This is a genomic window from Actibacterium mucosum KCTC 23349 (assembly GCF_000647975.1).
Classification (GTDB): domain Bacteria; phylum Pseudomonadota; class Alphaproteobacteria; order Rhodobacterales; family Rhodobacteraceae; genus Actibacterium; species Actibacterium mucosum.
Window position 1 is genome coordinate 56,723 of record NZ_JFKE01000007.1, and the last position, 56,398, is coordinate 113,120.

Genomic DNA, 56,398 nt, shown 5'->3' on the forward strand with positions numbered 1-56,398 from the left:
CTCGTTATCGGCCAGCCGGAATTGCAGCGCCTGGAACTGGTCGATGGGCCGGCCAAAGGCCTTGCGTTCGCCCATATAGGTCAGCGTCGCGTCCAGCGCCGCCTGCGCGCCGCCAAGGGCGCTGGCGGCAATGTTCAGCCGCCCGCCATCCAGACCCGCCATTGCATAGGTGAACCCCTGGCCCTCTTCCCCCAGCAGGTTGTCGGCAGGGATGCGGCAATCATCCATCTGAACCTGGCTGGTGGGCTGCGCGCGCCAACCCATCTTGGCCTCCAGCGCGCCAAAACTCAGCCCCGGCGTGCCGTCCTCGACAATTACGGTGGAAATTCCCTTGGGCCCGTCCTGGCCTGTCCGGCACATCACCACATAGGCGTCCGAATAGGACCCGCCCGAGATGAACGCCTTGGTCCCGTTCAGCGTATAGCCATCATTGGTGCGTTCGGCGCGGGTGCGCAGGGCGGCGGCGTCTGATCCCGACCCGGGTTCGGTCAGGCAATAGGAATACACTTTCTGCATGCTGCACAGATCGGGCAGCCATTTCGCCTTGTTCTCGGGCGTGCCAAACGTGTCGATCATGCCGCCGCACATATTGTGGATCGACAGAAACGACCCGACAGCGGGGCAGGACATCGCCAAGGCCTCAAAAATCAGCGTCGCGTCCGTTCGCGATAGGCCGGTGCCGCCATGCTCTTCCGAGACATACAGCCCGCCCAGCCCAAGTTCGGCCAATTTAGGCCAAAGGTCGCGCGGGATGGTGCCCTGGCGTTCCCATTCGGCGGCGTGCGGGGCAATCTCGTCGGCGCCAAAGGCGCGCGCCATGTCGAAGATTGCCGATTGCTCTTCGGACAGTGCAAAATCCATGGGCGGCCCTCCCAGCCGATCAGAATTGAACGCGTGTTAAATTCCGACGGATAGGGGCAATATGCAAGCCCGGATTTTGCAAGCCCGCTTTGCGCGATCAGATCAGGCGTACCTGCGTTCCGATGGGAACAAGCGCAAACAGCTCTTCGATCTTCTCGTTGTAAAGGCCGATACAGCCCGACGACGACCGCCGCCCGATTTTACGCGTGTCATGGGTGCCGTGGATCAGATAGGCGGGCCATCCAAGGTACATTGCATGGGTGCCCAGTGGGTTGCCCGGCCCGGGTTCCATGAAGGTGGGCAAGGTGGGGTCCTCGGCGCGCATGCTGGGGGTGGGGGTCCAGCTGGGTCCAACCTTTTTGCGCACCACCTCGGTATAGCCCCGTTTGGTCAGATCTTCGGTCCGTGGCACCGATGTTGGGTAAAGGCGGTAGTCGGCGCCGTCGCCGCTCCAGAAATGCAGCGCACGCGAGATCGTGTCGGCCACAATCGTCGCCTTGCCCAAAGTGTCAAAATGATCGCGCCAGTCAACCGGCTTAAAGCCCGAGATGTTGTGGCGTGCAGTGGCAGGTGCGGTTTGTGCGCGCGTGGTGGCGGGCAGGACCAGACCTGCGGCAGCGACGGCCACAAAGGCGCGGCGGGTCAGGGGGGAACGGGTCATGGGGGCTCTTCCTCACAGGGTTTTGCCAATTCTCTGCGCGTTTCGGCCTGTTCTGACCAGACCTGTCGCCTTCACGATCCCGTGCGTCACATTCGCGTGAACGAAAACGGCCGGGCACAAGGCCCAGCCGCTGCGAAAGACTGTGGAGGATCAGTCCATCTGTTTGAAGTTGAACTCTCCACCTTCCTTGATGCCCGAGGGCCAGCGCGAGGTGACGGTTTTGGTACGCGTATAGAACCGGAAGGCGTCAGGCCCGTGCTGGTTCAGATCGCCAAAGCCCGATTTCTTCCAACCGCCAAAGGTGTGATAGGCCAGCGGCACGGGGATCGGCACGTTCACGCCAACCATGCCGATATTGATCCGGCTGGCAAAGTCACGCGCGGTGTCGCCGTCGCGGGTGTAGATCGCGGTGCCGTTGCCATATTCGTGGTCCATGGCCAGCCCGATCGCTTCTTCGTATGAACCCGCGCGCACCTGGCTGAGGACGGGGCCAAAGATCTCGGTCTTGTAGATGTCCATGTCGGGCGTCACGCGGTCAAACAGGTGCGGGCCAACAAAGAACCCATCCTCGTAGCCTTGCAGGCTGAAATCGCGGCCATCGACCACAAGGTCGGCGCCCTGATCCACGCCCGACTGCACCAGCCGCAGGATGTTCTCTTTGGCGGCGCCGGTGACAACTGGGCCGTAATCCACGTCATTGCCGGCGGTATAGGGGCCAACCTTCAGCTTTTCGATGCGCGGGATCAGTTTTTCAACCAGCGCATCGGCGGTTTCCTCGCCCACGGGCACGGCGACCGAGATCGCCATGCAGCGTTCGCCCGCCGCACCATACCCGGCACCAACCAGCGCATCGGCGGCTTGGTCCAGATCGGCATCGGGCATGATGATCATGTGGTTCTTGGCGCCGCCAAAGCACTGGCAGCGTTTGCCGTTCGCTGTTGAGCGGCTGTAGATATATTGCGCGATGGGGGTGGAGCCGACAAAGCCCACCGCCTGAATGGTGTCATTGTCCAGGATGGCGTCGACGGCTTCCTTGTCGCCATTGACCACCTGCAGGATGCCATCGGGCAGACCGGCCTCTTTCATCAACTCGGCCAGCATCAGCGGCACCGAGGGGTCGCGTTCGCTGGGCTTCAGGATGAAGGCGTTGCCGCAGGCAATCGCGGGGGCAAATTTCCACATCGGGATCATGGCGGGGAAGTTGAACGGCGTGATGCCGGCCACAACACCCAGCGGCTGACGCATCGAATACATGTCGATGCCGGGGCCGGCGCTGTCGGTGAATTCCCCTTTCAGCAGGTGCGGCGCGCCGATGCAGAACTCGGCCACTTCCAGCCCGCGCTGAACATCGCCCTTGGCGTCGGGGATGGTTTTGCCGTGCTCGCGGCTCAGTGCCTCGGCCAGCTTGTCCATGTCGCGGTTCAGCAGATCGACAAACCGCATCAACACGCGGGCGCGGCGCTGCGGGTTGGTGGCGGCCCATTTGGGTTGTGCCGCGGCGGCCTTGGCGATGATCGCGTCGACCTCGTCCTTGCTGGCCAGCGGTACACGCGCCTGCACCTCACCGGTGGCGGGGTTAAAGACGTCGGCGAAGCGGCCCGAAACGCCAGCAACCAATTCGCCGTCCACGTAATGCGTCAGTTCTTGCATCGTATCCTCCACGAAACTCGAGTTCGCAGTCAGAATACTCTTGCATTTTTGCCCTGAACAGAAGCAGTTTAGAAAAAACGCTTTGCAAAAATACAGGGGGAGAGCAGGGGTGCCGAACTGGGATGATTTGCGCGTGTTTCTGGCCGTGGCGCGGGCGCAAAGCCTGTCAGGTGCGGGTCGGGGGCTGAAAATGGATCCGGCGACCGTGGGGCGGCGCATACAGCGGCTGGAAGAGGACGTGAACGCGGTTCTTTTCACAAAGTCCCCGCAAGGCTACAACCTGACAGCTGATGGCGAGCAATTCCTTGTGCGCACCGAACAGGCCGAGCAGGCCATCACCCTCGCAACCGAAGAAAGCCGCGATGAACGGGGCAAACTGTCGGGCACGGTGCGGATCGGTGCCACGGATGGCTGTGCCAATTTCTTGCTGCCTAAGGTGGTAACCGAAATCTGTGACCGAAATCCGGGGTTGGACGTCCAAATCGTTGTGCAGCCCCGCGTGGTGAACCTGAACAAGCGCGAGGCCGATATGGCCATCGCCGTCAGCCCGCCAGAAACCGGGCGCCTGACGGTGCAAAAGATTACCGACTACAAGCTTCACCTCGCGGCATCTCGCAGATACCTGAAACTAAACCCCGAGATTGAGACGCTTGAGGACCTAAAGGGCCACAAGATTGTCGGATACATCCCTGACATGATATTTGACAAAGAACTGAACTATGCGGCGGCCACAGGCGTGGACGAGCCCGAGTTTGCCTCGAACTCGGTTGCGGTGCAGTTGAACTTTCTGCGGCAGAATGCAGGGGTTGGCGTGCTGCATGATTTTATCTGGCCTTACGCACCGAACCTGCGTCGCATCCTGCCGGATACGTTTGAACTGACGCGCAGTTTCTTTCTTGTCCGCCATGCCGATGACCGCCGGGTCGAACGGCTGACCCGGTTCGCGGGTGAGCTGGTGGAAGGGCTGCGTGCAGAAGTCGCGCGATTGGAGGCGCACCAGACTTGACACAAACCCGTGATCGGCGCGACGCTGGAGTGACCGACTAAAAAGGAATAACAACCACGGAGGATGCCCCATGAAAGTTCAGCAGATCCTGAAGGATAAACCTTCGGAAGGGATTGTGAGCGTTGCCCCAACCGACAGCGTGAAGGCGGCGGCAGAGCTTTTATCGGCGCATCGAATAGGCTGCGTGGTGGTATCGGGTGATGGACAGGCCCTGGATGGGATCCTGTCCGAGCGCGATATTGTGCGCGAACTGGGCCGGGTTGGCGAAAGCTGCCTGGATCAGGAAGTGTCCACGCTAATGACGGCCAAGGTCGTGGGCTGCGCGCCCGGAGACACGACAGACGAGATTCTGCAAAAAATGACCGACGGGCGTTTCCGCCACATGCCGGTGCTGGAAGATGGGCAAATGCTGGGCCTGATCTCGATCGGGGATGTGGTCAAGGCCCGCCTTTCCGAACTGTCGATGGAAAAAGACGCGCTGCAGGGCATGATCATGGGTCACTAGGCCCAAATGGCCCTTGCAAAACCCGGCGCAATAATGTTGCTGTGCCTCTGAATACGGAGGCACAATCATGCGCATCGGCTTATATCCCGGCACCTTCGATCCCGTCACACGGGGCCACACAGATATCATTCAGCGTGCGTCCAGTCTGGTGGACCAACTGGTGATCGGCGTGGCGATCAACCGCGACAAGGGTCCGTTGTTTTCGTTGGAAGAACGTGTGGCCATGGTCGAGGCAGAATGCGAAGCAATGTCGACCCGCACCAGTTGTTCCTTCGTGGTCCATCCGTTCGAGAACCTGCTGATCGACTGTGCCCGCGATGTCGGTGCTTCGGTCATTGTGCGCGGTCTTCGCGCCGTGGCCGATTTCGAATATGAATTTCAGATGGTTGGCATGAATCGCGTGCTGAACAGTGACGTGGAAACTGTTTTCCTGATGGCGGACACCAAGCATCAGGCCATTGCATCGAAGCTGGTCAAGGAAATCGCGCGTTTGGGCGGGGACGTGTCGGAATTTGTGTCACCGGATGTGCAATCGGCCTTGTTGCGCAAGCTGGGCCGTTGAACGGTCTGCAGCAACTGTCAGCCAGCAGTACAAATGTACCGGATACGCTAAGGCTGATCCGCGACAGCTTTGCCTTCATGGATGGCCGCGTCGACCCGCCATCCTCTGCCCATCTTCTAACGCTGGAAACCCTGCGCCAACAATGCATCAAGGCCGAGGTTTGGGTGACAGGTGACCCGGTGATTGGCTGTATGTTCCTGACACCGCGGGCACAGGTCCTTTACCTCGGGAAACTGGCGGTCGCGCAAATTGCGCGCGGACAGGGCATTGCGCATGCATTGGTGGACCACGCAGTGTACCGCGCGGCGCAAATGAAATTGCCCGCCGTCGAACTGCAGACGCGGATCGAGCTGGTTGAAAACCATCGGACCTTTGCCCGAATGGGGTTCGTGAAAACAGGGGAAACCAGCCACGCAGGTTATGACCGCGTCACCTCGATCACCATGCAAAGGGCCGTGGCTTAGCGCCAGAATTTCAGCCAATCCACCAGTTCGACAAACTTGCGGGCCAGAAAGAGGCTGTAGACGCCCTCGTTCAGCACAAGATCAGCGCCGATCAATCCGGCAATGACAAGAAAGAAGATCGCGGCGGTGCGGTTGCTCATCTGCTCTATCCTGTTTTCCCAACAGGTCTAAGGCAGAACGCCCCGCACCACCAGCAACAATCAGTGCAGCAAACGGCCCATCGTGGCGGCAACATCGGCCATGCGGCACGAGAAACCCCATTCATTGTCATACCAAGCCAGCACGCGCACGGTGCGCCCACCAATCACCTTGGTCTGATCCGGCGCAAAGATGGAGCTGTGCGGGGTGTGGTTGAAATCGATCGAGACCTTGGGCTCGGGATCATATGCCATGACCATACCCATGTGACCGGCGGCGGCTTCGCGGACCACCTCGTTCACGTCGTCGACGGTGACATCCTTGCCGGCCTCAAATGTCAGATCCACGGCCGAGACATTCGGTGTCGGCACGCGCAGCGCTGTGCCGTCCAGCTTGCCCGACAGCTCCGGCAGCACTTCACCCAGGGCCTTGGCCGCCCCGGTCGAGGTTGGGATCATCGCCATGGCCGCGGCGCGTGCGCGGTACAGGTCCTTGTGGCGGCGGTCCAGTGTCGGCTGATCTCCGGTGTACGAATGCACCGTGGTCATGATGCCGCGTTCGATGCCGATGGCTTCGTTCAGCACTTTGGCAAGCGGTGCCAGGCAGTTGGTGGTGCACGACCCGTTCGACACCATCGTTTCACCGGCAATCAGATCGCGGTGGTTCACGCCGTAAACAACCGTGCGGTCTACGTTTTTCGCCGGAGCCGAGATAAGGACCGATTTCGCGCCCTGTTCCAGATGTACCTTCGACTTTTCGCCGTCATTGAACTTGCCGGTGCATTCCAGCACGACGTCGCAACCTGACCAGTCCAGCTCGGTTGGGTCGTAGGTCGAGAAAACCTCCATCGGGCCACGGCCCAGATCCAAGGAGTTGCCATCAACTTTGACGTCGCCGGCAAACCGACCGTGCACACTGTCGTAGCGCAGCAAATGCGCATTGGTTTCAATGGGGCCGGTGGCGTTGATTTTGACAACCTGCACGTCATTGCGCGCCGCCTCGGCGATATGCGCCAACGTGCAGCGCCCGATCCGACCAAAGCCGTTGATGCCCAAGGTAACCGTCATGCCCGCCGCTCCTGTTTCTGCGCCTGCGAATTAGCGCTTTGATACGGGGGTGACGGCTGCGGGGGAAGGGAAAAGGTGCTACGAATCAGTATGTTAACGCCAACTGATAACGCTAAACGCAGCTGTTCGCGGCTGCTTGCGCTAACGCGAAACACCGTTAGCGCCGGACATGTCCCGCGGCGAATTGGGGTCGATCCCGGGGGGATTCGCCGATATGCAGTGGCGATGAACGATGACGTGATGGAAGTGTTCCTGGCCTGTGCGCCCGGATTGGAGGCGACCCTTGCCGATGAGGCGCGCGCAGCAGGCTTTGTATCACCCAAGGCTGTGGCTGGCGGGGTCGAAACGCGCGGCAACTGGCCCGAGGTTTGGCGCGCAAACCTGACCTTGCGCGGCGCGGCGCGGGTGATCGTGCGCATTGGTGGTTTTCCGGTATTCCATCTGGCTCAACTGGACAAGCGGTCGCACAAGTTTCCGTGGGCGGACCACCTGCGCCGTGAGGTTCCGGTAAAGGTCGAGGTGACATGCCGCAAATCCAAAATCTATCACGCCGGCGCTGCCGCCCAGCGAATTGAAACCGCGCTAAAAGACACCCTCGGTGCAGAGATAAGCGCCGAGGCGCCTGTCCGATTGCTCGCCCGGATCGAAGCAAACTATTGCACGTTCAGTCTGGACAGTTCCGGCGAGCCACTCCATCGGCGTGGCCACAAGGTGGCTGTGAACAAAGCCCCGATGCGCGAAACAATGGCGGCAATGTTCCTGCGCGAATGTGGGTTCCGTGGCGACGAGCCGGTGCTGGACCCGATGTGCGGATCGGGCACTTTTGTGCTGGAGGCTGCCGAGATTGCCGCAGGGCTCGATCCCGGACGCAGCCGTGACTTTGGGTTTCAGAAGCTTGCAGGTTTTGACGATGTCGCGTGGCAATCCATGCGCGTGGCAAATCCCCATGACACGCCATTCCGGTTTTTCGGATCAGATCGTGACCAGGGCGCGGTGCAGATGGCGCAGAAGAATGCGGAACGCGCTGCCGTTTCCACCTTGTGTGATTTTCAAACCCGACCCATCAGCGAGATTGCGCCGCCAACTGACCAGCGTGGCCTTGTCATCGTGAATCCACCTTACGGCGGGCGCATTGGCAACAAGAACCAGCTTTTTTCTCTATATGGGGCATTGGGCAAGGTGCTGCGCGAGCGGTTTTCCGGCTGGCGCGTGGGAATTGTGACGGCCGAGGCAGGATTGGCGCGTGCGACGGGGTTGAACCTTTCGTCGGGACCGTTCGTGGCACATGGAAGCCTGAAAGTGAAACTGCATCAATCAGGCCCATTGTGAAAAGCCCCACACAATGTGCGGGGCTTTTTGCAAGGCTTTGATGGGCTGGCTTACAGCAACGCCTCGGCTTTTTCAGCCACGGCTTCGGCGGTGATGCCAAATTTCTCGTATAGCTCGCTGGCCGGTGCCGAAGCGCCGAAACTGTCCATGCCGACGAAGGCGGCCTTGGTCTCGCGACCCCGCTCGCCCAACAGCCATTGGTCCCAGCCCTGACGTACACCGGCCTCGACCCCGACGCGCACGGCGCCCGATGGCAGAATGCGCTTGCGATAGGCTTCGTCCTGCGCGGCGAACAGCTCCATGCAGGGCATGGAAACCACGCGTGTGCCAATCTCTTTGGCTTGCAGGATGTCGCGGGCCTTCAGAGCGATCTCAACCTCGGAGCCTGTGGCAATCAGAATCACGCGGCGTTTGCCCTCGGCCTCGGCCAGGGTATAAGCGCCAAACGCGGTCAGGTTCTTGGTCTTGTGCTCGGTCCGCACGGTCGGCAGGCCCTGACGCGACAGGGCCATGACGGCAGGGGTGCTGGTTGACGACATGGCCAGTTCCCACGCCTCAGCCGTCTCAACCGCATCCGCAGGGCGGAAGACATGGGTGTTTGGCGTCGAACGGCTGATGGCCAGATGCTCGACCGGCTGGTGGGTCGGGCCGTCTTCGCCCAGACCAATCGAGTCATGTGTCATCACATAGGTCACCGGCACACCCATCAGCGCCGACAGACGCATCGACGGGCGGGCATAATCGGTAAAGCACATGAAGGTGCCGCCATAAGGGCGAACGCCACCGTGCAAGGCCATACCGTTCATGGCCGCGGCCATGCCGTGTTCACGAATGCCATAATAGACGTAACGCCCTTTGCGGTTTTCCGGCTCGAACGTGCCCAGATCGGCGGTTTTGGTGTTGTTCGATCCGGTCAAGTCGGCCGAGCCGCCCACGGTTTCGCCAAGCACGGGGTTGATCACGGCCAGCGCCATTTCGCTGGCCTTGCGGGTGGCCACCTTGGGCTGATCCTCGGAGATCTGCTTTTTCAGCGCCCGCACTTTCGAGGCCAGGTTCTTCGGCGTTTCCTTGGCATAGGCGCGCAGGAAATCCTTTTGCTTGCCGGCGGGCAGGGTGGCGAAGCGTGCCTCCCAATCGGCCCGTTCGGCTGAGCCGCGGGCGCCGATGGCCTCCCACGCCGCTTTCACATCTGCCGGGATTTCGAACGCTGCGTGATCCCAGCCATAGGCGGCCTTGGTGTCGGCCACCACTTGCGGGTCCGTCAGCGCGCCGTGGCCCTTGGAGGTGTCCTGCGCGGCAGAGCCCAAAGCGATATGCGTGCGGCAGGCCACCATGGCCGGTTTGCGGGACCGCTTGGCCTCGGTGATGGCGCGGTCGATATCCTCGGGGTCGTGGCCGTCGCATTCGCAGACATACCAGCCCGACGCCTTGAAACGGGCCACCTGATCGGTGCGGTCGGCAATGTCGACCGTGCCGTCGATGGTGATACCGTTATTGTCCCACAACACGATCAGGCGCGACAATTCCTGCCGTCCGGCCAGCGCGATGGCCTCTTGGCTGACACCCTCCATCAGGCAACCGTCGCCGGCGATGACGTAGGTGTGGTGATCCACAACCTTGCGGCCGAACCGGGCGCGCTGGATCTCTTCGGCCATGGCGAATCCCACGGCGTTGGCGATGCCTTGGCCAAGGGGGCCTGTGGTGGTCTCGATCCCTTTGGCGTGGCCGTATTCGGGGTGCCCGGCGGTGATCGCGCCCCATTGGCGGAAGTTCTTGATCTGCTCGATCGTCATGTCTTCATAGCCGGTCAGATGCAGCAGCGAATACAACAACATCGACCCATGGCCTGCCGACAGGATGAACCGGTCGCGGTCGGCCCAATCGGGTGCTGAGGCGTCAAACTTCAGGTGTTTCTCGAACAGAACGGTGGCCACGTCGGCCATACCCATCGGCATGCCGGAATGGCCAGAATTGGCGGCGGCAACGGCGTCCAGCGTCAGTGTGCGGATGGCGCAGGCCTTGGCCCAATGTTCAGGGTTTGCCTTGGCAAGTTCGGTGAGTGTCACGGGGCATGGTCCTTCTAGTTCGGGTCACCGGGGTGATAGGCAGCGCTTGACCCAAGATCAAGCAGGGGTGCACCGCTAATCCGGGGAAAAGGTGGGCAATTCGCCACGGGCTTGGGTAATATCGCTTTTAGAACAGGGAATTTCCCGATTCGCGGCCTTACAAGGCAAAGAATGAAAAGATCGGAACGGGCAGACGTATGAGCGATATTTCTGAGTTTGAGCAGCGGATCACGGCAGCGTTAAAGCGCATCGGGCAGGGCATGGACGCGCTGAGCGCTGCGCCGGAAACGCCCGAAACGGCCGAGGTTGACACCGATGCCCTGGCGGCTGCGCAAGAGGCGTTGGAAGCTGAAAAGATGGCCAACGCCCAGCTGGAAGAACGCGTCAAAGCGATCCGCGAGAAACAAGACAGCCAGGTGGCGAACCTCGAACGCGAAGTTGCCCACCTGCGCGTGCGTAACGACGAGGTCGAGGCCGAAATTGCCGGCCTGAAAGCGGTCACCGCCAAACTGCGTCGCCTGAACCAGGCCCTGCGCGCCGCCAATGCCGAAGGTGTCGGTGATGCCGAGCTAATCAACCAGTCGCTGCAGACCGAACTGGACGCGCTGGCCACGCTGCGTGACGGTGACCGTGCCGAGATCGACGCGGTGCTGGCCACAATCGAACCGTTGGCCCAAGGAGAGCAGAATGCCTGAGGTACAAATCACCATTGGCGGTCGCAGCTTTGAAGTGGCCTGTCAGGAGGGCGAAGAAAGCTTTCTGCAAGCGGCGGCATCGTTGCTGGACGCCGAAGCGTCTGTACTGGTCGACCAGATTGGCCGATTGCCCGAGAGCCGCTTGTTGCTGATGTCAGGGCTGATGCTGGCCGACAAGACGGCCGGGTTGGAAGAACGCCTGCGCGCGGTTCAAAACGAACTGGAAAACACAAAATCCGATCTGGCCGCTTTGCGCGATCAGCCCGCGCCGGAACCGGAACGGGTCGAGGTTCCGGTCATTCCGCAAAGCGTCTTCGACAGTATGGCCGAGCTTGCCGCGCGCAGCGAAGCCCTGGCCGAAGCCATGGAAGAGCAGGTCGCAAGCTAAGCAATGCTTTAGAAAACCAAAGCCCCGCTCTGTCGAGAACAGGGCGGGGCTTTGCATCTTGGTGTGTCGAAAAAAATCAGGCGTTGGCTTCGCGGATCTTGTCTGCGGCTTCCTTGTCATAGGCCACCTCGTTCTGGTCAAACAGTTGATCCAGCTCGCCCGACAGCGTCATCTCGGTCACGATATCGCAGCCGCCCACGAACTCGCCATTCACGTAAAGCTGCGGGATGGTCGGCCAGTCGCTGAAATCCTTGATGCCCTGACGGATGGCGTCATCGGCCAGAACGTTCACATCGGCAAACTCGACCCCCATAAAGTTCAGAACGCCGGCCACGCGCTGCGAGAACCCGCATTGCGGCATGTCCTTGGTGCCTTTCATGAAAAGCACAACGTTGTTGGCGGCGATGGTCTCGCTGATTTGGGTCGGGGCGTCAGTCATATCATTCTCCGTTTCCACGCACGGCGGCGAAGCTTTCGTTCAACCCGCCAGAACCGCGGGCCATATTTCATCAGTTTTCGCGTTTCGCAAACCACGACCGCGAAAAAGTGGCAAACATCCACGGCCAGGTTGATCAGCTTTTACAGCACCCAACCAACCGGCTCGTCCATCTATTCGGGCGCCTTGGTTGTCAGAGCCAGCGCATGAAGGGCGCCATTGCTACCGGCTAGTTCTTCTTTCAGCGCGGCGTAGACGGCGCGCTGTTGCTGGACGCGGTTCATCCCGCGAAAGGCCTCGTCCACCACCTCGGCGGCCCAGTGGTTACCGTCGCCAGCCAGATCGGTGATCGTGATCTTGGCGTCGGGAAAGGCCGCGCGGATGCGGTCTTCGATGTCCTGGGCTTGCATTGGCATGAGGGGTTCCTTGTCCTGTCTGCCTGAATTTATGTGGCCTGCGCGTCGGCTGCAAGCGTCTGTGCGACATCCGGGGGCAGGTTTTTTGCCAACCCTCTGAGCCAGATGCGCGCCTTTTCGGGGCGCAGGTGGGGCAAGGCCGCGCGCGCTTTCACGGCATCAGCGGGCAGGGTCAGGGCCGTCAGCAGGTCTTGCCGCCGCTGTTCCTCGGCTGCGGGCAGGGGCAGATTTTCGGCGGTTTTCAGCAACAGAAGCGCCTCATGCACCCGTAGCATCAGCCCAAAGGCGCGTGTCATGTCGTTCATGACCTGCGCGCCGGCCCGCCAATCTTCGTCGAAGAGCCCCGTCACACGTTGACCCGCGCCGTGGCAATCAAACCGCACACAACCCTCGTAACCCTTCTGTGAAAGGTCATGGTGGATGGTGCACAGATTGTCATCACCCAGATGACGGCAAGGCCGCCCGGCGGGTTTGTCTTCGGCAAAATACGCGCCTTTGTCGAAATGCAAAGCCACGCAGCACAGACCGACGCAGCGGGTGCAATCCGCGGTCAGGCTGGGCAGGTCGTCAGCCAATGGCGGTCTCGAACGCGGTACGGTAAAGCGCAGACAGTTCCGCCAGCGGGGCGGCTGCGTCGCCCAGTTGCACCGCGTCGCCGCCAAAACGGCCAACGGTGACAATGGGAACGTCGGCCTGACCCGCTGCGACCATCAGGGCTTCGGCCTGATCAAAGCTGCACGCCACCAGATAACGCGCCTGATCCTCGCCAAAGAGCGCCTCCATCGTGCCATCGTCCAGATGAACGCCAATCCCGGCGGCCCCGGCCATTTCAAATGCTGCCAGCGCCAGACCGCCATCCGCCAGATCGCTGCACGCGCCGATCAGCGCGCGATTGTCTCGGATAAACGTGCCGTTGCGCAGTTCGTGATCCAGGTTCACCGCCGGCGCATCGCCGTCTTCGCGGTTGAAAACCTCGGCCAACAAGGCGGATTGGCCCAGATGGGTACCAACCTCGCCCACCAGAATGGCAACGTCGCCGTCTTTGGGCAGGCCGCTGATAGAATCTTCGAGGTTCGACAGCAGGCCAACCGCACCAATTGTTGGGGTTGGCAGGATCGCCTCGCCATCAGTTTCGTTGTACAGCGACACGTTGCCCGACACGATGGGCACGTCCAATGCCGCAACTGCGGCGCCGATACCTTGGATCGCGCCGACGAATTGGCCCATGATCTGCGGCTTCTCCGGGTTGCCGAAATTCAGGTTGTCGGTCGTGGCAAGCGGCAGGGCACCGACGGCAGACAGGTTGCGATACGCCTCGGCCACGGCTTGCTTGCCGCCCTCAACAGGGTTGGCTTTCACGTATCGGGGCGTAACGTCCGAGGTAAAGGCCAATGCCTTGTCGGTGCCATGAACGCGCACAATGCCCGCACCCAGACCAGGGGTGCGCACCGTGTCGCCCATCACCTGGCTGTCATATTGTTCGTAAACCCATTGTTTTGCGGCATAGCTGGGCGAGGACAACAGCGCCTTCAACCCGTCAATCGGATCAACCGCCGGGACGTCGGCAAGAGGTTCCGCAGCAGGTGTTGCGACCCAAGGGCGGTCATATTCCGGCGCGGTAGAGCTGAGTTTTGACAGAGGCAGATCCGCCATGATCGCGCCGTTATGTTCGATCAGGAACCGGTCTTCGGCGATGGTCTCGCCGACAATGGCAAAGTCGAGGTCCCATTTCTGAAACACGGCGCGGGCTTCGGCCTCTTTCTCGGGGCGCAGGACCATCAGCATGCGTTCCTGGCTTTCCGACAGCATCATTTCATAGGCGGTCATGTTGGTTTCGCGCTGCGGCACGTTTTCCAGCACCAGCTTGACGCCCAGCCCGCCCTTGTCGCCCATTTCCACCGCAGAACAGGTCAGCCCGGCTGCCCCCATATCCTGAATGGAAATCACCGCGCCGGTCGCCATCAGCTCCAGCGTCGCCTCCATCAGGCGCTTTTCGGTGAAGGGGTCGCCAACCTGCACGGTGGGGCGTTTTTCTTCAATGGTATCATCGAATTCGGCGCTGGCCATGGTGGCGCCGCCGACACCGTCACGGCCGGTTTTGGCGCCCAAGTAGACCACGGGCATGCCCACGCCAGAGGCGGCGGAGTAAAAGATCTTGTCGGTATCGGCCAGTCCGGCTGCAAAGGCGTTCACAAGACAGTTGCCGTTGTAGGCGGGATGGAACCGAACCTCGCCGCCCACGGTGGGCACGCCGAAACAGTTGCCATAGCCGCCAACGCCTTCGACCACACCGTTGACCAATTGCCGGGTTTTGGGATGATCGGGGGCGCCAAAGCTGAGCGCGTTCATCGCCGCGATGGGACGCGCCCCCATGGTAAAGACGTCGCGCAGGATGCCGCCCACACCGGTCGCCGCGCCCTGATAGGGCTCGATATAGCTGGGGTGGTTGTGGCTTTCCATTTTGAAAACAACGGCTTGGCCGTCGCCAATGTCGACGATGCCAGCGTTTTCACCGGGGCCGCAGATTACTTGCGGGCCGTCGGTGGGAAGAGTGCGCAGCCATTTCTTCGACGATTTGTAGGAACAATGTTCGTTCCACATCGCCGAGAAGATGCCCAGTTCGGTAAAGGTCGGTTCGCGGTTCAGCAGGCGCAGGATCTCTTGATATTCTTCAGCGTTCAGCCCGTGTGCTTCGATCAGCGCTTCGTCGATCTGCGGTTCCTGCATGCCGTTCCCCCGAAATTGCGTTGCGCGCCTTCTATGGGATGCGGGCAGCAAGGAAAAGGCCTTTGTTAGAACCGTAGGAACAAAGGTCAATATGCGGGTTTTTGGGTAGTCGAATTGGACAAGGTTGACACGGTTTGCCCCGGCGATAACCGCCACAGCCGAATGTTTAAGGTCTTTTTACAAGTTTCCGCTACGTCACCCGTATCAATTTTAAACTTTTTGGTTAGTTTTTGCGGAAGCCAAAAAAAAGGCCGAGACAAAGCTCGGCCGAAGTCCAACAGGGAGGTAAAGAGGCGAACACGTCGCCGTCTTCACCTTGTCACTTATTTGTGCAGACGCGCTGTTTCAAGAAAAATCGGCGACATTTGAGTCATAGCCGGTATGATTGTTGCGCATAGCTCACACGTCGCGCTGTGCTTTCATGCGGCGGCGATGTTCAAAAATCTCTTCGGTTACAAAGTCGCGAAAGGCCGCGACACGCTTGGATTGGCGCAACTCTTCGGGGTAGGCGAGGAAGGCCGGCACCTCGTTGCTTTCGACCTCGGGCAGGACGCGGACGAGGTTGGGGAAGTCTTCGGTCAGGTAGTCGGGCAGCACGCCGATCCCCAGATCATGAAGAACACCTTGCAGCACCCCAAAGTAGTTGTTCACCGTCAGGGTCGAGGCCACGTCATGCGTCAGCAACTCCTGAACCAGCGCGGCGCCGGCGTTGACCTGGGCCGATGTGGTGTTCTGACAGATCAGGCGGTGATCATGCAGATCAGGCATGGTTTCCGGTGTTCCCGCGGCCTCCAGATAAGCCTGCGTTGCATAGAGGCGCATGCGCACCGTCATCAGTCGGCGGCGGACAAGATCGGCCTGGCTGGGCTCTTTCAGGCGGATGGCCACGTCAGCCTCGCGCATGGGCAAGTCCAGCACGCGTTCCTCAAGCATCAGGTCGATCTTGAGGTTGGGGTATTTCTCGTAAAGCTTGGGCAGGCGCGGGGCCAGCCACAGCGTGCCAAAGCCGAAGGTGGTGGTGACGCGAAGTTGGCCGAACACCTCTTCCTCGCTGTCGCGAATACGCGCGGCGGCGGTGTCGAGGCGTTTGACCATGGCCGAGGTGGCGTCAAACAGCAACTCGCCCTGTTCGGTCAGAATCAGGCCGCGGGCGTGACGGTGGAACAGGGTTGTATCAAGGCTTTCTTCCAAGGCGCGAATCTGCCGAGACACCGCCGATTGTGACAGATGCAGCACGTCACCGGCATGTGTCAGGCTGCCCGCGTCGGCGACAGCGTGAAATATTCTTAGCTTATCCCAGTCCATTTCGTTTTCCAAAATTGCATATCAGCCTTGTTATGGCAACATAGCTGCTATCTTTGAATTTACTGTTCACAAAAGCTCTTGTGGGCTTTGTAGGTCATAAGTTGTGACCTATTATGGGGGCCAGATATCGACAGGGGAGGTCCAGATGACTCGGCAGGATGTGACACTTCATGATCGCTTTGACCTGGCAAAAGAGAACGTGCTGTTGAACGGCACGCAGGCGCTTGTGCGCCTTATGCTGATGCAGGCCGCGCGCGACAAGGCCGCAGGGCACAATACGGCCGGTTACGTGACAGGATATCGCGGCTCGCCGCTGGGTGCGGTCGATTTGCAGATGAGCCGCGCAAAAAATGAGCTGTCGGCGTCTGACATCACCTTTCAGCCGGGCCTGAACGAGGATCTGGCCGCCACCGCAGTTTGGGGCACGCAGCAGGCCGGGCTGCGCGGGGATGGCAAGTTCGATGGCGTGTTTTCGTTGTGGTACGGCAAAGGGCCGGGTGTGGACCGGTCGGGCGACGTGATGCGCCATGCCAATATGGCCGGCACCGCGCCGTTGGGCGGGGTTCTGATGGCGATGGGGGATGACCATGTGGGCGAAAGCTCCACCACCTGTCACCAATCCGACTGGGCGCTGGTGGATGCCTATATGCCGATCGTCTCGCCCGCCGGGGTGCAGGAAATTTTGGATTTTGGCCTCTATGGCTGGGCGCTGAGCCGGTTTGCCGGGGTCTGGTGCGGGCTGAAGACGATGAAGGACACGGTCGAGGCGACGGCGGTGGTTGATGGCCGCATCGACCGGATGCAGTTCGTGACGCCCGCCTTCGACATGCCCGATGGCGGGTTGAACATACGGCTGATCGACCATTGGGTGCCGCAGGAACAGCGGATGATCGATTACAAGCGGTTCGCGGCCGAGGCGTTCAGCCATGCCAACAAGATGGACAAGCGCATTTGGGGCAAGCCGGGGGCCAAGATCGGGTTCGTTGCGGCGGGCAAGAACTGGCTGGATCTGACCCATGCGCTGAGCCTGCTGAATATCGACGCGTCCGAGGCCGAGCGGCTGGGCATCACCACCTATAAGGTTGGGCAGGTCTGGCCGCTGGATATGAAAGGGTTTCACGATTGGGCCGAGGGGCTGGACCTGATTGTGGTGGTCGAGGAAAAGCGCAAGCTGATCGAGGTGCAGGTGAAAGAAAGCATCTTTGATGACCGGCGTGGGCGGCGGGTCTATGGCTGGTACCGCGAGGACGAGGAACTGTTCCCGACCCGCGGCGCGCTGGACCCGATCATGGTGGCCCAGAAGCTGGGCGCGATCCTGATCGACGAGGGCCGCGCCACAGACGGCATCAAGGCCGGAATGGCCGCCGTGGCCGAGGCGCAGCGGGCCGATAATGCCGAAGATATCGCCAGCCGTGTGCCCTATTTCTGCTCGGGCTGCCCGCATAACAGCTCGACCAAGCTGCCCGAAGGCAGCCGCGCCTATGCCGGGATCGGCTGTCATATCATGGCCACGTGGATGGATCGCGAAACCATCGGGTTCACCCATATGGGCGGCGAGGGCGCAAACTGGGTGGGCGAGGCGCCGTTTTCAACCACCGACCACGTGTTTCAGAACCTCGGCGATGGCACCTATAACCACTCGGGCCTGTTGGCGATCCGCGCGGCTTTGGCCGCAGGCACGAACATCACCTACAAGATCCTTTACAACGATGCCGTGGCCATGACCGGCGGGCAAACCAACGAGGGCGACCTGTCGCCCCAGCGCATCGCGGCCGAACTGCTGGCGATGGGGGTGGGCGAGGTGCATCTGGTGCACGACCCCAAGGAAGAGCTGGACCTGTCCAGTTTCCCCGCCGGTGTCATCAAACATGTGCGCGACGACCTGCCCCGCGTTCAGGAAGACATCCGCAAGGTCAAAGGTGTGTCGGCCATCATTTACGTGCAGACCTGTGCCGCCGAAAAACGCCGCCGGCGCAAGCGCGGCAATTTCCCCGACCCTGACCGGCGGGTCTTTATCAACACCGATATCTGCGAGGGCTGCGGCGATTGCGGGGTACAGTCGAACTGTGTGTCGATTGTCCCGGTGGAAACCGAACTGGGCCGCAAACGCGCGATTGATCAATCCAGCTGCAACAAGGATTTCAGCTGTCTCAAAGGGTTCTGCCCCTCCTTTGTCACGGTCGAGGGCGGGCAGATCCGCAAACCGGCGCCCGCGGCGCTGGATATCCCGGACCTGCCGCAGCCAACCCTGCCCACGATCACCGGCACCCACAACGTGGTGATCACCGGGGTGGGCGGCACCGGCGTGGTGACCATCGGTGCGGTGCTGGCGATGGCGGCGCATCTGGATGGCAAAGGCGCCGGCCTGATGGAGATGGCCGGGCTGGCGCAAAAAGGCGGCGCGGTGCATATCCATTGCCGCATCGCCAATGATCCGGCCGATATCTCGGCCATCCGCGTGGCAACCGGCGAGGCACATGCGGTGATCGGCGGCGATCTGGTGGTGACGGCGGGCGCCAAGACGCTGGGCCTGATGACCACGGGCGCCACCGGCGCGGTGGTCAACAGCCACGAGATCATCACCGGCGCCTTCACCCGCAATACCGAGTTCCGCATCCCCAGCGACCGGCTGCAGCTGCAATTGCAGGCCCGGCTGGGCGAGGGGCTGTCGATGTTCGATGCCTCGGAACTGGCGCGGGCGCTGATGGGCGACTCGATTTATTCCAACACGATGTTGATGGGCGCGGCCTGGCAGATGGGCCTGATCCCCCTGACCGAAGACGCGATCCTGCGCGCCATCGAATTGAACGGCGCGGCAGTGGACCGCAACCAACGCGCCTTTCAACTGGGGCGATGGGCCGCCGTATATCCCGGCGAGGCGAAGAAGGCCGCAAGGACTGATGAGCCGTCGAGCAAAGTGGGACCTGCCCTAACCGAAAGCGACCTTGAGCAGAAGATTGCCTATCGCGCCGACCGGCTGGTGGCCTACCAAAACGCCGCGCTATCCATGAAATTCCGCGCCCTTGTGGACCCGATTACCGACAAAGACCTGAAACTGGCCGTGGCCGAGGGGTATTACAAACTGCTGGCCTACAAGGACGAATACGAGGTGGCGCGCCTGCATCTGGATACGCGCGCCAAGGCCGAAGAGATGTTCGAGGGCGACCTGACGCTGAAGGCGCAACTGGCCCCGCCGATGCTGGGCGGCACCGACGCCAACGGCCGCCCGAAAAAACGCGAATTTGGACCGTGGGTCTGGACTTTGTTCAAATTTCTGTCGCGAATGAAGGGGTTACGGGGCACGGCGTTTGACCCGTTCGGGCGCACGCAAGAACGGCGAATGGAACGTGCCCTGATTGCGCAGTTCGAAGGTGACATGGCGCGCCTGTTGCCGACGATCACCCCGAACACACGCGACACGATGATCGAACTGGCCCGCCTGCCGCTTTCGATCCGGGGCTATGGCCCGGTGAAGGCCGCGAACGAGGCAAAGGCAGCCAAAACCCGCGAAGCGTTGCTGTCCACGATCGCGGCAGGCGGTCCACCGGTGCAACACGCGGCTGAATGACCCCTCGCACGGGGCGGCTGCATCTGGCATACTGGCTTTCCACCGGCCACGCTTTGCTGTAAGGCGCGGCCAATTGAGATGTAAGTACAGGCAGTCCGGGAATGGGGCACCGCGAAGCCACGCGCGATATCAGCTATGCCAGCTCGGCCAGCTCAAAAAGCGGCCGGGCCCTCATTCGTGTGGTCGAGAACGCCACCGGACGTCTGCGGCTGATCAAACGCGCCGAAGGGTACGAAAACGAGGTGGCGCTAGGGCGTGACTTTTGGGACATCATGGTGGAACGCTATGGGCTGAGCCTGGAGGTGATTGCCGGGTCGATGTCCAACATCCCTGCCAATGGCCCGCTGATCCTGATCGCAAACCATCCGTACGGCATTCTGGACGGCCTGATCATGGGCCATATCCTGAAAAAGATACGCGGCGATTTCCGCATCATGGCCCATCACGTGTTCCGCAAGGCTGAAGAGCTGAACAGGATCATCCTGCCGATCAGCTTTGACGAAACGCGCGAGGCGATGCAGCTGAATATCGATACCCGGAAAACCGCGCTGAGCTATCTGGCACAGGGCGGGGCGATCGGGATTTTCCCCGGCGGCACCGTGTCCACGTCGCAAAAGCTGTTCTCAACCCCGATGGACCCCGGCTGGCGCAGTTTCACGGCGCGGATGGTGGCGAAATCAAAGGCCACGGTGGTTCCGATCTATTTCGAAGGGCATAACTCGCGCCTGTTCCAACTGGCCAGCCATCTGCATTCGACATTACGGGTGGCGCTTCTGATCAAAGAGTTCAAATCGCGGGTGGACGAGCCGGTGCGCATCGCAATTGGCGAACCGATCCCGCAGGGCGAGCTGAACAAACATGCCGGTGACGCGAAAGCAATGATGGATTTCCTGCGCAAAGCGACGTATGACCTGTCGCCAACCCCCCTGAATTCCCACGATTACGGGTTCGAGTTCGAAGAGAAGCACCGCGTCTGATGGCAGTTGGCATTTTTGATTCCGGTTTGGGCGGCCTGACCGTCTGGGACGCGGCAAGCAAGCGCTTGCCGGATGTGCCGTTTGTCTATTACGGCGACAATTCGCACACGCCGTATGGGGTGCGCGACCCCGAAGATATCTTTCAACTGACCACTCAAGGGGTGGAGCGCCTGTGGGAAGCCGGATGCGACTTGGTGATCTTGGCGTGCAACACCGCCTCGGCCGCGGCGCTGAAACGCATGCAGGATGGCTGGATCCCCGAGGAAAAGCGGGTGCTGGGGGTGTTCGTGCCGCTGATCGAGGCGCTGACCGAGCGGCAATGGGGCGATAACAGCCCCCCGCGCGAGGTTGCGGTGAAACATGTGGCCCTGTTTGCCACACCCGCCACCGTGTCCAGCCGGGCTTTTCAGCGCGAGCTGGCGTTCCGCGCCGTGGGCGTGGATGTCGAGGCGCAGCCCTGCGGCGGTCTGGTGGACGCCATTGAAGATGGTGACGAGATCCTGGCCGAAGCTTTGGTGCGCAGCCATGTCGAGGCCCTGATGCGGCGCATGCCCGAGCCCGAGGCCGCGATCCTGGGCTGTACTCATTACCCGCTGATGGAGGAAAAGTTCCAGACCGCGCTGGGTGAGGGCGTCAAGGTCTATAGCCAGGCATCGCTGGTGGCTGAAAGCCTGGCCGATTACCTGGACCGTCACCCCGATATGGTGGGCGATGGCAAGGTGCGGCTGAACCTGACCACCGGTGATCCGGCCCGCGTGTCGGACAAGGCCACGCAGTTCTTGCGACGACGAATCGAGTTCCACGCGGCCTGATGCCGACCCCATCGATTCCACGGATTTCCCTGTCAGAACAGGACATTAGACATGAGCTTTAATATCGCCATCCTTGGCGCCTCGGGCTATACCGGGGCCGAGCTGATCCGGCTGATCGCCGGACATCCCGACATGAATATCGCCGCGCTGGCCGCCGAACGTAAGGCCGGTATGGAGATGGCGCAGGTGTTTCCGCATCTGCGGCATCTGGACCTGCCGACGCTGGTCAAGATCGATCAGATCGATTTCTCGACTATCGACCTGACCTTTTGCGCGCTGCCGCATGTGACCAGCCAGCAGGTGATCCCGAACCTGCCTGCGGATATGAAAATCGTCGATCTGAGCGCCGATTTCCGGCTGCGCGACCCGGCGGCTTATGAGAAATGGTACGGCAAGCCCCATGACGCGGTGGAGCTGCAGAAAGAGGCCGTTTACGGGCTGACCGAGTTCTATCGCGATGACATCAAGGCGGCACGGTTTGTCGCCGGCACAGGCTGCAACGCGGCCACGGGGCAATATGCGCTGGTGCCGCTGATCAAGGCGGGGGTCATTGATCTGGACGAGATCGTGATTGACCTGAAGGCCGCCGTGTCAGGCGCGGGGCGGTCGTTGAAGGAAAACCTGCTGCATGCGGAGCTGTCCGAGGGGTATCACGCCTATGCGGTGGGCGGCACGCATCGGCATCTGGGTGAGTTCGATCAGGAATTCTCGGCCCTTGCCGGGCGGCCCGTACAGGTGCAGTTCACCCCGCATCTGATCCCTGCCAACCGGGGCATTCTGGCCACGGTTTATGTGCGCGGCGAGGCCGAAGAAATTCACAAGACCCTTGCGCAAGCCTATGAAAACGAAGCTTTCCTTGAGGTTCTACCCTTTGGTGAAGTGCCCAGCACACGGCACATCCGCGGCTCGAACTTTTGCCATATCGGCGTGGTTGGCGACCGGATCGCCGGCCGGGCCATGGTGGTGGCGGTGCTGGACAATCTGACCAAGGGTTCATCTGGTCAGGCGTTGCAGAATGCCAACCTGATGCTGGGCCTGCCCGAGGATGCGGGCCTGATGCTGGCGCCAGTCTTTCCGTAAAACCTGCGTCATTTCCGCCGTGTCCCCTCGTCGGGGCCGGCGGATCGGGTTATATGGGGAAAATCAGGGGGTGATTGATGCGCGGACTAAAGAAACAACGTCGGATGCAAATCGTGGGGCTGGCCTTGGCCTCGGTCGTGGCGGTGATGGCATTGCTGGCTTTTCTGCCGGATGACGCGTTTCAGCTGTTCCGGTCGCCCAGCGAACTGACCGAGAAACCGCCGCGCCCGGGTGAAGTGTTCAAGCTGGGCGGGTTGGTGGCCGAAGGCTCGGTTGTGCCGGGGCAAGGCAACCACTTCTCGTTTGTCATCACCGATGGCGGGGCCGAGGTCGCGGTGAACTATGTCGGCAACGACGTGCGGCCGAACCTGTTTTCTGAGGGGCAAGGTACAATCGCCACCGGAAAATACGTGAACGGTGTATTTGAAGCCACTGAAATTCTTGCGAAACATGACGAAGAGTACATGCCCCGCGAGGTGGTGGACGCGCTGAAGGAGCGTGGCGTGTTCAAGGAAGCGGACGGTAGCTGAAGCCACCATTAACGGGTTCTGAACCACCCTTTCCCTAGCAGGCAAAGCCGCAGGCGCGGCGCAGCAAGGGAAAAGGTTCGATGAAATCTGTCCAGGAAATTGCCAGGGAAATTGTCGCCCGCGAGGGCGGCTATGTGAACGATCCCGATGACCCCGGCGGGCCAACGAAACATGGCGTGACCTTGGGAACGGTTCGGCGACTGGGTGTGGATGTCACCGGCGATGGCCGGTCCGATCTGGCGGATGTCAAAGCTCTGACCCGCCGGCAGGCCGCCGAGATTTACGTAAAACACTATTTCCACGATCCCAAGATCGACCAGCTGCCAAAAGCGCTGCAAGCGTCGGTTTTTGACATGTATGTCAATGCCGGCGCAAACGCAGTGCGGATTTTACAGCGCCTTCTCAATGATATGGGGCATCTTGTTGATGTTGACGGGGTGATTGGTCCGAAAACCGCGATGGCGGCCGAAGCCGCGGCATTGGCCGCACCGGATCACCTTGCCGACGCTTATGGGATCGCGCGGCGCAATTATTACTATCGTATTGCGGACAGTCGCCCGGCCAGCCGCAAATACGCCCGCCGACGGGACGGCGGCAAAGGGGGATGGATCAAACGGGCCGAAGAGTTCATCTCGGTACGCTATCACCTGTCCGAGGCCGAACATGCAGCACGGGTGGCGGCATGGGGATGATCGAACGGGTTTTCGGGTTTCTGTTCGGCAGCGGCGGAAACGTAATCAAGGACACCGCCGAAGTTTTCTTCGAGAATGCCGAGGCCGGGGCGGCGCGCGATGCGCAGATAAAGCAAGCGGTGATGGCGCAATTCGCGGCCGAGTTCAGTGCCGCAACCAAGCCCGGCCTGTTTGACCGTTTGATCGACGCGTTGAACCGGTTGCCGCGTCCGGCGCTGGCTTTGGGGACGCTGGGATTGTTCGTTTCGGCCATGACCGACCCGATCTGGTTCGCCGAGCGCATGCAGGGCATCGCCTTGGTGCCAGAGCCACTGTGGTGGCTGATGGGGGCCATTATCTCGTTCTATTTCGGTGCGCGGCATCAGGCGAAAAGCCAAGCGTTTCAACGCTCTATCGCCGAGACCGTGGCCCGCACACCTGTCGTGGCCAACAATCTGCACGCGTTGAATGCGCTGGAGGAAGGCGCGGCGCAGATTGAGGGCACCACCGGCGATAATCCGGCTTTGGAAGACTGGAGGAACGGCGCATGATCGGATTGGCAATCTTCCCGTTGCTGGCAGCGCTGACGGCCGGATTGTCGGCGGTCACTCTTTGGCACGAAGGATACAGCCGGGACAAACCCGAGATGATCGGATTGGCGGTTCTGGCCTCGGCCACGTTGTTGCAATGCATCCTGCAACCGCCGCTCATTTAATCACGCAACTGTGGCCCCGCGCCGCAGTGGATCGGCGTTGGCCTGCGCGGCGAAAGCCCGTAGAGTGCACGCATGATTACAGAACTTGGCCACTTTGCCCTGATCCTCGCCTTCGCTGTTTCCATTGTGCAGGCCATCGTGCCGCTGGTGGGGGCGCATATGCGCTGGCCCGCGGCGATGGCCGTGGCCGAGCCTGCCGCAACGGCGCAGTTCCTGCTGACACTCGCATCCTTCGGCGCCTTGACCTATGCCTTCGTCGTCTCGGATTTCTCGTTGGTTCTGGTCACGCAGAACTCGCACACGCTGAAACCGATGCTGTACAAGATTTCCGGCGTTTGGGGGAACCATGAGGGGTCCCTTCTGCTGTGGGTGCTGATCCTGACCTTGTTTGGGGCGCTGGCTGCGTGGTTCGGCGGCGGGTTGCCAACCACATTGCGGGCGCGGGTGCTGGCGGTGCAATCGGCGATCTCGGTGGCGTTTTTTGCCTTTCTGCTGTTCACCTCGAACCCGTTTTTGCGCATGGAGGTGCCACCCTATGACGGGCAGGGCCTGAACCCGCTGCTGCAGGACCCCGGCCTGGCCTTTCATCCACCATTTCTGTACGTGGGCTATGTGGGCCTTTCGATCTGTTTCTCGTTCGCCGTGGCTGCGTTGATCGAGGGGCGGGTGGATGCTGCATGGGGCCGCTGGGTGCGGCCGTGGACCCTGCTGAGCTGGCTGAACCTGTCGGTGGGCATCGGGCTGGGCAGCTGGTGGGCCTATTACGAGCTGGGCTGGGGTGGGTTCTGGTTCTGGGACCCGGTTGAAAATGCGTCGTTCATGCCGTGGCTTCTGGCCGCCGCCTTGCTGCATTCAGCCATCGTGGTGGAAAAGCGCGAGGCGTTGAAGAACTGGACCATCCTGTTGGCGATCCTTGCATTTGGCTTCTCGCTGATCGGTACGTTCATCGTGCGGTCAGGCGTTATCACCTCGGTCCATGCTTTCACCAATGACCCGACACGGGGCACGTTCATCCTTGCCATTCTGGCGTTTTTCCTTGGGGGGGCGCTGACGCTTTATGCCGCGCGCGCCAACTCGATGGAGGCGAAGGGCGTTTTTGGCGTGGTTTCGCGCGAGAGCTTCCTTGTGCTGAACAATATCCTGCTGGCGGTTGCAGCATTGGTGGTGTTTGTGGGCACGGTCTGGCCCTTGGTGGCCGAGCTGCTGTTTGATCGCAAACTGTCCGTCGGGCCGCCATTCTTCAATCTGGCCTTCACACCGTTCTTTGTGTTGCTGGCTTTGCTGTTGCCAATTGGTGCGATCCTGCCATGGAAGCGGGCGCAGCTGGCGCGGGCCTCCAAAGGGTTGCGCGTGGCGTTTGCGCTGGCTGTGGCTATGGCCGCGCTGGTTTGGGCCATGCAGAGCGGCCGGTCGGCCATGGGGCCGCTGGGCCTGTTCCTGGGCACTTGGCTGGTGGCCGGTGCGGCAACGGACCTGTTGCTGCGCACCGGGCGCGGTGGGTGGTCGTCGCGTTTGGGGCGTCTGGGCCGGCTGCCGCGCGCCGATTGGGGCAAGGCAATTGCCCATGCGGGGTTGGGTATCACGATCTTTGGCATTGCCGGGCTGCTGGCCTGGGAGATCGAGGATATTCGCGTTGCGCAGCCGGGCGCACCTTACGAGGTTGGCCGCTGGACCGTAGAGCTGGTGGGGGTCGAAAACGCCCGTGGGCCCAACTATTTCGCCGAACGCGCCACGCTGAATGTGCGGGACGGAGAGGCGCTGGTTGCGACGCTGCATCCGGAGACCCGGAATTACCCGGTGGCAGGTATGCCGACCGTCGAAGCAGGGATCGCCAACGGGTTCTGGCGGGACATCTACCTGGTCGTGGGCGAACAGCAGGCTGATGGCGGCTGGGTTGTGCGGACCTATATCAAGCCGCTGGCCAACTGGATTTGGACGGGGGCCATCATCATGGCGCTTGGCGGGGTTCTGAGCCTGACCGACCGACGCTACCGTGTCGCGGCAGGGGCACAGCGCGCCGCCAGAAACGCGGTTCCGGCGGAGTAGGCGTGATGCGGAAACTGATCCTTGCCCTTGCGATCGCCCTTTTTGCCCCGATGGCCGGTGCCGTTCAGCCCGACGAGGTGTTGGACGATCCGGTGCTGGAAGCCCGCGCGCGCGAGCTGTCAAAGGGGCTGCGTTGCCTCGTGTGCCGGAACGAAAATATCGACGAATCCAATGCCGAACTGGCACGGGATCTGCGCCTGTTTGTGCGCGAACGGCTGGTGGCGGGCGATACAGATGCACAGGTGCTGGCTGCGGTCGTTGACAGCTATGGCGAGTTTGCGCTGCTGAACCCGCGTGCAACGGGGGCCAACCTTTTGCTGTGGATTGCCGGGCCCGCGATGTTCCTGATTGCGCTTGGCGTGGGTGGCGCCTTTGTTCTGGGGCGCAAACGTGCCGCGGCCAACGCACCTGAGGGCCTGAGTGACGCGGAAGAGGCGCGGCTGAAGGAAATTCTGGGCCCGTGACCGGGCGTTACGCTTCCTTTTTGGGTGGCGGCTCTTATCTTTGTGTCAAAGCATAACAGGGACTGCCGCCATGGATTATCAAACCATCTTGCTGGATATCACCGACGACGTAGCGGTGATCACCATGAACCGTGCCGACGTGATGAACGCGCTGAACGCGCAGATGCGGGCCGAACTGTCCCACGCGTTCCGTTTTGCCGCCGAAGAGGCGCGGGTGGTGGTTCTGACCGGTACCGGAAAGGCCTTTTGTGCCGGGCAGGATCTGGGCGACGGGCGCAACGCCGCGCAGCTGGATCTGGAACGAACCCTGCGTGACGAGTATGAGCCATTGCTGCGGCAGATCTTTGATTGCCCGGTGCCGACCATTGCCGCGGTAAACGGGGCCGCCGCCGGGGCAGGGGCCAACCTTGCGCTGGCCGCCGATGTTGTCATCGCCACCGAAAGCGCCAGTTTCGTGCAGGCTTTTACCCGCATCGGCCTGATCCCGGATGCCGGCGGCACCTACTGGCTGCCACGCCAGGTCGGATTCGCCCGCGCCATGGGTGCGGCGCTGTTCGCCGATTCCATCCCGGCCAAACAGGCGGCCGACTGGGGCATGATCTGGGAAGCCATCGCCGACGAGGATTTCGAGGCCACGTGGAAGGCCCGCGCGGCCCATCTGGCATCGGGTCCAACCGCCGCGTATGGCTATGTCAAACAAGCGCTGCGTGGCAGCTTTGGCAACGGTCTTGACGAACAACTCGCGCTGGAGGCCAACCTGCAGGGCAAGGCCGGCAAGACACGGGATTTCAGCGAGGGTGTGATCTCGTTCCTTGAAAAACGCCGGCCGATCTTCGAAGGGCGTTAAGCGGCGCGTTTGTTTTCGATCGACTGGGCCACGGATTCTGCCGCATCGATGATGTCGGCACAGTTCAGCGTCATCGAACACAGAACGCGTAGGCCAAAAACCTGCATCTGATACCACTGCGCCAACGCAGCGGGGTCAGTATCGGCAGGAAGTTCCCCGGCATCGATGGCATGTTGGAAAGTGTCGCGAAACGCCGACTGCACCTCGCGCGCCAGGGTCTGGGCACGGTCGCGGATCGTGTCCTGTTCCGGTGTAACCTCAAGCAAGGTATTCACAAGAAAACAGCCCCCAAACTCCTCTGCCGCCCATTCCGCCGCGATGGCGCGAATATGGGCCTGCACGATTTGCAGAGCTTCCTGACCCTCTTCCAGCTGGCACGCCAAGGATGCCTGCTCTTTTCTCGCATAGCGGTCCAGCGCCAGCAGGAACAGGTTCTCTTTGCTTTTGAACGCTGCATAGATGCTGCCCGGGCGCATGTTCAGCGCCACCTCGAGGTCCTTCAGCGAGGTCGCGTGATAGCCTTTGTGCCGAAACAGGGTCTCGGCAGCTTCCAGCGCGGTGTCGCGATCATATGGCGGGTTTCGTGTCATCGAGCCAAGTATATGTGCGCTGACAGGGGGGTGCAAAGGAAAGCGAAACCTCACATTTGAGTGATCGCTCAATTTGATGCATTGAGTGAACGCTCAAAGTGACCAAGTTGGGTGCATCGCAACTCAAACCAAAGGTTGGAAAATGACCGACTTCACATTGCATACTGCCGAAACTGCCCCTGCTGCCGCCAAGCCGCTGCTGGAAAAATCGGTGAAAGATTTCGGCTTTGTGCCGAACCTGCACGCCGCAATGGCGGATTCGCCTCAACTGTTGCAGGCCTATCAGCAGGTGCACGAACTGTTCCTTGCTTCGTCCTTTGACGCCGAAGAAAAGACCGTGGTATGGCAGACGATCAATGTCGAGCACAACTGCCATTACTGTGTGCCGGCCCATACCGGTGTGGCCCATTCCATGAAGGTGGATGCCGCGTTGACCGACGCCCTGCGCGACAACGCACCGCTGGGCAATGCGCGTCTGGAAGCGCTGCGCAGCTTCACCCTGAAAGTTGTTCGTGAACGCGGTGTCGTGTCGGACGCTGACGTGGCAGAGTTCCTTGCCGCCGGCTTCACCAAGGCCAACGTTCTGGACGTTGTTCTGGGTCTGTCGCAGAAGGTGATGAGCAACTATGTGAACCACCTGGCCCACACACCGGTGGACAAGGTGTTCGAAAAATTTGCTTGGGAAAAGAAGGTCGCTGAACCCGCATAAGCGGCTGATTTTCAACAAAAAAGCCGCCCAGACCCGGGCGGCTTTTGCTATTGACGATGTGGATCGATCAGCGGTTTTCGACATCCACATAATCGCGCTGCGACTCGCCGGTATACAGCTGACGCGGGCGACCGATTTTCAGCTTTGGATCGGCGATCATCTCTTTCCACTGGCTGACCCAGCCAATGGTGCGGCTGAGCGCGAAGATCGGCGTGAACATCGAGGTCGGGAAGCCCATCGCCTCGAGAATGATGCCCGAGTAGAAATCGACATTCGGGAACAGCTTTTTCTCGGCGAAATAGGGATCGGCCAGCGCGGCCTTCTCCAGTTCCTTGGCCACCTGCAGCGTGGGGTTATCTTCAACACCCAGCAGGTCCAGCACCTCGTCGGCCGACTGTTTCATCACGGTCGCGCGCGGGTCGAAGTTCTTGTACACGCGGTGGCCAAAGCCCATCAGGCGGAACGGGTCGTTCTTGTCCTTGGCACGGGCGATGAACTCGGGGATGCGGTCGACGGTGCCGATCTCGCGCAGCATTTCCAGGCAAGCCTGGTTGGCGCCGCCGTGGGACGGGCCCCACAGGCAGGCGATGCCGGCGGCGATACAGGCAAACGGGTTGGCGCCCGAGGACGAGGCCAGACGCACGGTCGAGGTCGACGCGTTCTGCTCGTGATCGGCGTGCAGGGTAAAGATCCGGTCCATGGCGCGGCTGAGGATCGGATCCACCTCGTAATCTTCGGCGGGCACAGCAAAGCACATGCGCAGGAAGTTCGACGCATAGTCCAGATCGTTGCGCGGATACACGAAGGGCTGACCGATATGGTACTTGTAGGCCCAGGCGGCGATGGTCGGCATCTTGGCGATCAGGCGGATCGAGGCAACTTCGCGCTGCCACGGGTCGTTGATATCGGTCGAGTCGTGATAGAAGGCCGACATCGCGCCCACAACACCCACCATGATGGCCATCGGATGCGCGTCACGGCGGAAGCCGCGGAAGAAGTTCACCATCTGCTCGTGCAGCATGGTGTGGCGGGTTACGCGGGTTTCAAAGTCTTCCAGCTGCGCGGCCGAAGGCAGTTCACCGTAAAGCAGCAGATAGCAAACTTCGAGGAAATGCGATTTCTCGGCCAGTTGCCCAATCGGATAGCCGCGGTGCAGCAGCACGCCCTCGGCGCCATCGATGAAGGTGATGGTCGATTCGCAGGACGAGGTCGAGGTGAAACCGGGGTCGTGGGTGAACACGTCGCCTTGCGCATAAAGCTTCGAGATGTCGATGACATCGGGCCCTTCGGTGGGCGAAAACATCGGCAGTTCGAGCGTCTTGTCATCAAAGCTGAGTGTTGCAGTCTTGGTGCTTTCGGCCATGGTGTTCCCTTTCTCAAGAGACCAGTGCGTGGCCGCACCGGTCCGTCATGTTCAAGTTGGAGCGGAGGGCTCCTCAAAGGCGATGGCATCGGCGATCCGGGCAATCGTTTCGTCCCGTCCGATGACCAGCATCATGTCAAACACGCTTGGCGTGGCTGTGCGGCCTGCCAGCGCGGCACGAAGGGGGGCAGCGATCTTGCCAAGCCCGATCTCGTGGGCCTCGGCAACCGCAGTGGCTGCCGCCTCCAGCGCGTCTCGGTTCCAGCTAACATTTTGCAGATGCGGCGTCAATTCTGACAGTATACCACGGGATACATTATTTAGCGCCTTGGCGGATTTGGGTTCATAGCTCAAAGGCCGCTCGGCAAAGATAAACCAAGATTTTTCAGTAAGTTGTTCGAATGTCTTCGCGCTTTGCTTGAGAAAGCACATGGCCTGTGCCAATTGCGCCTCTTTGTCAGCGTTCGGCAAATTTTGACCAAGACCTGCAAGATATTCCTTGTATTCATGCAGCAGCGCAGCATCATCTGCCGCCGCCATATGCTGTCCCGAGATATTGTTCAGCTTTTTCATGTCCAGCCGCGCAGGCGCTTTGCCGATGCCCGACAGGTCAAACCATGCGCGTGCCTGTTCGTCCGAAAAGAATTCGTCGTCGCCATGGCTCCAACCCAGACGGGTCAGATAGTTGCGCATCGCGGCTGCCGGATAACCCATGTCCCGGTATTCCTCGACACCCGTGGCACCGTGGCGTTTGCTGAGCTTTTTGCCATCATCGCCATGCACCAGAGGCATATGGGCGTAGACCGGCAGCGGCCAACTCATGGCATTGTAGATCTGAATCTGACGTGCGGCGTTGTTCAGGTGGTCGTCGCCCCTGATCACGTGGGTCACACCCATATCATGGTCATCCACAACGACGGCCAACATGTAGGTCGGTGTACCGTCCGAGCGTAACAGCACCATGTCATCCAGATTGGCATTCTGAAAGGTGACCTCGCCCTGAATCTCGTCGTTGACAACCGTCGCGCCGTCGCGGGGGGCGCGCAAGCGGACCACGTAGGGCGCATCGGGATGGGTCGTGGCATCCGCGTCACGCCACGGGCTTTGGAAAAGGGTGGATTTCCCTTCGGCTCGGGCGGCTTCACGAAAGGCCTGAATCTCTTCCTGGGTTGAAAAGCACTTGTAGGCGGCGCCGGATGCCAGCATTTCATTGGCAATATCGGCGTGACGATCTGCGCGGGCGAACTGGCTTACGGCATCGCCATCCCAGTCCAAACCCAGCCATGTCAGGCCGTTCAGGATCGCCTGCGTGGCTTCGTCGGTGGAACGTTCGCGGTCGGTATCTTCGATCCGCAGCAGGAACTTGCCACCGCGGCCACGCGCGTAGAGCCAGTTGAACAGCGCCGCGCGGGCGGTACCGATATGCATGAAGCCCGTGGGCGAGGGGGCAATCCGGGTGACGATCTGGGCCGCGGTCATAGGTGTTAACCTTCTGGAAACCATTGAGGGAATAGCGTTGTCGTCTGATTAAGCAATCGGGCGAAAGAGGACAACCCATGCTCACCGCGCTGCTGGAACGGCGGCAAGAGTTGTTTCCGTGGGTTCCGGTGCTGTTTGGCATCGGGATCGGGGTGTATTTCGCCCTGCCGGCAGAGCCGGGGCCGGTTGCCTTGACGGCCATTTTGGCCCTCGCGACCCTCTGTGGGCTGGGCTTTTTGCGGGCACCCTTTCTTTGGCGGCCTGTCTTTGCGGTGGTGTTTCTGATGACACTGGGGGTCGGCTGGGCGCAAATCCGGACCTTAACCGTTGCGGCACCCGTTTTGGAGTATCGCGCCTTTGGACCGCTGGAAGGGCGTGTGCGAATTGTGGATCGGTCCGGCTCGGGCGCGCCGCGGGTCACGTTGGACGAGGTCTGGATGGCTGATTTGCGCCGGGAAGAAACCCCGCGCCGCGTACGCATCAGCCTCGTTTCGCCGTATCAGGGTGACGTGCCGGAACCGGGGCAGCGCATCGCGGTCACAGCAAATATGTCCGGTCCCGCAGCCCCGGCCGAACCGGGCGGTTTCAATTTTCAGAGACAGGCGTGGTTCAAGGGCATCGGCGCGGTTGGCTATACCCGCGACCCCTCTGTTCTGCTTGCCCCGGCGCAGGGCTGGTCCGTTATTGTTGGTCGTATCCGGGCGCGTTTGTCCGCCGGTATTCAGGCGCGGGTGGCTGGGGATAACGGCGCGTTTGCCGCTGCCATCCTGACAGGTGACAGATCGGCCATGTCGCCGGATACCGTCGAAGCGTTGCGTGACGCGAACATGGCCCATCTGCTGGCTATTTCAGGCCTGCATATGGGATTGCTGACCGGTTTCATCTTTGCGGCATTGCGATATGGCATGGCATTGATCCCACCGGCAGCGTTGCGCATTCCGGCCAAGAAGTGGGCCGCGTTCCTGGCGCTTTTGGCGGCGGCGTTCTATTTGGCACTGTCCGGCGGGATCGTTGCCACGCAACGGGCCTTCATCATGGTGCTGGTGATGTTGGTGGCGATCATGCTGGACCGGCGCGCCCTAACTTTACGCGCCGTGGCTTTGGCCGCGATGATCGTGTTGATCCTGCGCCCGGAATCGCTGACGGAACCGGGGTTTCAGATGTCATTTGCCGCGACAACGGCGTTGGTTGTGGTCTTTGGACTGTTGCGGGATCTGCCTGAAACCGCGTGGCGCCCGCCGGCATGGACGCGTCCGGTCTTGGCGGTGTTCCTGTCATCGCTGGTGGCCGGTTTGGCAACGGCACCATTTGCAGCGGCCCATTTCAACCAGGTGGCGCAATACGGGCTGTTGGCCAATGTCCTCAGCGTGCCATTGGTCGGAACGATCGTCATCCCGGCGGCCGTATTGGGCGGTGTCCTGGCGCCCTTTGGGTTGGAGGCCCCGGCGCTGTGGGTGATGGAGTTGGGCATCCGGTGGGTGTTGGGCGTAGCGCATTTCGTGGCAGGGCTGGAGGGCAGCACCTGGCCGGTCGTTTCGCCGCCCCAGACGGTCTTGCCGTTGGTTGCTTTGGGGATGCTGTGGCTGATGCTGTGGCCAAACCGGGCGCGGGTGGCGGCGGTGGCACCGCTATGCGCGGGGTTGATCCTGTGGTCACAGGCGTCGCGTCCAGATGTCCTGATCACGGAAAGTGGCGCTTTGGTGGGGGTGATGACCGAAGCCGGGCGGGTCTTGAGCAAAGAGCGGTCCGAGCAGTTCGCCGCACGCAGTTGGTTGGAAAACGATGGCGACGCGGCGGTGCAGGCTGGCGCCCATTCCCGTGACGGGTTCGCGCATTTTCGTGGCGGTTCGCGCATCATCGTGGGGGGAGTTGTTATTACGCAGTTGCACGGCAGAGGGTGGCAGGATGTATTGCCGGGGGCGTGCGCTGACGGTTTGGTCATCGCCGCACGCGTCATCGAAGATGCGCCGCAGACATGCAATTTGCTGGACCAGCGCAGCCTGCGCCGGACAGGGGCCTTGGCGATAACCGTGCAGGATGGAAAGGTGCAAGTGACCTCGGCCAAAGACCGGTCTGGTGACCGGCCTTGGACACGTTAGCGTTTAGTAGCTGCGGATCAGGCCCACGAGGCGGCCTTGCACCTTGACCTGACCCTTGGGGAAAACACGGGTCTCGTAGGCGGGGTTCGCGGCCTCAAGCGCGATCATGTCACCCTTCTTGCGGAACCGTTTCAGCGTTGCCTCATGACCTTCAACCAAGGCCACGACAATTTCGCCGTTCTCGGCAGTGCCTTGTTCACGGATCACCACGACATCGCCGTTGTTGATCCCGGCCTCGATCATCGAATCGCCTTTGACTTCAAGCGCATAGTGGTGGCCAGAACCGGCGATCATGGAGCCCGGAACCGCGACGGTATGGGAAACTTCGCTGATCGCCTCGATCGGTGTACCTGCGGCGATACGGCCCATGACCGGCAGTTCCAGCGCATGCACAGCTTCAACCGGCATGGCCGCACGCGGTGCAGGTGGCGGGGCGTCGCCCTCGATGACGCGTGGTGTGAAACCCGATTGGTCCATCGAGTCCGGCAGCTTTACAATCTCGATCGCGCGGGCCCGATGTGCGAGGCGGCGAATAAAGCCGCGTTCCTCAAGCGCCGTGATCAAACGGTGGATGCCGGACTTGGAGCGCAGGTCCAACGCCTCCTTCATCTCGTCAAACGATGGGGGCACCCCGTCACGCTGAACGCGCTTGTGAATGAATTCCAGTAGTTCCAATTGCTTGCGGGTCAGCATGCTCGCCTCCAACCGTCGCCATACCCCGTTTATCCACAGGGTTTCGTTCACTACTGTTCTACGCTTGTTCTCGTTTTGTGTCAACACCCGCTAAAGGGGCATATAGCTGACATCCTCGCCCGCGTCGCGCGCGCCGTCATGCGGCGGGCGGATCACCAGCGCGTTGGCCGCGCCCAAAACCGACAAAAGCGAGCTGTCCTGCCGGTCAAACACCATCAGCCCGTCCAGCCCCAGCGTCGCCCGCATGTAATGCTGTCTTGGGCCATTGGTTCCGATGGCCGCCGCCAGCGGCGCCTGACGTGTCAGGTCTGGCTGCGGCAGACCCATCATCGCGCGCAGCGTGGGCAGAACAAAAACATGGCCACAGACCATGGCCGAAACCGGGTTTCCGGGCAGGCCGATCATCGCCGCATCACCCATTCGGCCCGCCATCAGTGGTTTGCCCGGACGCATGGCGATCTTGTAAAACGCCTGCTGCATCCCCAGTTCGGCCGCCACGGGTGCAACAAGATCATGATCGCCGACGGACGCCCCGCCGATGGTGATCACAAGGTCCGCGCCTTTGGCCAGATCGAACACAGCGCGCAGCGAGGCCGTGGTGTCACGGGCGATCGGCAGCATGCGCACCTCGGCGCCCGCGCTTTCCAACAGCGCCTGCAGCCCGAAAGAGTTTGAGGCGATGATTTGATCCGGGCCGGGTGTTTCGCCGGGCATCACCAGTTCGTTTCCGGTGGCTATCAGCGCCACGCGCGGTTTGCGGCGCACGGTCAGGTGGGGCACGTTCATCGCAGCGGCCAGTGCGATGTCATTGGGGCCAAGGCGACATGGCGCAGACAGGCGTGCGCCTTCGAAGAAATCCCCCCCGGCGGGCCGGATATGGGTGCCATCGCCAAGCTCGGGAAGCAGGGTGATCACGTCGCCACTGCGGCTGGTATCTTCTTGAATAACAATGCAATCTGCACCATCGGGCACCGGGGCACCGGTGAAGATACGCACGGCTTCGCCGGCCTTTATGACGCCGTCAAAGGCCTTGCCCGCCGCCGCCTCGCCGACGACACGGAACATGGCGGCGGGTTCCACTTCGGCCGCCTTCACAGCATAGCCATCCATGGCCGAGGCATCAAAAGGTGGTTGCGTGCGCCGCGCGACGATATCTGCAGCCAAGGCGCGACCATTGGCCTGCGCCAAGGGCACGTCCTCGGTCGGCAACACATCGACCAGCTCCAGCAACCGGTCCAACGCCTCGGCGACCGAGATCATTTGCGACCCTCGTAGAGGCCGGACTTGCCACCGTCTTTCAGAACGACACGGATATCGGTGATCTCCATCGCTTTGTCGGCGGCTTTGACCATGTCATAGACGGTCAGCGCGGCGGTGGCGACAGCGGTCAGCGCCTCCATCTCCACGCCCGTCTGGCCGGTGGTTTTGACAGTCGCCTCGATCTGCACGCCGGGCAGGTCGGCATCGGCGGTCAGCTCGACCGCGACCTTGGTGATCGGCAGAGGATGGCACAGCGGGATGAGGTCGGGCGTTTTCTTAGCCCCCATGATGCCCGCCAGCCGCGCCACCGACAGCACATCGCCTTTCTTGGCGCGGCCTTCGGTGATCAGGTCATAGGTGGCGCGCGCCATTTTCACCGCACCGGCGGCCACGGCGATGCGCGACGTGACGTCCTTTTCGGACACATCCACCATATGCGCCTGACCGGCGGCGTCGAAATGGGTCAGCTCAGGCATCGGTCACCTCGCGCGTCAGCAGGGCCTTGGTGGCGGCGGTCACATCGTCTTGCCGCATCAGGCTTTCGCCGATCAAGAAGCTGCGGGCGCCAACCTCGGCCATGGCGGCCAGATCGGCGGGGGTGAAGAGGCCACTTTCCGAAATCAGCAGCCGGTCATCTCCAACCATCGGCGCCAGCGCGCGTGTGGTATCCAGCGTCGTCTCGAACGTGTTCAGGTTGCGGTTGTTGATGCCGATCAGCGGCGATTTCAGGCGCAACGCGCGGTCCATCTCGGCCGCATCATGGGTTTCGATCAGCGCGTCCATACCCCAGCTTGTGGCGGCGTCTTCCAGCTCGGCCGCTTGCACGTCGGATACGCTGGCCATGATGATCAGGATGCAATCGGCGCCCAGCGCGCGCGCCTCGGCCACCTGATAGGTGTCGTACATGAAATCCTTGCGCAGGCAGGGCAGCGCGGTGGCATTGTGCGCGGCGGTCAGAAAGGATTTCTGGCCCTGAAACGACGGCGTATCGGTCAGCACCGAAAGGCAGGTTGCGCCGCCGGCCTCGTACGCTTGCGCCAGCGCGGGCGGGTTGAAATCGGCGCGGATCAGGCCCTTGGAGGGGCTGGCCTTTTTGATCTCGGCAATCAGGCCATACCCGGTTTCCTGCGCGCGCCGCAGTGCGGTGGCAAAGCCGCGCGGGGCCTCGGCAGCGCGGGCGGCGTTTTCGACCGTGCTCAGCGGCGTGGCGGCCTTGTCGGCGGCGATTTCGTCCAACTTATAGGCTTTGATCTTGTCGAGAATGGTGCTCATGGTCCCTCCGGTCGGGTCCAGTTGATAATAGGTTCGCCGCGCGCCGCCAACCAGTCATTGATGCGCGAAAAGGGTGCCGAGCCAAAGAAGCCGCGCCGGGCCGACAGGGGCGAGGGGTGGGCGGTTTCGATCTTCAGATGCTGGGTGCCGGTGATCTGTGCGCCGATCTTTTGCGCAGGCTTGCCCCAAAGAAGATACGCGGTGGGGGTCTGGGCCGTGCGCGCCACCACCTGTTCGGTCAGCGCGCGCCAGCCCAGTTTCAGATGCCCGCCCGCCTCACCGGCTGGCACGCTAAGCGCGGTGTTCAGCAGCAACACCCCTTGACGCGCCCAAAATCGCAGATCGCCGGTCAGGGGTGCCGTGCCAAGATCGTCAGCCAACTCTTTGTAAATATTGCCCAAAGACCGGGGCAGGGGCGTCACGTCGGGTTCAACCGAAAAGGCCAGCCCGTGGGCGTGGCCGGGCGTTGGATAGGGATCCTGGCCCAGGATCACCACGCGCGTGGCCTCGGGCGGGGTCAGTTCCAGCGCGGCAAACCGTTGCGTTTCGGGCGGAAGGATGGGGCGCGTTTCCGCTTGCAAAGCAGCGCTGACGGCGGGCCAGTCCGTGGCAAAAAATGGCAGTTCTGCCCAGCCGCCCAGCCGCGACAGGTCGGTCATTCGGCCGCCGAGGTCAGGGTGGCCAGCGCGGCGATCTTGTCCATCGCGCGGCCGCTGTCGATGGCCTCGGCGATCCTTTCGACGCCTTCGGCCCAATCCGCCACCTTGTCGGCCACAATCAGCGCTGCGGCGCCATTGAACAGGACCGAGTCGCGATAAGCGCCGGGCTGTCCCGACAGCACGGCGCGAAGAGCGGCGCCGTTTTCTTCGGGCGTGCCGCCGGTGATCGCCTCGATCGGGTGCACGGGCAGGCCGGCCACCTCGGGGTGCAGCTCGCGGTCTTCGACGGCACCGTTTTCAAGCGCGGCCACGTAGGACGTGCCGGTGATCGTCAGCTCGTCCGTGCCGTCCGAGCCATGCACAAGCCACGCCTTTTCGGACCCCAGTGCCAAAAGCGTTTCCGCCATCGGACGCACCATCGCGCGCGAAAACGTGCCGGTTAGCTGGCGTTTGACACCGGCTGGGTTGGTCAGTGGCCCAAGGATGTTGAAGATCGTGCGCGTGCCCAGCTCCATCCGTGTTGGCATCACGTGGCGGATCGCGGGGTGGTGCATGGGGGCCATCATGAAGGCGATCCCGATTTGTGACAGGGCCGTTTCCACGATCTCAGGGCCAACCATCACGTTGACGCCCATCTGGCCCAAGGCATCTGCCGCACCGGACTTGGAGCTTGCGGCCTTGTTGCCATGTTTGGCCACGGCCACGCCGCACGCGGCCACCGCGAAACAGGTCGCGGTAGAGATGTTCAGGGTTTTCATGCCCGAGCCACCGGTGCCAACAATGTCGATTGCCCCGGCGGGCGCGGCCACCGGGTTGCATTTGGCGCGCATTGTGGCGGCGGCCCCGGCGATCTCGTCCACGGTTTCGCCGCGCGTGCGCAGAGCCATCAGCAGCCCGCCGATCTGGCTGGGCGTGGCCTCGCCAGTGAACAGCACGTCAAAGGCTGCCTCGGCCTCGGCGCGGGTCAGCGGGCGGTCGGCAGCGGCCGCGATCAGCGGCTTCAACGCGTCGCTCATGCTGGGACCTTCATCGTATTCAGGAAGTTTTGCAGCATCTGGTGGCCGTGTTCGGACCGGATAGATTCGGGGTGGAACTGAACCCCGTGGATCGGCAGCGTTTTGTGGCGCAGCCCCATGATGGTGCCATCCTCAAGCCAGGCATTGACCTCCAGGCAATCCGGCAGGCTGTCGCGGTCCACGGTCAACGAATGATACCGCGTGCCTTGCAGTGGCGAGGGCAGACCCGCGAAGACGCCCGTTCCGTCGTGGTGGATCGTGCCCATCTTGCCATGCACAATCTCGCCGGCACGCACCACTTTGCCGCCAAAGGCCTGCCCGATGGACTGATGCCCCAGGCATACACCCATCAGGGGCAGGCCGGTTTCGGCAGCCGCCCCGACCATGGCAAGGCAAATTCCTGCCTGATCGGGGTCACACGGGCCGGGTGACAGCAACACTGCTTCGGGGCGCAGGGCCATCGCCTGTTGCACATCCAGGGCGTCGTTACGTTCTACCCGGACATCGGCCCCCAACTCGCCCAGATAATGGACAAGGTTATAGGTGAAACTGTCATAATTATCGATCAACAGCAGCATGGGCCTGGCTTTCGTCAAATGGGGGTGAACCTGATGGCGGGTCGCGCTATACATGTTCAGAGCCACGCGCCGGGGTCAAGAGCAAGCGCCAAGAACGCGCGTCCGGTGGCAAGTGGCAGAGGACGGCAAGGAGACGAGCGCGATGGCTGGAATGTTGCGGGGGCTGGTATTGGGCGGTGTAACGGCCACGGTTGGCCTTGTTGTGGCGTCACAAATGTCGCCATTGCCCGAGCCCGTTAACACCGGATCGGCAAACACGGCGCCCGCGCTGGATCAGGCGTCGGCTGCCGACAATGTGCCGCAAAACCGGCCCGAGCGGCCCGCCACCGATGGTCAGGGGCCCGCTGCAGGCACACTGGAAGTGCCCGCCGGGTCCGAATTTAACCGCCCCCCGGCCGAAGGCGAGGCGCGTCTGCCCAGTGGAAATGACCCGTCGGTGGCGCAAACCGCCCCGGGATTGTCTGCCGGTGGCGATGCCGGCTCCCTGCCATCCGACACCAGCTCTGGCACCGCGCCGGCAACGGAAACCGGTGCTTTGGCCGCTTTGACGCCGCCATCGGAAAGCTCTGGTGACGTGTCCCTGCCGCAGGCCGGCAGCCCGGTGAGCACCGATCAGGCCAGCGCACCGGCAGAGCCTTCTGCCGAAAGCCTGCCGCAAGCCCCGGCGCAGGCAGAAACGCCCGCAGTGGTAATCCCCGACCAGACCGCGCCCGCCGCCGATGCAAGCCCGGCCGCCCCCGGGGCCGAACAGGCCGCCCCGTCGCTGGGCACTGCGCCCGAAGCTGGCCCACAATCCGGCGCACCGGGCCAGGCGCCAACGGCAGACACGGCATCAACACCGGGTCCCATTGCGGCCGATCAGGCCGGGGCGGGCACGGCACCGTCAACAGGAACGGCACCAACCGCGCCCGCGCCCACCGAAACCGCGCCGCAACCCGCACCCGAAGTTGCCGTTGTCACCCGCCCGGGTCGCGACACGCCCTTGCCAGAGGTTGAAAACCCCCAGGCGCCCGAAACTGAAGACACTGCTGCCGCACCCTCAGGGGCTTTGCGTGTTCCGGTCCCAGGGCGCGAGATCAGCACACCTGCCGTTCGAATCGGCCGCCTGCCAACCATCGGCGGGGACACGCCAACCGAAACAGCGGTTGAGGCCCCCAGCGCCGAGGAAGAGGTGGACCTTGCCACACTCGGGGCGCTCAGCCGGTATGCCGCACCGTTTGAGCGGCAGGGTGACAGTCCGCTTTTCGCGATCGTGCTGATTGACGAGGGGCAGGCCGGACTGGACCGCGCCACGCTGTCGACCTTCAGCTTCCCGGTGACCTTTGCCATTGACCCCACGCGCCCCGATGCCGTTGAGGCCATGCGGGCCTATCGGTCTGCCGGGTTCGAGGTGGTCCTTCTGGCCCGTGGGTTGCCCGAAGGCGCAAGCCCGTCGGACCTTGAGGTTACTTTGGGCACGTACCTGTCCGAACTGCCGGAAACCATCGCCATCATGGCACCTGCGCAAAGCGAGCTGCAATCCAGCCGCCCATTGTTGCAACAGTTGATGGCGATCAGCAAAGACACCGGACATGGCGTGCTGACCTTCGACAGGGGCCTGAACGCGGCCGAGCAGATCGCGCGCTCTGCCGATGTCCCCGCTGCCAAGGCATTCCGGCAGCTGGATGCCGATCAGGAATCGGCCGCCACGATCCGCCGTTACCTGTCGCGCGCCGTTTTCAAGGCCGGGCAGGACGGGCAGGTGGTCATGGTTGGGCGCAGCTATGCCGATACCGTTACGGCCCTGTTTGCATGGGCATTGGAAAGCGAAGGGGACGTGACCATCGCGCCCCTGTCAGCAATCCTTCGCGGGCAGTAAGCGCGGCAGCAGTCAAACAGTTCTGAGACTTAGTTCTTGCCACCGGGGCCGCTGAACGCACCGGCCCCTTCGGCGGCACGGCGCAGCGCCTTGGCCTTGTTCACGGTTTCCTGAAACTCGGCCTCGGGGTCGCTGTCATAAACCACGCCGCCGCCGGCCTGCGTATAAAGCGTCTGATCTTTCAGAACCGCGGTGCGCAGCGCGATGCAGATATCCATATCGCCATCGGCCGAGAAATAGCCCACACCGCCGCCATAGACGCCGCGTTTCTCAGGCTCCAGCTCGTCGATGATCTCCATCGCGCGGACTTTGGGCGCGCCCGACACGGTGCCCGCTGGCAGACCAGCCAGCAGCGCCGACAGCGCATCGTGGCCATCGGCGATCTCGCCCACCACGTTCGACACGATATGCATCACGTGGCTGTAGCGTTCGATGATGAACTCTTCGGTGGGGCGCACCGTGCCGATCTTGGCCACGCGGCCCACATCGTTACGGCCCAGATCCAGAAGCATCAGATGCTCGGCCAGTTCCTTTTTGTCCGACAGCAGGTCGGCCTCCAGCGCGCGGTCCTCGGCCTCGGTCGCGCCGCGCGGCCGGGTGCCGGCGATGGGGCGGATCGTAACCTCGTCATCGCGCAGACGCACCAGGATCTCGGGGCTGGCGCCCACCACCTGAAAGCCGCCAAAGTTGAAGAAGAACATGAAAGGCGACGGGTTGGTGCGCCTGAGCGAACGATACAGCGCGAAAGGAGGTGCCGTGAATTCCTGCCGCCAGCGTTGGGCGGGCACCACCTGGAAGATGTCGCCGGCGCGGATGTATTCCTTGGCTTTTTCCACTGCGGCCAGATAATCGGCCTTGGCAAAATTCGAAATGGCCTCGCCCACGGGTGCCGCGTCGCCCAATTCGCGGGTGCTGTCGGCCAATGGCCGGTCCAGCGTGCGCACCGCATCCATGACACGTTCCGCCGCCTGCGCATAGGCCGCCTTGGCTGATTGGCCCGGCGTGACCCACGCGGGCGACACAATCGTCACCTCGCCCTTCACCCCATCCAGCACCGCCACCACCGTGGGCCGCATCAGCACCGCATCGGGCAGGCCCAGCGGGTCGGGATTGACGTTGGGAAGGTGTTCCACCAGCCGGATCATGTCGTAACCCAGATAGCCAAACAGCCCGGCCGAGATCGGCGGCATGTCAGCGGGCAGGTCAATCCGGCTTTCGGCCAGCAACGCCCGCAGATTGGTCAACGGATCGCCATCCTGATCGGTGAAGGCCGTGTCATCGAAACGGGCCTGCCGGTTGATGCGGCTTTGGGTGCCGTGGCATTGCCAGATGACGTCGGGCTTCATGCCCACGACCGAGTATCGCCCACGGACCTCGCCGCCGGTCACCGATTCCAGCATGAACGTGTCGCGCCCGGCCGCGCCCAGTTTCAGCATCAGGCTGACCGGCGTGTCCAGGTCCGCAGCCAGCCGGGCTGACACAACCTGTGCCTTGCCCGCGTCATAGGCCGCGGCGAAGCTTTCGAAAGACGGCGTGACCGCGTGCATGTTGTGCCTCTGCCTTACTGATGGAACTGGGCGTGCACGGCCGCAATGGCCGCCTGATCCAGTTCCAGCCCCGCCTCGGCCAGCAAGGCCTGGCTGAGCTGTGTATAGATATCCTGCGAAATGCCCTGCGACAGTTGCGAGGCAAGGAACGTGCTTTGCAGAACGACCTGCGCGTCCGCCATATCGGCGGCCTGAACTTCGTTCAGAACGGCCAGAATGGCCGTATCACCCTGTTGCAGGGTGACGGTGTCGCCGGCCTCGGCCAGGGCAAAGACGGCGTCCGACAGCGCGTCGGGCGTGACAGCGTCGCGGGTCAGGCTTTCGGTTAATTCAACCGTGTAGCCCAACGTGTCGATGGCGGCCCCGCCGGTGATCTTGGCGGCCAATTCGTCGGCTTGCGCCAGAAGTTGCGCGCGGGTTTCCTCGGCTTGCCACAACGTTGTCGCTGCGTCCCGAACGTCGTTCAGGGGTTGCAGCGTGGGTTCGGTTATCCCGTCAAGGCGCAGTGCAAACAGGCCACCATCGTCCAGATCGGCCAGCTCGGGGAAATCGCTTTCCAGCACAGCCGCAGCGGAGGCGCGAAAGGCGGCATAACCTGCGATGCCTTCGTCTTGCCCGTCGAAATACGAGATCTGGCCCAGCTGCATATCAGTCTCGGCTGTCAGCTCTTCCAGAGTCGCGCCAGCGGCCAGTTGGTCATCGAAATCGCCAAGCTGATCCGCGATTGCGCGCACGGCGGCGTCCCGGGCAAGCTCCACCTGCAATGCTTCGCGTGCTTCGTCGAAAGTGGTGTTCTGTGCGGCCAGAATGGCGTTCATGCGGAAAAAGGCGGGACCCAAATCCGTATCAACCGGACCAACCACACCGGGTTCGGTCAAGGCAAAGACGGCCTCGGCCGCAGCGCCCCCCAGCGATTGCGCCGTCACATCGCCCAGATCGATATCGGTCAGGTCCAGCCCGCGAGCTTGTACAAGGCCTTCGAAATCTGCGTCGCCGCTGTCCAGCTGTGCACGGGCCGCGTCTGCAGCAGCCTGATCCGGATAGATCAAACGCTCGACAAGGCGGCGTTCCGGACGGTTATAGAAATCGCTGCGCTCTTCATATGTTTCGCGCAGGCGGGCCTCGTCGACCTGCATTTCGTCGATGATCATGTCGGGCGTCAGCCAAGCATAGGTGATCTGGCGCGATTGGGGCAGGGTGAAGGCGTCCGGGTTGGCATCATAGAACGCTTGCAGTGCGGCGGCGTCCGGGGCCTCCACGGCCTCGGCCAAATCATCAACGGACAGCGTGATGGTGGCAAAGCTGCGCGTTTCGGCGACATAGTTCATCAGCGTGTTGGCGTGGCTTTGCGGCGAGACGATACCAGCCACGATTGCGCTTTGCAGAATGCCGCGCGCCGCGTCCTGGCGCAGCGATGCCTCGAACTCGCGTTCGGTCATGCCGTTTTGCTCCAGCGCAAAGCGATAACCTTCGCGATCAAACTCTCCGTCCAGCCCGGTGAAGCCCGGCGTGTTCAGGATCTGTCGACGTACTTCTTCATCGCCGACCGACACGCCCAGGATCGCGGCCGTATTGTCCAGCGTCGCGTCCGAGATTACCTGTTCGCGCGACTGGGCCACAACACCAAATGCTTCGGCCTGCGGCAACGAAAGGCGCGTGTTGAACTGCGCCGACACCGCGCTGATATTCTGTTGCAAGGTGCGGAAATAGTCATTCACGGTGATGGGCGTGTTGCCCACTTTCCCGATGCTTTGAACATTGCCGCCAAAATTCGTTGCACCAAACCCGACAAGGCCCACAACCAGCAGGACCAGAATGGCCCAAACTGCAACATCACCCGCTTTTTTCGCCGCGCTCATCGCCAAGGTCCCCTGTCGTCGCTTGTTACGCTTTCGGGATGTGTAAGCGCTGGTGCGGATGGCTGCAAGCGGCTAGGGCGTCCATGCGGCCAGACGCGCAAACATCTGTGTGATCCCGGCGGTGTCGGCATTGGCAAAGGCGATGCGCATCTGCCTGGTGCCGGCCGGGTCATCGGCGGGCATGAACATCGTGCCGGGCAGCGCCAGAATGCCCGCTTCGGCAACCAAACGCTGCGCCAACTGGTCCGACGGGATATCGAATGGATGCTCGAAATAGGCAAAATAGGCCCCGCATTGCAGCAAGCGCCAGCCGGGCAGGGCACCGGCACCCGCCTCGATCGCGGCACGGCGGGTTAGGATCTCGTCGCGCTCGCCAGCCAGCCATTGGCGCAGGTTGCGCATCCCCCACAATGCCGCGATCTGGCCCAACTGATTGGGGCAGATGGCGGCGGTATCGAGGTATTTTTCCACCTCGGACAACCGCGCGGCCGAAGTGACCAACGCCCCCACCCGGTGCCCGGTCAGCCTGTAAGCCTTTGAAAAGCTGTACAGGTGGATCAGCGTGTCGTCCCAACCGTCCTGTGCAAACAGATCATGCGGGGGCGTGCTGCGACTGTCGAAATCGCGATAAGTCTCGTCCACGATCAACGCCAACCCATGCGCGCGCGCCACAGCGAAGAACGCCCGAACCACACCCTCAGGATATTCGGCCCCGGTGGGGTTGTTGGGTGTGACCAGAACAATGGCGCGGGTAGAGGGCGTGATGAGCGTCTCGGCCAGGGCCGGATCGGGCACCATGTCGGGCCCACAGGCCAGCGGAACCGCCTCGATCCCCATCATGTCCAGCCACATCTTGTGGTTAAAATAATAAGGCACCGGCAGGATCACCTGGTCGCCTTGCTGCGCCAGCGTCGTCACCGCGGCGCAAAACGCCTGGTTGCACCCCGAGGTGATGGCCACCTGATCCGCCGAAATCTCGCCGCCATACGCCTCCGACCAGTCTCCAGCCACCTGCGCGCGCAAGTCGGGCAGGCCCAGAACCGGCCCATAAAGATGCGCCTGCGGCACGTTCATCGCGGCCTCGGCGATTGCCGCGCGCAGCCCTTCGGGCGGCGGATCGGCGGGCGCGGCCTGGCTGACATTGATCAATGGGCGGTCGGGCGGAAATTCCACCCCCTCCAACCAACGCCGCGCCTCCATCACCGGCGGCGCAAAGGTGCCGGTCAGGTTGGGGTTGAACATCGGATCAGTCCGTGCCGCGATAGGGTTCGACATATTGCAATGCCATGTCCCACGGGAAGAAAATCCACGTGTCCTGGCTCACACCGGTGATGAACGTATCCACCTGTGGCTCACCCTGCGGCTTGGCATAGACGGTGGCAAAATGCGCCTTGGGGTACAGCTGTCGCACCAGTTCCAGCGTTTTGCCACTGTCAACCAGATCGTCGACGATCAGAATGCCGGTGCCATCGCCCATTATCTCGGCGTCGGGGGCTTTCAGCACCTCGGCCTCGCGCCGCTGATCGGCCTTGCCGCCGCCCGAATGGTAAGATTTGACCGAGATCGTATCAACCGTGCGCACATCCAGCTCGCGCGCCACGATCATCGCCGGCGCCATGCCACCGCGGGTGATCGCCACAATCGCCCGCCAGGCGCCATCATCGGGGCCCCGCCCATCCAGCCGCCACGCCAGCGCCCGGCTGTCGCGGTGAATCTGGTCCCAACTGACATGAAACCCTTTTTCGTGGGGCAATCGATCGCTCATCACCTTCAGTCCCGGCTGTTTTTGGTATCCGCCGGTGATACAATGCAGCGGCGCTTTGGAAAAGAGTGTTTTGGCGGTGGATCGGGTACGAGGGCAAAATGGTCATGCGCGGGTTTCTTGTGGTTGTGGTCCTCGCTGTGGGTGCAGCGGTTGTCCTTTGGCACCGTCCGGGCCTGTTGCCATCGGCAATCCAGCGGGATTTGGGCCAGAAACGTGACATTTCCGAGATCCGCGCCCGGCAAATTCCGGAATTGACCCGCGCCTTCGCCGCACAGGGCCTTGCCTTTGGCAACCCGGTTTACCTTCGCATCTTCAAAGAAGAGGCTGAATTGGAGCTGTGGGTGCAGACGGGCGAGACATTCCAATTGTTCCGCACCTACCCGATCTGCAATTTCTCAGGTGACTTGGGCCCAAAACTTGCCGAAGGTGACCGCCAGTCGCCCGAAGGTTTCTATCGCGTTGGCAGATCGGCATTGAACCCGAATTCGCGCTACCACCTGTCGTTCAACCTTGGTTTTCCCAACAGTTTTGACCGCGCCAACGACCGCACCGGCAGCTATTTGATGGTGCATGGCGATTGCCTGTCTGTTGGCTGCTACGCGATGACGGACCCGGCGATCGAGGAAATCTATGTCGCGCTGGAGGCTGCGTTGCGCAAGGGCCAATCCCTTGTGGACGTCCACGCCTTTCCTTTTCGTATGACAGCCCACCGCTTGGCGCAGGCCAAGGGCACAAAGTGGCATGGTTTCTGGACGCAGCTGCAACCCGCCTACAACCTGTTCGAGGACCAGCGCCGGGTGCCGGGCATCACTGTCACCGCCGGCACGTATCGGGTGGCGATGAATTGAGACCTGTTTCCGGCCCACAACCGCGTCGATCTCCGGGGCGACGGCGGCATTCATGCCACCCGGACCTGCCAAAACCCATTCCCCATTCGCCCCCCCGGCTTCGCCTAATTGTTGACAGGTTACGGCAAAACTCGCCTAGACTTGGTCAACGCGGGCGCTTTTGTCGGGGCGAAAGGGGAGTGATATGACGTTTTCGCGGGGGGTTTGGGTGTTGGTACTGGCCGTGTCCTGCCAGTTCTTGCCGGCGCAATCGGCGATTGCGGATACGCCCATCGGGCCAAAATTCTTTATCGCCAACAGCCTTGGGCCCGGCTGCACGCGCGATGCAAAAGGGCGCGGGCCAAGGGTGTCCGCGGTCAACCGGGCCATGGGCAACCTTTACAAAAACAGCCAAGCCTATGTGAACGAGCTTAATCGTTCGACCTCGCTTACGGCCAAGAAAGACGCTTATGTCGCCAATTGGCAACCGATCCTGTTCAACGCTTATGCCGCTGCGGCCAAGGGTGACACCAGGCTGGCCAGAGCCATCATCGACGGGCTGCGGCGCATGGCTGCTTCGGGTTTGTACCTGAACGAGAAAGGCTTGCTGACGCGCAAAGCGGCGCTAAAGGTTCAATGCTACAAGAACGGCCCCAATTCACCATGCCCGTCGCACACGCCCAGATTCGTGGCCCGCATGTATGCCAACCTGTTCATCGCGGCAGCCGTGCTCCAGCCTTTCATGACCGACGAGGACCGCAAGATCATCCTGCCGTGGTTCAAGGCCGCCCACAAAAAGTTTGTCCTGCCCGAGGTGAACGCGAAGTCCGATGGCATTTATGACTTTGCCAATAATGGGCTGACCCAGTGGGCCTATGCGGCGCTGACCGGCGACAAACGCCTGGCCATGCGCGAATTGGCAGCAAGAAAGCGCGAGTTTACCAAGGTCATCCAGACGTCGGGATATATCAAAGACAATTCCTGTCGCGGCGTGCGGGCGCTTTGGTATCACACCTACGGTCTGGACCCCGCGCTCAGCTATGCGCTGGTGGCTCGCGAATGGGGGGTGGACATGTTTCGCGATGCCAAATTGGGCCCGCGGTTGCAGGCCGCTGTCCAAAAAACGGCTCTGGGGGTCACCGATTACGCCGCGTTCCGGTCAGTTGGAAACCGCGGAGACTCGTATAGCACCAACCCTAAGGATGCCCAAAAGCACATCCATCAACTGGCCCTGAACCTGCCCCTGATCGCCAAGCGGGAATTCGGCATCACCCTGCCGTCAGACCGAAGGTATCTGGAGTTGCGCAGATACGAGGCCTATTCGTCCACCTCGGGGTTATTGGCATCTTGCTATTACAGCGGACGCTAAGATGCCCGCACAACCCGCCTGACATCCCCCCCGGCCTTCAGAACCCGCGCGCAGCATAGGCGCGCAAGCCAGGGGGGTGCATCCGCAGGGGCTATTCGGCTGCCGGTTTCCGGCCCACAACCGCGTCGATATCCGGGGCGTCGACGGCTTTCATACCGACCACATGGTACCCGGCATCCACATGCAGGTTCTCGCCCGTCACGCCGGACCCAAGATCCGACAGCAGGTACAGCGCCGATTTGCCCACTTCTTCCTGCGTCACGTTGCGCCGCAGGGGCGAGTTCAGCTCGTTCCATTTCAGGATATAGCGGAAATCGCCAATGCCGCTGGCTGCAAGCGTCTTGATCGGGCCGGCCGAGATCGCGTTCACGCGGATGGCGTGTTTGCCCAGATCCTCGGCAAGGTATTTCACCGAAGCCTCCAGCGCTGCCTTGGCCACGCCCATCACGTTATAATGCGGCATCACCTGCTCGGCGCCGTAATAGGTCAGCGTTAGGCACGAGCCGCCGTCTTTCATCAGCTTTTCAGCCCGGCGCACCACGGCGGTGAAGGAATAGACCGAAATATCCATCGTCATCCGGAAATTCGCCGCCGACGTGTCCACATATCGCCCGCGCAGCTCGTTCTTGTCGGAAAACCCGATGGCGTGCACGATAAAGTCCAGCTTGCCCCAGCGTTTCTCGATCGCGTCAAACAGCGCGTCGATCGACGCCTCGTCGGACACGTCACATTCCGCTAGAAAATCCGAGCCAACCTGCGCGGCCAAAGGCGCGACGCGTTTCTTCAGCGCCTCGCCCTGATACGAAAAAGCCAGGTCCGCACCCTGGTCGGAAAGGGCCTTTGCAATACCCCACGCGATGGACTTGTCATTGGCAAGCCCCATGATCAGGCCGCGCTTGCCCTGCATAAGTTGTGTTGACATTCGCTGCCCCTCGCTACCTCTGTGGAGTAGGACCGGTTTAGGGGAAAGAAATCGCCGCTTCAAGGCCACCGCAGATTGTATAGCGGGACGGGGCGGTGTGGGAAAAGGTGCACATGGCAGACCGTACTGGAATTTTTGCGGGCGACGATCCGTTTATCATTGCAAAGAACTGGCTGGCCGAGGCGACTGAGGTGGAGCCAAACGATCCAAGCGCCATGGCGCTGTCCACCGTGGATGCGCGGGGTATGCCCAATGTGCGCATGGTGCTGCTGAAAGACATCGAAGATGACGCGTTCGTCTTTTACACGAACTACGGCAGTGCCAAAGCCGCCGAGATTGAGGCAAGCCAAACGGCGGCATTTGTGCTACACTGGAAGTCTCTTCGCAGGCAGATACGGGTGCGTGGCACCGTTGAGCGGGAAGATGGCGCAAAGGCGGATGCATATTTCGCTTCGCGTTCGCAAAAGAGCCGTCTGGGGGCTTGGGCATCGCGCCAATCACAACCGCTCAATTCACGCGGGACGCTTGTGGCGGAAGTGGCGCGCATGGCCGCACAACACGGCACGGCAAAGCAACGACCGGAGTTTTGGGGCGGCTACCGGATCACTCCGGTCGAGATCGAGTTTTGGGCAGATGGCGCCTTTCGGTTGCATGACCGGTTTAGGTGGGTGCGTGAAAACGGGGGTGAAAAGTGGGAAATTTCGCGCCTAAATCCGTGACATTCACGGTTCGCGAATGGTATGTGATTGAAAATGAACGGAAAAATAGCCCTTGAAACCTGTTCACGTTCTGTCACAAACAGTAGTGGGGAAGACGGAACTAACGACGCGAAAGAATGAACGAACAGGAAGACAATACGCCACGCAGGGTTGTGGGCCGTGTAAAATGGTTTGATCCTGCAAAAGGCTTCGGATTTGTGGTCGCCGATGAGGGTGGACCCGATATCCTTCTGCACGCCAATGTTTTGCGAAATTTCGGGCAAAGCTCGGTTGCAGATTCTGCGGGTATCGAGGTTGAGACTTTGGCAACCGATCGGGGGATACAGGCCACGCAGGTGTTGCGTATCGATCCGCCGGAACCAACGGAGGAGAACGCGTTTCAGGACCTCGACGAGGCTGATTCAGACCTGATTGCCGATACCGAACTGGAACCCGCGCGGGTGAAGTGGTTCGACAAGGGCAAAGGCTTTGGTTTTGCCAATGTCTTTGGCAGCGATGATGACGTTTTCGTGCATATTGAGGTTCTGCGGCGTTCAGGTCTTGCCGACCTGCAGCCGGGTGAGGCAGTGTCACTGCGCGTTGTCGATGGCAAACGCGGACGGATGGCATTGATGGTTGGCACATGGGAAAGCGCCGTAGGCTCCTTCGAGGACTAAGTATAGCCGCCGCCAGCATTCTGGCGGCTGCACAGGCATTTGCCGAATGCGCACCGAACCACGTGGATCTGCGCGGCGGATTTGGTCAGGCGCGATTCACAGTCGAGCTTGCCGATACAGACGCGACACGCGCCCAAGGGCTGATGCATCGCGCGTCGATGCCGCAAAGCCACGGGATGCTGTTTGTCTATCCCGCCCCGCATAGCGCTTTTTTCTGGATGCGTAACACTCTGATTCCATTGGACATGATCTTCGTTGGTGAAGATGGCGAGGTGCTGCGAATCCACCAAAACGCGATTCCCCTGGACGAGTCCCTGATCAAAGGCGGCCCAAACGTTTTGCTGGTGCTGGAGTTGAATGGCGGCGTTTCCGAGCGACTTGGCCTGCAGGAAGGCGATGTTCTGCGCCATCCATCGCTGGGGAATGACGCCTTGTGGCCCTGTGATGGCGGTTAGGTCTTTTCATTCCGGAAACCGGCGTTTATGAAGCCCGAGTTCGGGGCGTAGCGCAGCCTGGTAGCGCGACGGTTTTGGGTACCGTAGGTCGCAAGTTCGAATCTTGCCGTCCCGACCAACAAAATCAATGACTTACATGGTGAATTTTGGAAGCCCGACGCGGTGGTTTACAGTTTGGTTTACGGAACAACAAACGGTAGTGTCACTCTGGTTTTGACAACGGCGCCAAAAATACCGATCCTGCGATCGGTACTTTTTTAGTTGGAGGGCCACTATGTTTGGCTACGAGGCAAGTTTTTCGCTGAGTTTGATGACTAAGTGGCCGAGGTTCATCGTTCAAGGCGAAACACGCGTTACTCGAAATCAGTATGGAGAGATCACGAGGGTTTACGTACCGATTACGCATAGTGAACTGAAACTCTTCAAGGAAATCAGCGGGGCCGACGAATACACTCTTCAGAAGAAGCTTGATCAGCTCTTAGTAGGCTGGGACAAAAAGTACCAAGCGCATCTGAACAAGCTAAATGTTGAAAGCGGGAAGGAATCCGCGGGGGCACTTGTTGATGATGCGAATGCCCGAATTCATGAGCTAGAGCGGATTCTGCAGGCGACATTAGGTGTCGATGACAGCGTCGATTGGGAAAACCTGATAGCGACCCATTCATTTAAACCGTCACAATTTGACAAGCCGAAACCGGCAGCGCCAACTGTACCGCCAGAGCCGGAGCTTTTGATTCCGGATTTCGACGCCCCCGAGTATAGGGTGCCGAGTTTTGCTGAGCTTCGTATCACCTTCGTTCAGTGGCTCTTAGGGCAAGCCCAGAAAAAGCGTCAGGAAGCTAAGGCGCTGCACGACGAAGAAGTGAAGCGTCGCCAAGAAGAACATGAGGCCCAGGCGGCAAACCTGAAGGCAAGCCACCGAGCAGAAGTCGAGGAACACCGGGAAGAGCGAGAGAGGCTCCAAGCGGCCCATCGTCGCCGGGTCGAAAAGTGGCAGGATGAAAGGGCCGCGTGGGAAGAGGAGCAAAAAATACTGGAAACGCAGGAACTTGACCGTGTCCATGCTCACAACCAGCAAATCTATTCCCTCAAAGAACAATGGCTTCAAGGAGAAACCCAGGCTGTAGTTGAACACGCGTGTTTGGTCTTGGATGCTTCCCATTATCCGGAATGGTTCCAAGGCAGTTATAGATTCAACTACGACCCGTCTGCCAAGCTCGGCATGGTGGAGTTTCTTCTTCCCGATCCCACGGTGGTCGAGCTCCCGAAGAGTGCCCGATTTCTTCCCAAGACAGGCGAGATAACCACAACCAACATCGCCAAGACTGAACAGAAACGGCTCTACGATGAGCTTTGCTATCAGGTTGCCTTACGGACGGTACACGAACTTTTTGAGGCCGACGCACCAGAGAACCTGAAGTCCATCCTGTTCAACGGGGTTGTCGATCAGATCAACCCTGCAACCGGCAAAGAGGAAAGACCAACAATTCTGTCTGGCATGTTTGAAAGAGATGCATTCCTGGATGTTGATCTGTCGAGGGTAGAGCCAAAGGCATGCTTTAAGAGTTTTAAGGGCGTTTCTGCAGCTTCGCTCATCGGCCTGGCTCCTGTGGCTCCCATCATGGAGATATCCAGAGAAGATCAGCGTTTCATTGAGGGGCGCGACATCGCGAGCGATGTTGGCGCCCAAATGAACCTGGCCGCTATGGATTGGGACGAATTTGAACATCTTGTCCGTGAAATTTTTGGAAAGGAGTTTGAGGTTCGGGGTGGGGAAGTCAAAGTCACACAGTCCAGCTCTGATGGTGGCGTCGACGCTATAGCCTTCGACCCAGACCCGATCAGCGGAGGCAAGATCGTTATCCAAGCCAAGCGGTATACTCGGACTGTTGGGGTTTCTGCAGTTCGGGATCTCTACGGGACAGTAATGAACGAAGGGGCAGGCAAAGGTATTCTTGTCACCACGGCTGACTACGGCCCAGACGCGTACAAGTTTGCCGCAGACAAACCGCTTACGCTCCTCAACGGCGCCAACCTGTTGTTCATGCTTGAGAAACATGGTGTGAGCGCAAGTATCGACATCGCCGCTGCCCGCAAAGAATTGGGACTAGGTGCTAATCCCTGAATAGGTCAGGTTCACGAAGGTTATCGAGATCGAGGCCCTGCACCAATAGAAAAAACCCAGTATCGCACCTGTTACAGCTGCCTCGACTTTCGGTTTTTCTTAAAGGTGGGCAAATTTAAAACCTACTCAGCAACTTGGTAATACTTCTGCATTTTTGGCAATTGGTGTGGTTCTAGGCCCTCCCGACAAAGTAGGGCCTGCAGGGTGCATGCATGTCATGCGCGCCTGGCCGCCGCTCCTCGCACCCAGAATGCCGCGCGATCCGTGTCAGCGCCTCTGGCAACGGCGTGTCAGGATCAACGATTTCTGCGAACCGCTCGCGCGCATAGCGGCCGTGGCGGCCGCATGTATCGCAACGGATCTCGACAATCGGTGGTTCGTAGGTGGCGACGGTTCGCGTGATCATGGCTTGAAATCTAGTTTACAAATGACCTGTAAGCCATTGTTTTCATTATCGCCGTATTGGGCAAAGTTTACAAAAATACCTTTCTTTTTCAGCGACATGAACCGGTTTTGGGTACCGTAGGTCGCAAGTTCGAATCTTGCCGTCCCGACCATTCTTCCAACTTGTCTTTAAACTTTGTACCGCGTCTTTTGGCGAAGTTTAAACTTTGACCCCGCTGCCGGCGCCCGGATCAGCGGCAGTTTCCGAACAACAACCGCCGACTTGGTGATCCCATCGCCGGGCACGCCCGATCGGCAGCGACGGCCGCCTTGATTCTAAATCTGGTATGTTATTCTTCGCGCCACACCGCCAGGCGACCGGATGCGAAATTGATATGTCGCCAGAGTTGCCCGGTTCAGCGATGCAGAATCCGCACACAGTTTTAAGCTTTGTTACCAAGGGGCGCAGATTTCGGGTGACGCTGTTTTGAAAGGACAGAGATTTTGCCCCAAATTCCGTATCTACCATATATGGTTGGCGCTGCGCCCGACCATTCCACATATTGTTAACGCGTTTGTCGCAAAAATGAATCAATGCTCTGCGAACGATGTTCGAAAGAGAGGCCCGGTCAACCTAAAAATTCGCAAATTATCGTAGTTTTTTCCGTTGACCTGTCCCCTATATCTACGCCAATTTGTATGAGCCGGGCGTCGCAACACAACATTTAGTGTCGCTGGGCAGGGACGGGGTCACACCTTCTGAAATGCGAAAACCGGCGCTTTGCCGGCCAGCTTCGTTGAGCGATTTCAACGATGTAGGCGCGTTTTTCCCTGCACGCCCGGCACGAAATTCGAATGCGGGCTGCCAATGGCCTGCTGGACATTCAAAAGAATTGCGACGGGGCAGACAATGAAGATCGAACGCAAATTCACGACAGATTCCAAAGGCGCATATGGTGGACTGGAATTCACCAATACGTCCTCTGAGATTCGCAACCCGGACGGCACCATCGTCTTCTCGCTGGAGAATGTTGAAGTGCCGGCCAGCTGGAGCCAGGTGGCAAGCGACGTCATCGCGCAGAAGTATTTTCGCAAGGCCGGTGTGCCCGCGCGCCTGAAAAAGGTGCGTGAAAAGGACGTGCCCGAGTTCCTGTGGCGCTCGGTTCCCGACGAGAAGGCGCTGGCGGACTTGCCCGAAGACGATCGTTTTGGCGGCGAGACCTCTTCCAAGCAGGTGTTTGATCGTCTGGCGGGTGCCTGGGCCTATTGGGGCTGGAAGGGTGGTTACTTCACCACCGAGGCCGACGCGCGTGCCTATTTCGACGAGATGCGCCACATGCTGGCCACCCAGCGCGCCGCGCCCAACAGCCCGCAGTGGTTCAACACCGGCCTGCACTGGGCCTATGGCATCGATGGACCTGGGCAGGGGCATTATTATGTGGACTACAAGTCGGGCAAGCTGACCAAGTCGAAATCGGCCTATGAACACCCGCAGCCACATGCCTGTTTCATTCAGTCCGTCGCCGACGATCTGGTCAGCGAAGGCGGCATCATGGATCTGTGGGTGCGCGAAGCGCGCCTGTTCAAATACGGCTCGGGCACGGGCACCAATTTCTCGTCGCTGCGCGCCGAAGGCGAGGCGCTTTCGGGTGGCGGTAAATCGAGCGGCCTGATGGGCTTTCTGCGGATCGGTGACCGGGCCGCGGGCGCGATCAAATCGGGCGGCACCACGCGCCGCGCCGCCAAGATGGTAATCTGCGACGCTGACCACCCGGATGTTGAGGAATTCATCAACTGGAAGGTCAAGGAAGAGCAGAAAGTGGCCAGCCTTGTGGCCGGGTCCAAGGTGCACGAGGCGCATCTGAACGACATCTTCGCGGCTATTGGCGGCTGGGACGGCAAAGAAGAAGATGCCTATGATCCCAAGGCCAACGCGCAGCTGAAAACCGCCATTCGCAAGGCGAAAAAGGTATCCATCCCCGAGACTTACGTGAAACGTGTGCTGGACTATGCGCGTCAGGGGTACAGCAGCATCGAGTTCCCGACCTATGACACGGATTGGGACAGCGAGGCCTATGCCACCGTGTCGGGCCAGAACTCGAACAACTCGATCCGGGTGACCGACGCCTTCCTGAAGGCGGTCGAGGACGACGCCGACTGGGAGCTGGTGCGCCGCACCGATGGCAAGGTGGCCAAGACGATCAAAGC

54 protein-coding genes and 1 tRNA gene (2 of these 55 cut by a window edge) are annotated in these 56,398 nt (G+C 61.0%); 29 read left to right on the forward strand and 26 right to left on the reverse strand.

Annotated features, from left to right (window positions below; all coding sequences use genetic code 11):
- The 3 genes from ACMU_RS15400 to ACMU_RS15410 all read right to left on the reverse strand — a co-directional run.
- Window positions 1-861, reverse strand: partial view of an acyl-CoA dehydrogenase family protein gene (locus ACMU_RS15400; RefSeq protein WP_035261242.1) — the 5' portion only. Its footprint begins 285 nt before the window's first position; only the first 861 of its 1,146 coding nucleotides appear in the window; its start codon is at window positions 859-861; its stop codon lies beyond the left edge, outside the window.
- Between the two features lie 97 nt (window positions 862-958).
- Complete coding sequence (locus tag ACMU_RS15405) at window positions 959-1,522, reverse strand: L,D-transpeptidase (RefSeq protein WP_035261244.1); 564 nt, start codon at window positions 1,520-1,522, stop codon at window positions 959-961.
- A gap of 150 nt (window positions 1,523-1,672) precedes the next feature.
- The gene (locus ACMU_RS15410; RefSeq protein ID WP_035261246.1) at window positions 1,673-3,172 is read right to left on the reverse strand and encodes a CoA-acylating methylmalonate-semialdehyde dehydrogenase; all 1,500 of its coding nucleotides are present in this window, start codon (window positions 3,170-3,172) and stop codon (window positions 1,673-1,675) included.
- A gap of 109 nt (window positions 3,173-3,281) precedes the next feature.
- On the opposite strand from ACMU_RS15410, the gene ACMU_RS15415 reads away from it, so the two are divergent.
- From ACMU_RS15415 to ACMU_RS15430, 4 genes are all read left to right on the forward strand, one after another.
- Entirely contained in the window at window positions 3,282-4,178 is an 897-nt protein-coding gene (locus ACMU_RS15415; RefSeq protein WP_035261249.1) for a LysR family transcriptional regulator, read from the forward strand.
- A gap of 70 nt (window positions 4,179-4,248) precedes the next feature.
- The gene (locus ACMU_RS15420) at window positions 4,249-4,683 is read left to right on the forward strand and encodes a CBS domain-containing protein (RefSeq protein WP_035261252.1); all 435 of its coding nucleotides are present in this window, start codon (window positions 4,249-4,251) and stop codon (window positions 4,681-4,683) included.
- Between the two features lie 67 nt (window positions 4,684-4,750).
- On the forward strand, window positions 4,751-5,245 hold the full coding sequence (gene coaD, locus ACMU_RS15425) for a pantetheine-phosphate adenylyltransferase (protein ID WP_035261254.1): 495 nt from the start codon (window positions 4,751-4,753) through the stop codon (window positions 5,243-5,245).
- On the forward strand, window positions 5,242-5,709 hold the full coding sequence (locus ACMU_RS15430) for a GNAT family N-acetyltransferase (protein ID WP_236626280.1): 468 nt from the start codon (window positions 5,242-5,244) through the stop codon (window positions 5,707-5,709). The genes coaD and ACMU_RS15430 overlap by 4 nt, the downstream gene beginning before the upstream one ends.
- Here ACMU_RS15430 and ACMU_RS19605 read toward each other — a convergent pair.
- Both ACMU_RS19605 and gap read right to left on the reverse strand, forming a co-directional pair.
- A complete protein-coding gene (locus tag ACMU_RS19605) occupies window positions 5,706-5,849 on the reverse strand; it encodes a hypothetical protein (RefSeq protein ID WP_035261257.1) in 144 nt (47 codons plus the stop codon). The two genes, ACMU_RS15430 and ACMU_RS19605, sit on opposite strands and share 4 nt — an antisense overlap.
- A gap of 60 nt (window positions 5,850-5,909) precedes the next feature.
- Window positions 5,910-6,914, reverse strand: coding sequence for a type I glyceraldehyde-3-phosphate dehydrogenase (gene gap, locus ACMU_RS15440; RefSeq protein WP_035261260.1), 1,005 nt, complete (start codon window positions 6,912-6,914; stop codon window positions 5,910-5,912).
- 225 nt (window positions 6,915-7,139) lie between these two features.
- On the opposite strand from gap, the gene ACMU_RS15445 reads away from it, so the two are divergent.
- Window positions 7,140-8,243: a THUMP domain-containing class I SAM-dependent RNA methyltransferase gene (locus tag ACMU_RS15445; RefSeq protein ID WP_035261262.1), complete on the forward strand. Its 1,104-nt coding sequence runs from the start codon at window positions 7,140-7,142 to the stop codon at window positions 8,241-8,243.
- 50 nt (window positions 8,244-8,293) lie between these two features.
- On the opposite strand, the gene tkt is transcribed toward ACMU_RS15445, so the two are convergent.
- On the reverse strand, window positions 8,294-10,309 hold the full coding sequence (tkt, locus tag ACMU_RS15450; protein WP_035261264.1) for a transketolase: 2,016 nt from the start codon (window positions 10,307-10,309) through the stop codon (window positions 8,294-8,296).
- A 197-nt stretch (window positions 10,310-10,506) separates the two neighbouring features.
- Here tkt and ACMU_RS15455 point away from each other — a divergent pair, with 197 nt between their 5' ends.
- Together ACMU_RS15455 and ACMU_RS15460 are read left to right on the forward strand one after the other, a co-directional pair.
- Window positions 10,507-11,004 carry a hypothetical protein gene (locus ACMU_RS15455; RefSeq protein WP_035261266.1) on the forward strand — a complete coding sequence of 166 codons (498 nt, stop codon included), beginning with the start codon at window positions 10,507-10,509 and terminating at the stop codon, window positions 11,002-11,004.
- Window positions 10,997-11,392 carry a cell division protein ZapA gene (locus ACMU_RS15460; protein ID WP_035261268.1) on the forward strand — a complete coding sequence of 132 codons (396 nt, stop codon included), beginning with the start codon at window positions 10,997-10,999 and terminating at the stop codon, window positions 11,390-11,392. Before ACMU_RS15455 ends, ACMU_RS15460 begins: the two co-directional genes overlap by 8 nt.
- A gap of 76 nt (window positions 11,393-11,468) precedes the next feature.
- Here the strand turns inward: ACMU_RS15460 and grxD are convergent, their stop codons facing one another.
- The 5 genes from grxD to ACMU_RS15485 form a co-directional block, all read right to left on the reverse strand.
- Window positions 11,469-11,831, reverse strand: coding sequence for a Grx4 family monothiol glutaredoxin (gene grxD, locus ACMU_RS15465; RefSeq protein WP_035261271.1), 363 nt, complete (start codon window positions 11,829-11,831; stop codon window positions 11,469-11,471).
- Between the two features lie 170 nt (window positions 11,832-12,001).
- The gene (locus tag ACMU_RS15470) at window positions 12,002-12,244 is read right to left on the reverse strand and encodes a BolA family protein (RefSeq protein ID WP_035261274.1); all 243 of its coding nucleotides are present in this window, start codon (window positions 12,242-12,244) and stop codon (window positions 12,002-12,004) included.
- Between the two features lie 29 nt (window positions 12,245-12,273).
- Complete coding sequence (locus tag ACMU_RS15475; protein WP_035261277.1) at window positions 12,274-12,819, reverse strand: hypothetical protein; 546 nt, start codon at window positions 12,817-12,819, stop codon at window positions 12,274-12,276.
- Complete coding sequence (gene purL, locus ACMU_RS15480) at window positions 12,812-14,971, reverse strand: phosphoribosylformylglycinamidine synthase subunit PurL (protein ID WP_035261281.1); 2,160 nt, start codon at window positions 14,969-14,971, stop codon at window positions 12,812-12,814. Before purL ends, ACMU_RS15475 begins: the two co-directional genes overlap by 8 nt.
- 399 nt (window positions 14,972-15,370) lie before the next feature.
- On the reverse strand, window positions 15,371-16,276 hold the full coding sequence (locus ACMU_RS15485) for a LysR family transcriptional regulator (protein ID WP_035261284.1): 906 nt from the start codon (window positions 16,274-16,276) through the stop codon (window positions 15,371-15,373).
- A 145-nt stretch (window positions 16,277-16,421) separates the two neighbouring features.
- Here ACMU_RS15485 and ACMU_RS15490 point away from each other — a divergent pair, with 145 nt between their 5' ends.
- From ACMU_RS15490 to ACMU_RS15535, 11 genes are all read left to right on the forward strand, one after another.
- Window positions 16,422-19,844: an indolepyruvate ferredoxin oxidoreductase family protein gene (locus tag ACMU_RS15490; RefSeq protein ID WP_035261285.1), complete on the forward strand. Its 3,423-nt coding sequence runs from the start codon at window positions 16,422-16,424 to the stop codon at window positions 19,842-19,844.
- A 101-nt stretch (window positions 19,845-19,945) separates the two neighbouring features.
- The gene (locus ACMU_RS15495; RefSeq protein WP_035261288.1) at window positions 19,946-20,821 is read left to right on the forward strand and encodes a lysophospholipid acyltransferase family protein; all 876 of its coding nucleotides are present in this window, start codon (window positions 19,946-19,948) and stop codon (window positions 20,819-20,821) included.
- Window positions 20,821-21,633: a glutamate racemase gene (locus ACMU_RS15500; protein ID WP_035261290.1), complete on the forward strand. Its 813-nt coding sequence runs from the start codon at window positions 20,821-20,823 to the stop codon at window positions 21,631-21,633. The genes ACMU_RS15495 and ACMU_RS15500 overlap by 1 nt, the downstream gene beginning before the upstream one ends.
- Window positions 21,634-21,684: 51 nt before the next feature.
- Window positions 21,685-22,713: an N-acetyl-gamma-glutamyl-phosphate reductase gene (argC, locus tag ACMU_RS15505; RefSeq protein ID WP_035261291.1), complete on the forward strand. Its 1,029-nt coding sequence runs from the start codon at window positions 21,685-21,687 to the stop codon at window positions 22,711-22,713.
- A 77-nt stretch (window positions 22,714-22,790) separates the two neighbouring features.
- Entirely contained in the window at window positions 22,791-23,243 is a 453-nt protein-coding gene (gene ccmE / locus ACMU_RS15510; protein WP_035261293.1) for a cytochrome c maturation protein CcmE, read from the forward strand.
- A gap of 80 nt (window positions 23,244-23,323) precedes the next feature.
- Window positions 23,324-23,935 carry a holin-associated N-acetylmuramidase gene (locus tag ACMU_RS15515; protein ID WP_035261296.1) on the forward strand — a complete coding sequence of 204 codons (612 nt, stop codon included), beginning with the start codon at window positions 23,324-23,326 and terminating at the stop codon, window positions 23,933-23,935.
- Window positions 23,926-24,465 carry a holin family protein gene (locus tag ACMU_RS15520; protein ID WP_035261298.1) on the forward strand — a complete coding sequence of 180 codons (540 nt, stop codon included), beginning with the start codon at window positions 23,926-23,928 and terminating at the stop codon, window positions 24,463-24,465. The genes ACMU_RS15515 and ACMU_RS15520 overlap by 10 nt, the downstream gene beginning before the upstream one ends.
- Window positions 24,462-24,629: a hypothetical protein gene (locus tag ACMU_RS19530; RefSeq protein ID WP_161635691.1), complete on the forward strand. Its 168-nt coding sequence runs from the start codon at window positions 24,462-24,464 to the stop codon at window positions 24,627-24,629. The genes ACMU_RS15520 and ACMU_RS19530 overlap by 4 nt, the downstream gene beginning before the upstream one ends.
- Before the next feature lie 72 nt (window positions 24,630-24,701).
- Window positions 24,702-26,675, forward strand: coding sequence for a heme lyase CcmF/NrfE family subunit (locus ACMU_RS15525; RefSeq protein ID WP_035261300.1), 1,974 nt, complete (start codon window positions 24,702-24,704; stop codon window positions 26,673-26,675).
- Between the two features lie 5 nt (window positions 26,676-26,680).
- The gene (locus ACMU_RS15530) at window positions 26,681-27,139 is read left to right on the forward strand and encodes a cytochrome c-type biogenesis protein (protein WP_035261302.1); all 459 of its coding nucleotides are present in this window, start codon (window positions 26,681-26,683) and stop codon (window positions 27,137-27,139) included.
- 70 nt (window positions 27,140-27,209) lie between these two features.
- Complete coding sequence (locus ACMU_RS15535; RefSeq protein ID WP_035261304.1) at window positions 27,210-27,986, forward strand: enoyl-CoA hydratase-related protein; 777 nt, start codon at window positions 27,210-27,212, stop codon at window positions 27,984-27,986.
- Here the strand turns inward: ACMU_RS15535 and ACMU_RS15540 are convergent.
- On the reverse strand, window positions 27,983-28,576 hold the full coding sequence (locus tag ACMU_RS15540; RefSeq protein WP_035261307.1) for a TetR/AcrR family transcriptional regulator: 594 nt from the start codon (window positions 28,574-28,576) through the stop codon (window positions 27,983-27,985). The genes ACMU_RS15535 and ACMU_RS15540 overlap by 4 nt on opposite strands.
- Window positions 28,577-28,718: 142 nt before the next feature.
- Between ACMU_RS15540 and ACMU_RS15545 the strand changes: the two genes are divergently transcribed.
- On the forward strand, window positions 28,719-29,285 hold the full coding sequence (locus ACMU_RS15545; RefSeq protein WP_035261310.1) for a carboxymuconolactone decarboxylase family protein: 567 nt from the start codon (window positions 28,719-28,721) through the stop codon (window positions 29,283-29,285).
- Between the two features lie 67 nt (window positions 29,286-29,352).
- Here the strand turns inward: ACMU_RS15545 and gltA are convergent, their stop codons facing one another.
- A complete protein-coding gene (gltA, locus tag ACMU_RS15550) occupies window positions 29,353-30,648 on the reverse strand; it encodes a citrate synthase (RefSeq protein WP_035261312.1) in 1,296 nt (431 codons plus the stop codon).
- Between the two features lie 51 nt (window positions 30,649-30,699).
- The gene (gltX, locus tag ACMU_RS15555) at window positions 30,700-32,127 is read right to left on the reverse strand and encodes a glutamate--tRNA ligase (protein ID WP_035261314.1); all 1,428 of its coding nucleotides are present in this window, start codon (window positions 32,125-32,127) and stop codon (window positions 30,700-30,702) included.
- A 77-nt stretch (window positions 32,128-32,204) separates the two neighbouring features.
- Between gltX and ACMU_RS15560 the strand changes: the two genes are divergently transcribed.
- Window positions 32,205-34,226 (forward strand): ComEC/Rec2 family competence protein, encoded by a 2,022-nt coding sequence (locus tag ACMU_RS15560; RefSeq protein WP_035261317.1) that lies wholly within the window; start codon window positions 32,205-32,207, stop codon window positions 34,224-34,226.
- Between the two features lie 3 nt (window positions 34,227-34,229).
- Here the strand turns inward: ACMU_RS15560 and lexA are convergent, their stop codons facing one another.
- From lexA to ACMU_RS15595, 7 genes are all read right to left on the reverse strand, one after another.
- Window positions 34,230-34,919 carry a transcriptional repressor LexA gene (gene lexA, locus ACMU_RS15565; protein WP_035261320.1) on the reverse strand — a complete coding sequence of 230 codons (690 nt, stop codon included), beginning with the start codon at window positions 34,917-34,919 and terminating at the stop codon, window positions 34,230-34,232.
- A gap of 90 nt (window positions 34,920-35,009) precedes the next feature.
- Window positions 35,010-36,179, reverse strand: coding sequence for a molybdopterin molybdotransferase MoeA (locus ACMU_RS15570; protein WP_035261322.1), 1,170 nt, complete (start codon window positions 36,177-36,179; stop codon window positions 35,010-35,012).
- Window positions 36,176-36,655: a cyclic pyranopterin monophosphate synthase MoaC gene (gene moaC, locus ACMU_RS15575; protein WP_035261325.1), complete on the reverse strand. Its 480-nt coding sequence runs from the start codon at window positions 36,653-36,655 to the stop codon at window positions 36,176-36,178. Before moaC ends, ACMU_RS15570 begins: the two co-directional genes overlap by 4 nt.
- Window positions 36,648-37,451 carry an indole-3-glycerol phosphate synthase TrpC gene (trpC, locus tag ACMU_RS15580; RefSeq protein WP_035261327.1) on the reverse strand — a complete coding sequence of 268 codons (804 nt, stop codon included), beginning with the start codon at window positions 37,449-37,451 and terminating at the stop codon, window positions 36,648-36,650. Before trpC ends, moaC begins: the two co-directional genes overlap by 8 nt.
- Window positions 37,448-38,110 (reverse strand): uracil-DNA glycosylase, encoded by a 663-nt coding sequence (locus tag ACMU_RS15585; protein WP_035261329.1) that lies wholly within the window; start codon window positions 38,108-38,110, stop codon window positions 37,448-37,450. Before ACMU_RS15585 ends, trpC begins: the two co-directional genes overlap by 4 nt.
- Window positions 38,107-39,126 (reverse strand): anthranilate phosphoribosyltransferase, encoded by a 1,020-nt coding sequence (gene trpD / locus ACMU_RS15590; protein WP_035261331.1) that lies wholly within the window; start codon window positions 39,124-39,126, stop codon window positions 38,107-38,109. The genes ACMU_RS15585 and trpD overlap by 4 nt, the downstream gene beginning before the upstream one ends.
- Window positions 39,123-39,704 (reverse strand): anthranilate synthase component II, encoded by a 582-nt coding sequence (locus tag ACMU_RS15595; RefSeq protein WP_035261334.1) that lies wholly within the window; start codon window positions 39,702-39,704, stop codon window positions 39,123-39,125. Before ACMU_RS15595 ends, trpD begins: the two co-directional genes overlap by 4 nt.
- A 142-nt stretch (window positions 39,705-39,846) precedes the next feature.
- On the opposite strand from ACMU_RS15595, the gene ACMU_RS18895 reads away from it, so the two are divergent.
- Complete coding sequence (locus tag ACMU_RS18895; protein ID WP_161635692.1) at window positions 39,847-41,562, forward strand: divergent polysaccharide deacetylase family protein; 1,716 nt, start codon at window positions 39,847-39,849, stop codon at window positions 41,560-41,562.
- Between the two features lie 29 nt (window positions 41,563-41,591).
- On the opposite strand, the gene trpE is transcribed toward ACMU_RS18895, so the two are convergent.
- The 4 genes from trpE to gpt form a co-directional block, all read right to left on the reverse strand.
- Window positions 41,592-43,109 (reverse strand): anthranilate synthase component I, encoded by a 1,518-nt coding sequence (gene trpE, locus ACMU_RS15605; RefSeq protein WP_035261336.1) that lies wholly within the window; start codon window positions 43,107-43,109, stop codon window positions 41,592-41,594.
- Between the two features lie 14 nt (window positions 43,110-43,123).
- Complete coding sequence (locus ACMU_RS15610) at window positions 43,124-44,968, reverse strand: peptidyl-prolyl cis-trans isomerase (protein ID WP_035261339.1); 1,845 nt, start codon at window positions 44,966-44,968, stop codon at window positions 43,124-43,126.
- Between the two features lie 72 nt (window positions 44,969-45,040).
- Window positions 45,041-46,243 (reverse strand): aminotransferase, encoded by a 1,203-nt coding sequence (locus ACMU_RS15615; RefSeq protein ID WP_035261341.1) that lies wholly within the window; start codon window positions 46,241-46,243, stop codon window positions 45,041-45,043.
- A complete protein-coding gene (gene gpt / locus ACMU_RS15620) occupies window positions 46,215-46,733 on the reverse strand; it encodes a xanthine phosphoribosyltransferase (protein ID WP_035261342.1) in 519 nt (172 codons plus the stop codon). Before gpt ends, ACMU_RS15615 begins: the two co-directional genes overlap by 29 nt.
- Before the next feature lie 104 nt (window positions 46,734-46,837).
- On the opposite strand from gpt, the gene ACMU_RS15625 reads away from it, so the two are divergent.
- Window positions 46,838-47,581, forward strand: a complete 744-nt coding sequence (locus tag ACMU_RS15625; RefSeq protein ID WP_236626281.1) for a L,D-transpeptidase family protein — start codon at window positions 46,838-46,840, stop codon at window positions 47,579-47,581.
- 184 nt (window positions 47,582-47,765) lie between these two features.
- Window positions 47,766-48,929, forward strand: coding sequence for an alginate lyase family protein (locus ACMU_RS15630; RefSeq protein WP_035261346.1), 1,164 nt, complete (start codon window positions 47,766-47,768; stop codon window positions 48,927-48,929).
- A gap of 91 nt (window positions 48,930-49,020) precedes the next feature.
- Here ACMU_RS15630 and fabI read toward each other — a convergent pair whose 3' ends face one another.
- On the reverse strand, window positions 49,021-49,851 hold the full coding sequence (fabI, locus tag ACMU_RS15635) for an enoyl-ACP reductase FabI (RefSeq protein ID WP_035261347.1): 831 nt from the start codon (window positions 49,849-49,851) through the stop codon (window positions 49,021-49,023).
- A gap of 113 nt (window positions 49,852-49,964) precedes the next feature.
- On the opposite strand from fabI, the gene pdxH reads away from it, so the two are divergent.
- From pdxH to ACMU_RS15670, 6 genes are all read left to right on the forward strand, one after another.
- A complete protein-coding gene (gene pdxH / locus ACMU_RS15640; protein ID WP_035261350.1) occupies window positions 49,965-50,570 on the forward strand; it encodes a pyridoxamine 5'-phosphate oxidase in 606 nt (201 codons plus the stop codon).
- 116 nt (window positions 50,571-50,686) lie between these two features.
- Complete coding sequence (locus ACMU_RS15645) at window positions 50,687-51,226, forward strand: cold-shock protein (RefSeq protein WP_035261352.1); 540 nt, start codon at window positions 50,687-50,689, stop codon at window positions 51,224-51,226.
- On the forward strand, window positions 51,193-51,681 hold the full coding sequence (locus ACMU_RS15650; RefSeq protein ID WP_035261355.1) for a DUF192 domain-containing protein: 489 nt from the start codon (window positions 51,193-51,195) through the stop codon (window positions 51,679-51,681). Before ACMU_RS15645 ends, ACMU_RS15650 begins: the two co-directional genes overlap by 34 nt.
- Before the next feature lie 41 nt (window positions 51,682-51,722).
- Window positions 51,723-51,799, forward strand: a tRNA-Pro gene (locus ACMU_RS15655).
- Window positions 51,800-51,955: 156 nt separating this feature from the next.
- Window positions 51,956-53,806: a restriction endonuclease gene (locus tag ACMU_RS15660; RefSeq protein WP_051588384.1), complete on the forward strand. Its 1,851-nt coding sequence runs from the start codon at window positions 51,956-51,958 to the stop codon at window positions 53,804-53,806.
- Between the two features lie 1,294 nt (window positions 53,807-55,100).
- Window positions 55,101-56,398, forward strand: the start of a protein-coding gene (locus tag ACMU_RS15670) for a vitamin B12-dependent ribonucleotide reductase (RefSeq protein WP_035261358.1). The gene runs 2,377 nt beyond the window's last position; 1,298 of the gene's 3,675 nt are visible here — the first part of the coding sequence; the start codon lies at window positions 55,101-55,103; its stop codon lies beyond the right edge, outside the window.

Bases quoted from the DNA above. Each gene is read 5' to 3' on its own strand.
- ACMU_RS15405 (WP_035261244.1), bottom strand. From the start codon at position 1,522: ATGACCCGTTCCCCCCTGACCCGCCGCGCCTTTGTGGCCGTCGCTGCC.
- ACMU_RS15410 (WP_035261246.1), bottom strand. From the start codon at position 3,172: ATGCAAGAACTGACGCATTACGTGGACGGCGAATTGGTTGCTGGCGTT.
- ACMU_RS15420 (WP_035261252.1), top strand. From the start codon at position 4,249: ATGAAAGTTCAGCAGATCCTGAAGGATAAACCTTCGGAAGGGATTGTG.
- coaD (WP_035261254.1), top strand. From the start codon at position 4,751: ATGCGCATCGGCTTATATCCCGGCACCTTCGATCCCGTCACACGGGGC.
- ACMU_RS19605 (WP_035261257.1), bottom strand. From the start codon at position 5,849: ATGAGCAACCGCACCGCCGCGATCTTCTTTCTTGTCATTGCCGGATTG.
- gap (WP_035261260.1), bottom strand. From the start codon at position 6,914: ATGACGGTTACCTTGGGCATCAACGGCTTTGGTCGGATCGGGCGCTGC.
- ACMU_RS15445 (WP_035261262.1), top strand. From the start codon at position 7,140: ATGAACGATGACGTGATGGAAGTGTTCCTGGCCTGTGCGCCCGGATTG.
- ACMU_RS15455 (WP_035261266.1), top strand. From the start codon at position 10,507: ATGAGCGATATTTCTGAGTTTGAGCAGCGGATCACGGCAGCGTTAAAG.
- ACMU_RS15460 (WP_035261268.1), top strand. From the start codon at position 10,997: ATGCCTGAGGTACAAATCACCATTGGCGGTCGCAGCTTTGAAGTGGCC.
- grxD (WP_035261271.1), bottom strand. From the start codon at position 11,831: ATGACTGACGCCCCGACCCAAATCAGCGAGACCATCGCCGCCAACAAC.
- ACMU_RS15470 (WP_035261274.1), bottom strand. From the start codon at position 12,244: ATGCCAATGCAAGCCCAGGACATCGAAGACCGCATCCGCGCGGCCTTT.
- purL (WP_035261281.1), bottom strand. From the start codon at position 14,971: ATGCAGGAACCGCAGATCGACGAAGCGCTGATCGAAGCACACGGGCTG.
- ACMU_RS15485 (WP_035261284.1), bottom strand. From the start codon at position 16,276: ATGGACTGGGATAAGCTAAGAATATTTCACGCTGTCGCCGACGCGGGC.
- ACMU_RS15490 (WP_035261285.1), top strand. From the start codon at position 16,422: ATGACTCGGCAGGATGTGACACTTCATGATCGCTTTGACCTGGCAAAA.
- ACMU_RS15495 (WP_035261288.1), top strand. From the start codon at position 19,946: ATGGGGCACCGCGAAGCCACGCGCGATATCAGCTATGCCAGCTCGGCC.
- ACMU_RS15500 (WP_035261290.1), top strand. From the start codon at position 20,821: ATGGCAGTTGGCATTTTTGATTCCGGTTTGGGCGGCCTGACCGTCTGG.
- argC (WP_035261291.1), top strand. From the start codon at position 21,685: ATGAGCTTTAATATCGCCATCCTTGGCGCCTCGGGCTATACCGGGGCC.
- ccmE (WP_035261293.1), top strand. From the start codon at position 22,791: ATGCGCGGACTAAAGAAACAACGTCGGATGCAAATCGTGGGGCTGGCC.
- ACMU_RS15515 (WP_035261296.1), top strand. From the start codon at position 23,324: ATGAAATCTGTCCAGGAAATTGCCAGGGAAATTGTCGCCCGCGAGGGC.
- ACMU_RS15520 (WP_035261298.1), top strand. From the start codon at position 23,926: ATGGGGATGATCGAACGGGTTTTCGGGTTTCTGTTCGGCAGCGGCGGA.
- ACMU_RS19530 (WP_161635691.1), top strand. From the start codon at position 24,462: ATGATCGGATTGGCAATCTTCCCGTTGCTGGCAGCGCTGACGGCCGGA.
- ACMU_RS15525 (WP_035261300.1), top strand. From the start codon at position 24,702: ATGATTACAGAACTTGGCCACTTTGCCCTGATCCTCGCCTTCGCTGTT.
- ACMU_RS15530 (WP_035261302.1), top strand. From the start codon at position 26,681: ATGCGGAAACTGATCCTTGCCCTTGCGATCGCCCTTTTTGCCCCGATG.
- ACMU_RS15535 (WP_035261304.1), top strand. From the start codon at position 27,210: ATGGATTATCAAACCATCTTGCTGGATATCACCGACGACGTAGCGGTG.
- ACMU_RS15540 (WP_035261307.1), bottom strand. From the start codon at position 28,576: ATGACACGAAACCCGCCATATGATCGCGACACCGCGCTGGAAGCTGCC.
- ACMU_RS15545 (WP_035261310.1), top strand. From the start codon at position 28,719: ATGACCGACTTCACATTGCATACTGCCGAAACTGCCCCTGCTGCCGCC.
- gltA (WP_035261312.1), bottom strand. From the start codon at position 30,648: ATGGCCGAAAGCACCAAGACTGCAACACTCAGCTTTGATGACAAGACG.
- gltX (WP_035261314.1), bottom strand. From the start codon at position 32,127: ATGACCGCGGCCCAGATCGTCACCCGGATTGCCCCCTCGCCCACGGGC.
- ACMU_RS15560 (WP_035261317.1), top strand. From the start codon at position 32,205: ATGCTCACCGCGCTGCTGGAACGGCGGCAAGAGTTGTTTCCGTGGGTT.
- lexA (WP_035261320.1), bottom strand. From the start codon at position 34,919: ATGCTGACCCGCAAGCAATTGGAACTACTGGAATTCATTCACAAGCGC.
- ACMU_RS15570 (WP_035261322.1), bottom strand. From the start codon at position 36,179: ATGATCTCGGTCGCCGAGGCGTTGGACCGGTTGCTGGAGCTGGTCGAT.
- moaC (WP_035261325.1), bottom strand. From the start codon at position 36,655: ATGCCTGAGCTGACCCATTTCGACGCCGCCGGTCAGGCGCATATGGTG.
- trpC (WP_035261327.1), bottom strand. From the start codon at position 37,451: ATGAGCACCATTCTCGACAAGATCAAAGCCTATAAGTTGGACGAAATC.
- ACMU_RS15585 (WP_035261329.1), bottom strand. From the start codon at position 38,110: ATGACCGACCTGTCGCGGCTGGGCGGCTGGGCAGAACTGCCATTTTTT.
- trpD (WP_035261331.1), bottom strand. From the start codon at position 39,126: ATGAGCGACGCGTTGAAGCCGCTGATCGCGGCCGCTGCCGACCGCCCG.
- ACMU_RS15595 (WP_035261334.1), bottom strand. From the start codon at position 39,704: ATGCTGCTGTTGATCGATAATTATGACAGTTTCACCTATAACCTTGTC.
- ACMU_RS18895 (WP_161635692.1), top strand. From the start codon at position 39,847: ATGGCTGGAATGTTGCGGGGGCTGGTATTGGGCGGTGTAACGGCCACG.
- trpE (WP_035261336.1), bottom strand. From the start codon at position 43,109: ATGCACGCGGTCACGCCGTCTTTCGAAAGCTTCGCCGCGGCCTATGAC.
- ACMU_RS15610 (WP_035261339.1), bottom strand. From the start codon at position 44,968: ATGAGCGCGGCGAAAAAAGCGGGTGATGTTGCAGTTTGGGCCATTCTG.
- ACMU_RS15615 (WP_035261341.1), bottom strand. From the start codon at position 46,243: ATGTCGAACCCTATCGCGGCACGGACTGATCCGATGTTCAACCCCAAC.
- gpt (WP_035261342.1), bottom strand. From the start codon at position 46,733: ATGAGCGATCGATTGCCCCACGAAAAAGGGTTTCATGTCAGTTGGGAC.
- ACMU_RS15625 (WP_236626281.1), top strand. From the start codon at position 46,838: ATGCGCGGGTTTCTTGTGGTTGTGGTCCTCGCTGTGGGTGCAGCGGTT.
- ACMU_RS15630 (WP_035261346.1), top strand. From the start codon at position 47,766: ATGACGTTTTCGCGGGGGGTTTGGGTGTTGGTACTGGCCGTGTCCTGC.
- fabI (WP_035261347.1), bottom strand. From the start codon at position 49,851: ATGTCAACACAACTTATGCAGGGCAAGCGCGGCCTGATCATGGGGCTT.
- pdxH (WP_035261350.1), top strand. From the start codon at position 49,965: ATGGCAGACCGTACTGGAATTTTTGCGGGCGACGATCCGTTTATCATT.
- ACMU_RS15645 (WP_035261352.1), top strand. From the start codon at position 50,687: ATGAACGAACAGGAAGACAATACGCCACGCAGGGTTGTGGGCCGTGTA.
- ACMU_RS15650 (WP_035261355.1), top strand. From the start codon at position 51,193: ATGGGAAAGCGCCGTAGGCTCCTTCGAGGACTAAGTATAGCCGCCGCC.
- ACMU_RS15660 (WP_051588384.1), top strand. From the start codon at position 51,956: ATGTTTGGCTACGAGGCAAGTTTTTCGCTGAGTTTGATGACTAAGTGG.